Source organism: Streptomyces sp. NPDC005492, assembly GCF_040605995.1.
Classification (GTDB): Bacteria; Actinomycetota; Actinomycetes; order Streptomycetales; family Streptomycetaceae; genus Streptomyces.
The window spans coordinates 144,865-202,376 of sequence record NZ_JBEXDX010000011.1 but is presented as its reverse complement, the minus strand read 5'-3'; the positions used below and the strand labels follow the sequence as shown (position 1 = coordinate 202,376).

General features: G+C 70.5%; 50 protein-coding genes and 1 pseudogene (2 of these 51 only partly in view). 35 read left to right on the top strand and 16 right to left on the bottom strand.

Annotated features, from left to right (window positions below):
• Positions 1-689: the 3' portion of a pectinesterase family protein gene (locus tag ABZT04_RS18085; protein WP_356057576.1), read on the top strand. The gene continues 382 nt to the left of window position 1, outside the view; the window shows 689 of its 1,071 coding nt (coding positions 383-1,071); its start codon lies off the left edge, out of view; the stop codon is at positions 687-689.
• A 6-nt stretch (positions 690-695) separates the two neighbouring features.
• On the opposite strand, the gene ABZT04_RS18080 is transcribed toward ABZT04_RS18085, so the two are convergent.
• The gene (locus tag ABZT04_RS18080; protein WP_356057575.1) at positions 696-2,108 is read right to left on the bottom strand and encodes an RICIN domain-containing protein; all 1,413 of its coding nucleotides are present in this window, start codon (positions 2,106-2,108) and stop codon (positions 696-698) included.
• Positions 2,109-2,309: 201 nt separating this feature from the next.
• On the opposite strand from ABZT04_RS18080, the gene ABZT04_RS18075 reads away from it, so the two are divergent.
• Both ABZT04_RS18075 and mmuM read left to right on the top strand, forming a co-directional pair.
• Positions 2,310-4,415 (top strand): autotransporter, encoded by a 2,106-nt coding sequence (locus ABZT04_RS18075; RefSeq protein ID WP_356057574.1) that lies wholly within the window; start codon positions 2,310-2,312, stop codon positions 4,413-4,415.
• Between the two features lie 91 nt (positions 4,416-4,506).
• On the top strand, positions 4,507-5,439 hold the full coding sequence (gene mmuM, locus ABZT04_RS18070; RefSeq protein ID WP_356057573.1) for a homocysteine S-methyltransferase: 933 nt from the start codon (positions 4,507-4,509) through the stop codon (positions 5,437-5,439).
• A gap of 1 nt (position 5,440) precedes the next feature.
• On the opposite strand, the gene ABZT04_RS18065 is transcribed toward mmuM, so the two are convergent.
• Both ABZT04_RS18065 and ABZT04_RS18060 read right to left on the bottom strand, forming a co-directional pair.
• Positions 5,441-6,496 (bottom strand): LacI family DNA-binding transcriptional regulator, encoded by a 1,056-nt coding sequence (locus ABZT04_RS18065; protein WP_356057572.1) that lies wholly within the window; start codon positions 6,494-6,496, stop codon positions 5,441-5,443.
• Positions 6,497-6,672: 176 nt separating this feature from the next.
• The gene (locus ABZT04_RS18060) at positions 6,673-8,250 is read right to left on the bottom strand and encodes a carboxylesterase family protein (RefSeq protein WP_356057616.1); all 1,578 of its coding nucleotides are present in this window, start codon (positions 8,248-8,250) and stop codon (positions 6,673-6,675) included.
• A 284-nt stretch (positions 8,251-8,534) separates the two neighbouring features.
• On the opposite strand from ABZT04_RS18060, the gene ABZT04_RS18055 reads away from it, so the two are divergent.
• The 8 genes from ABZT04_RS18055 to ABZT04_RS18020 all read left to right on the top strand — a co-directional run bounded on the left by ABZT04_RS18055 (position 8,535) and on the right by ABZT04_RS18020 (position 17,378).
• Positions 8,535-9,548 carry a hydroxyacid dehydrogenase gene (locus ABZT04_RS18055; protein ID WP_356057571.1) on the top strand — a complete coding sequence of 338 codons (1,014 nt, stop codon included), beginning with the start codon at positions 8,535-8,537 and terminating at the stop codon, positions 9,546-9,548.
• A gap of 119 nt (positions 9,549-9,667) precedes the next feature.
• Positions 9,668-10,759, top strand: coding sequence for a LacI family DNA-binding transcriptional regulator (locus ABZT04_RS18050; RefSeq protein ID WP_356057569.1), 1,092 nt, complete (start codon positions 9,668-9,670; stop codon positions 10,757-10,759).
• Between the two features lie 177 nt (positions 10,760-10,936).
• Positions 10,937-12,274, top strand: coding sequence for an extracellular solute-binding protein (locus ABZT04_RS18045; protein WP_356057567.1), 1,338 nt, complete (start codon positions 10,937-10,939; stop codon positions 12,272-12,274).
• 10 nt (positions 12,275-12,284) lie between these two features.
• On the top strand, positions 12,285-13,169 hold the full coding sequence (locus tag ABZT04_RS18040) for a sugar ABC transporter permease (RefSeq protein ID WP_356057565.1): 885 nt from the start codon (positions 12,285-12,287) through the stop codon (positions 13,167-13,169).
• Positions 13,169-14,074, top strand: a complete 906-nt coding sequence (locus ABZT04_RS18035) for a carbohydrate ABC transporter permease (protein WP_356057563.1) — start codon at positions 13,169-13,171, stop codon at positions 14,072-14,074. Before ABZT04_RS18040 ends, ABZT04_RS18035 begins: the two co-directional genes overlap by 1 nt.
• Positions 14,071-15,666, top strand: a complete 1,596-nt coding sequence (locus ABZT04_RS18030; protein WP_356057561.1) for a family 43 glycosylhydrolase — start codon at positions 14,071-14,073, stop codon at positions 15,664-15,666. The genes ABZT04_RS18035 and ABZT04_RS18030 overlap by 4 nt, the downstream gene beginning before the upstream one ends.
• A 179-nt stretch (positions 15,667-15,845) precedes the next feature.
• Positions 15,846-16,904, top strand: coding sequence for a substrate-binding domain-containing protein (locus ABZT04_RS18025; RefSeq protein ID WP_356057559.1), 1,059 nt, complete (start codon positions 15,846-15,848; stop codon positions 16,902-16,904).
• A gap of 9 nt (positions 16,905-16,913) precedes the next feature.
• Positions 16,914-17,378 carry a hypothetical protein gene (locus ABZT04_RS18020; RefSeq protein ID WP_356057557.1) on the top strand — a complete coding sequence of 155 codons (465 nt, stop codon included), beginning with the start codon at positions 16,914-16,916 and terminating at the stop codon, positions 17,376-17,378.
• On the opposite strand, the gene ABZT04_RS18015 is transcribed toward ABZT04_RS18020, so the two are convergent.
• Positions 17,353-18,009, bottom strand: a complete 657-nt coding sequence (locus ABZT04_RS18015; protein ID WP_356057555.1) for a ThuA domain-containing protein — start codon at positions 18,007-18,009, stop codon at positions 17,353-17,355. The genes ABZT04_RS18020 and ABZT04_RS18015 overlap by 26 nt on opposite strands.
• A 122-nt stretch (positions 18,010-18,131) precedes the next feature.
• On the opposite strand from ABZT04_RS18015, the gene ABZT04_RS18010 reads away from it, so the two are divergent.
• A complete protein-coding gene (locus ABZT04_RS18010) occupies positions 18,132-18,539 on the top strand; it encodes a VOC family protein (RefSeq protein WP_356057554.1) in 408 nt (135 codons plus the stop codon).
• On the opposite strand, the gene ABZT04_RS18005 is transcribed toward ABZT04_RS18010, so the two are convergent.
• The 3 genes and pseudogenes from ABZT04_RS18005 to ABZT04_RS17995 form a co-directional block, all read right to left on the bottom strand.
• Positions 18,519-19,205, bottom strand: a complete 687-nt coding sequence (locus ABZT04_RS18005) for a helix-turn-helix domain-containing protein (RefSeq protein WP_356057551.1) — start codon at positions 19,203-19,205, stop codon at positions 18,519-18,521. The two genes, ABZT04_RS18010 and ABZT04_RS18005, sit on opposite strands and share 21 nt — an antisense overlap.
• A gap of 10 nt (positions 19,206-19,215) precedes the next feature.
• Positions 19,216-19,610, bottom strand: a pseudogene (locus tag ABZT04_RS18000) (AraC family transcriptional regulator); the annotation flags it as partial.
• A 67-nt stretch (positions 19,611-19,677) separates the two neighbouring features.
• Positions 19,678-20,838, bottom strand: coding sequence for a YihY/virulence factor BrkB family protein (locus ABZT04_RS17995; RefSeq protein ID WP_356057549.1), 1,161 nt, complete (start codon positions 20,836-20,838; stop codon positions 19,678-19,680).
• Positions 20,839-21,330: 492 nt separating this feature from the next.
• On the opposite strand from ABZT04_RS17995, the gene ABZT04_RS17990 reads away from it, so the two are divergent.
• The 21 genes from ABZT04_RS17990 (at position 21,331) to ABZT04_RS17890 (ending at position 46,500) form a co-directional block, all read left to right on the top strand.
• A complete protein-coding gene (locus tag ABZT04_RS17990; RefSeq protein ID WP_356057547.1) occupies positions 21,331-23,781 on the top strand; it encodes a Pls/PosA family non-ribosomal peptide synthetase in 2,451 nt (816 codons plus the stop codon).
• A 52-nt stretch (positions 23,782-23,833) separates the two neighbouring features.
• Positions 23,834-25,918, top strand: a complete 2,085-nt coding sequence (locus ABZT04_RS17985) for a non-ribosomal peptide synthetase (RefSeq protein WP_356057545.1) — start codon at positions 23,834-23,836, stop codon at positions 25,916-25,918.
• Positions 25,919-25,974: 56 nt separating this feature from the next.
• On the top strand, positions 25,975-26,979 hold the full coding sequence (locus ABZT04_RS17980; RefSeq protein WP_356057543.1) for a TauD/TfdA family dioxygenase: 1,005 nt from the start codon (positions 25,975-25,977) through the stop codon (positions 26,977-26,979).
• Positions 26,976-28,004, top strand: coding sequence for a 2,3-diaminopropionate biosynthesis protein SbnB (sbnB, locus tag ABZT04_RS17975; RefSeq protein WP_356057541.1), 1,029 nt, complete (start codon positions 26,976-26,978; stop codon positions 28,002-28,004). The genes ABZT04_RS17980 and sbnB overlap by 4 nt, the downstream gene beginning before the upstream one ends.
• Before the next feature lie 33 nt (positions 28,005-28,037).
• Entirely contained in the window at positions 28,038-29,012 is a 975-nt protein-coding gene (gene sbnA / locus ABZT04_RS17970) for a 2,3-diaminopropionate biosynthesis protein SbnA (RefSeq protein ID WP_356057539.1), read from the top strand.
• Positions 29,013-29,081: 69 nt separating this feature from the next.
• Positions 29,082-30,716 carry an acyl-CoA dehydrogenase family protein gene (locus ABZT04_RS17965; protein ID WP_356057537.1) on the top strand — a complete coding sequence of 545 codons (1,635 nt, stop codon included), beginning with the start codon at positions 29,082-29,084 and terminating at the stop codon, positions 30,714-30,716.
• Between the two features lie 203 nt (positions 30,717-30,919).
• Positions 30,920-32,206, top strand: coding sequence for a GAF domain-containing protein (locus tag ABZT04_RS17960; RefSeq protein WP_356057535.1), 1,287 nt, complete (start codon positions 30,920-30,922; stop codon positions 32,204-32,206).
• Positions 32,207-32,374: 168 nt separating this feature from the next.
• On the top strand, positions 32,375-33,634 hold the full coding sequence (locus ABZT04_RS17955) for a hypothetical protein (protein ID WP_356057533.1): 1,260 nt from the start codon (positions 32,375-32,377) through the stop codon (positions 33,632-33,634).
• A 37-nt stretch (positions 33,635-33,671) separates the two neighbouring features.
• Positions 33,672-34,244, top strand: coding sequence for a GNAT family N-acetyltransferase (locus ABZT04_RS17950; protein WP_356057531.1), 573 nt, complete (start codon positions 33,672-33,674; stop codon positions 34,242-34,244).
• Positions 34,245-34,371: 127 nt separating this feature from the next.
• Positions 34,372-34,455 (top strand): putative leader peptide, encoded by an 84-nt coding sequence (locus ABZT04_RS17945; protein WP_309500612.1) that lies wholly within the window; start codon positions 34,372-34,374, stop codon positions 34,453-34,455.
• A gap of 131 nt (positions 34,456-34,586) precedes the next feature.
• The gene (locus tag ABZT04_RS17940; protein ID WP_356057528.1) at positions 34,587-36,284 is read left to right on the top strand and encodes a nitrite/sulfite reductase; all 1,698 of its coding nucleotides are present in this window, start codon (positions 34,587-34,589) and stop codon (positions 36,282-36,284) included.
• Positions 36,281-36,460, top strand: a complete 180-nt coding sequence (locus tag ABZT04_RS17935) for a hypothetical protein (protein ID WP_355924997.1) — start codon at positions 36,281-36,283, stop codon at positions 36,458-36,460. The genes ABZT04_RS17940 and ABZT04_RS17935 overlap by 4 nt, the downstream gene beginning before the upstream one ends.
• Positions 36,457-37,167 (top strand): phosphoadenylyl-sulfate reductase, encoded by a 711-nt coding sequence (locus tag ABZT04_RS17930; protein ID WP_356057526.1) that lies wholly within the window; start codon positions 36,457-36,459, stop codon positions 37,165-37,167. Before ABZT04_RS17935 ends, ABZT04_RS17930 begins: the two co-directional genes overlap by 4 nt.
• Positions 37,168-37,190: 23 nt before the next feature.
• Positions 37,191-37,727 (top strand): adenylyl-sulfate kinase, encoded by a 537-nt coding sequence (gene cysC / locus ABZT04_RS17925; RefSeq protein WP_356057614.1) that lies wholly within the window; start codon positions 37,191-37,193, stop codon positions 37,725-37,727.
• Positions 37,724-38,662: a sulfate adenylyltransferase subunit CysD gene (cysD, locus tag ABZT04_RS17920; protein WP_356057524.1), complete on the top strand. Its 939-nt coding sequence runs from the start codon at positions 37,724-37,726 to the stop codon at positions 38,660-38,662. The genes cysC and cysD overlap by 4 nt, the downstream gene beginning before the upstream one ends.
• Before the next feature lie 2 nt (positions 38,663-38,664).
• Positions 38,665-39,999 carry a GTP-binding protein gene (locus tag ABZT04_RS17915; RefSeq protein WP_356057522.1) on the top strand — a complete coding sequence of 445 codons (1,335 nt, stop codon included), beginning with the start codon at positions 38,665-38,667 and terminating at the stop codon, positions 39,997-39,999.
• 236 nt (positions 40,000-40,235) lie between these two features.
• The gene (locus tag ABZT04_RS17910) at positions 40,236-41,348 is read left to right on the top strand and encodes an aliphatic sulfonate ABC transporter substrate-binding protein (protein ID WP_356057520.1); all 1,113 of its coding nucleotides are present in this window, start codon (positions 40,236-40,238) and stop codon (positions 41,346-41,348) included.
• Positions 41,349-41,358: 10 nt separating this feature from the next.
• The gene (locus ABZT04_RS17905; RefSeq protein WP_356057518.1) at positions 41,359-42,162 is read left to right on the top strand and encodes an ABC transporter ATP-binding protein; all 804 of its coding nucleotides are present in this window, start codon (positions 41,359-41,361) and stop codon (positions 42,160-42,162) included.
• A complete protein-coding gene (locus ABZT04_RS17900; protein ID WP_356057517.1) occupies positions 42,149-43,027 on the top strand; it encodes an ABC transporter permease in 879 nt (292 codons plus the stop codon). Before ABZT04_RS17905 ends, ABZT04_RS17900 begins: the two co-directional genes overlap by 14 nt.
• A gap of 5 nt (positions 43,028-43,032) precedes the next feature.
• Positions 43,033-43,770, top strand: coding sequence for a sirohydrochlorin chelatase (locus tag ABZT04_RS17895; protein ID WP_356057515.1), 738 nt, complete (start codon positions 43,033-43,035; stop codon positions 43,768-43,770).
• 279 nt (positions 43,771-44,049) lie between these two features.
• Positions 44,050-46,500, top strand: coding sequence for a GTPase-associated protein 1-related protein (locus ABZT04_RS17890; RefSeq protein ID WP_356057513.1), 2,451 nt, complete (start codon positions 44,050-44,052; stop codon positions 46,498-46,500).
• Positions 46,501-46,707: 207 nt separating this feature from the next.
• Here ABZT04_RS17890 and ABZT04_RS17885 read toward each other — a convergent pair whose 3' ends face one another.
• From ABZT04_RS17885 to ABZT04_RS17870, 4 genes are read right to left on the bottom strand one after another with little or no spacing between them, the layout of a single operon-like run.
• A complete protein-coding gene (locus ABZT04_RS17885) occupies positions 46,708-47,337 on the bottom strand; it encodes a DsbA family protein (protein ID WP_356057511.1) in 630 nt (209 codons plus the stop codon).
• 55 nt (positions 47,338-47,392) lie between these two features.
• Positions 47,393-47,995, bottom strand: coding sequence for a TIGR03086 family metal-binding protein (locus ABZT04_RS17880; RefSeq protein WP_356057509.1), 603 nt, complete (start codon positions 47,993-47,995; stop codon positions 47,393-47,395).
• Between the two features lie 25 nt (positions 47,996-48,020).
• Positions 48,021-49,043, bottom strand: a complete 1,023-nt coding sequence (locus ABZT04_RS17875) for a 2-dehydropantoate 2-reductase N-terminal domain-containing protein (RefSeq protein ID WP_356057507.1) — start codon at positions 49,041-49,043, stop codon at positions 48,021-48,023.
• A gap of 23 nt (positions 49,044-49,066) precedes the next feature.
• Positions 49,067-49,612, bottom strand: a complete 546-nt coding sequence (locus ABZT04_RS17870; protein ID WP_356057505.1) for a DUF1697 domain-containing protein — start codon at positions 49,610-49,612, stop codon at positions 49,067-49,069.
• Positions 49,613-49,882: 270 nt separating this feature from the next.
• Between ABZT04_RS17870 and ABZT04_RS17865 the strand changes: the two genes are divergently transcribed.
• Complete coding sequence (locus tag ABZT04_RS17865; RefSeq protein ID WP_356057503.1) at positions 49,883-52,129, top strand: MMPL family transporter; 2,247 nt, start codon at positions 49,883-49,885, stop codon at positions 52,127-52,129.
• A 75-nt stretch (positions 52,130-52,204) separates the two neighbouring features.
• Here ABZT04_RS17865 and erm read toward each other — a convergent pair whose 3' ends face one another.
• From erm to ABZT04_RS17845, 4 genes are all read right to left on the bottom strand, one after another.
• The gene (gene erm / locus ABZT04_RS17860; protein WP_356057501.1) at positions 52,205-52,984 is read right to left on the bottom strand and encodes an ErmE/ErmH/ErmO/ErmR family 23S rRNA (adenine(2058)-N(6))-methyltransferase; all 780 of its coding nucleotides are present in this window, start codon (positions 52,982-52,984) and stop codon (positions 52,205-52,207) included.
• A 266-nt stretch (positions 52,985-53,250) separates the two neighbouring features.
• Positions 53,251-54,534 (bottom strand): sugar ABC transporter substrate-binding protein, encoded by a 1,284-nt coding sequence (locus ABZT04_RS17855; RefSeq protein WP_356057499.1) that lies wholly within the window; start codon positions 54,532-54,534, stop codon positions 53,251-53,253.
• Positions 54,534-55,367, bottom strand: a complete 834-nt coding sequence (locus tag ABZT04_RS17850; protein ID WP_356057497.1) for a carbohydrate ABC transporter permease — start codon at positions 55,365-55,367, stop codon at positions 54,534-54,536. Before ABZT04_RS17850 ends, ABZT04_RS17855 begins: the two co-directional genes overlap by 1 nt.
• Positions 55,364-56,299, bottom strand: a complete 936-nt coding sequence (locus ABZT04_RS17845; protein ID WP_356057495.1) for a sugar ABC transporter permease — start codon at positions 56,297-56,299, stop codon at positions 55,364-55,366. The genes ABZT04_RS17850 and ABZT04_RS17845 overlap by 4 nt, the downstream gene beginning before the upstream one ends.
• A 174-nt stretch (positions 56,300-56,473) precedes the next feature.
• On the opposite strand from ABZT04_RS17845, the gene ABZT04_RS17840 reads away from it, so the two are divergent.
• A complete protein-coding gene (locus ABZT04_RS17840; RefSeq protein WP_356057493.1) occupies positions 56,474-57,337 on the top strand; it encodes an aminoglycoside phosphotransferase family protein in 864 nt (287 codons plus the stop codon).
• A 28-nt stretch (positions 57,338-57,365) separates the two neighbouring features.
• On the opposite strand, the gene ABZT04_RS17835 is transcribed toward ABZT04_RS17840, so the two are convergent.
• Positions 57,366-57,512, bottom strand: partial view of a 3'-5' exonuclease gene (locus ABZT04_RS17835; protein WP_356057491.1) — the 3' portion only. The gene runs 576 nt beyond the window's last position; 147 of the gene's 723 nt are visible here — the last part of the coding sequence; its start codon lies beyond the right edge, outside the window; it ends in the stop codon at positions 57,366-57,368.

Below are 57,512 nucleotides of genomic sequence, written 5' to 3'. Positions count from 1 at the left end.
CCTTCTCGGCGAGCGGTCTCACCGTCACCGGGATCACCGTCCAGAACACCTTCGACAAGTCGGCCCACCCCGACATCACCGACACCCAGGCCGTCGCGATCACCGCGCAGGGCGACCGGCAGACGTTCACCAACGACCGGTTCATCAGCCGTCAGGACACCGTCCTCAACTGGTCGCCGTCGTCGACCGGTCAGTACCGGCAGTACTTCTACTCGTCCTTCATCTCCGGCGACGTGGACTTCATCTTCGGCAACGCCACCGCCGTCTACGACCGGGTCAACATCCAACTGCGCAACTCGGGCGCCGCGTCGGGCGGCCTCAACGGCTTCCTGTCGGCGCCCAACACCAGTTCCGCCAAGACCTACGGCATCCTGATCACCGGCAGCTCGGTGACCAGCTCGGCTGCGGCCAACACGTACTACCTGGGCCGCCCTTGGCACCCCTCGGCGGACGCGGTCGGCCAACTGGTCGTCCGTCAGACCTCGTTGCCCGCCGCCGTGAAAATCGCCGGGCCCTGGACGGACATGAGCGGCTACTCCTGGAAGAGCGCCCGCTTCTCCGAGTACAAGAACACCGGCGCCGGCGCGACGGTGAACTCCAACCGCCCGCAGCTCACCGACTCCCAGGCCGCGAACTACACGGCCCAGAAGTACCTGGCGGGCACGGACGGCTGGAACCCGGTCAAGTAGCCGGGATCAACTACCGCGCGTCCACTGCTGGTTGGTCGCTCCGCTGCACGTGTAGGTGATGATCGCGGCGGAGTTGGCGGTGGACGCGCCGGACACGTCCAGGCACTCACCGCTCGTCCTGGCCTTGACGAGGACGTAGCTGCCGGACGTGGTCAGGCTCCACTGCTGGGCGGTGGCGCCGGTGCAATTCTCCTGGGTGACGTTCGTCGCGTTCTCCTGGAGGCACAACGAGCTGCCCCGGCCCATGAGTTCGTAGTAGCCGGTGCCGAGGTCCTTGAACCACCACTTCTGGTTGGTGCCGCTGTTGCAGGTGTACTGGCTGATGGCGACGGACTGCCACAGCGACTGGTTGGCCACGTCCGCGCACTTGCCGCTGTTCCTGGCGATCAGCGTGTTGTACGTCGCGCTCGTCCCGGTGACCGTGCCGGCGGCCGTGTCGATCGACACCTCCGGGTACCAGGACGCCATGGACATCGAGGTCGTGGTCGGGAAGGTCAACGGCAGCCACACATAACGGGAGTCGTCGACCGTGCCGCCGAAGGAGTTGCCCCAGCGGTCGCCCATGTAGAGGTAGGCGGTGCCCGAAGTCCCCGTGACCGGAAGGACGTAGGCGGTCTGCGAGTTGTACGCGGTCGAGTCGCCGACGTTGGTGAAGGCCGTCCAGGGGCCGGTGATGCTGGTGGCGGTGGCGTACTGCTGCTGGTTGGCGCTCCAGCCGGTGGCGCCCGAAGTCAGCATGAAGTAGACGCCGTTGCGCTTGAACAGGGCGGGCGCCTCGCGGTGTCCGCCGACCCAGGGGTTGGCGACCAGGCTGTCGATGCCGGTGTAGTCGGCGGTCAGCCTGTAGATGTGCAGGTCGTAGTTCTCGTTGGCGGCGGAGACCATGTAGGCGGTGCCGTCGGTGTCGACGAAGGTCGTGATGTCCCGGGACATGTTGTCGCCGAGCGGCTGGAAGCTGCCCTGGTAGGTGTAACTGCCGTCCACGGTCGAGGAGACGGCGACGGCGGCCTTGGCCTCGCTGTAGTCGACGCCGTTCTCCTTGTGCATCCACATCACGAACTTGCCGGTGGACGCGTTGTAGATGACCTTCGGCCGCTCGATGTAGGCGGTGCCCAGTTCGGAGGCGCTGGACTGGGTCAGGACGTGGCTCCGGAACTCCCAGTTCTTCAGGTCGGTGGAGCGGTAGGCGTCCACGTACTTGAAGGTGTTGTCGGCGTTGCGGTCCTCGCCGAACCAGTAGTAGTAGCTGCCGACCTTGATCACCCCGCCGCCGTGCGCGTGCAGAGCGTTGCCCGAAGTGTCGGTGAACTGCGTGCCGTTGGTGATGGTCTGGGCCGCCGCCTGGGCCGGTCCGGCGGTCACCAGTGCCGCGGCGAGCACACAGCACAGAGCGACAAGGATTGCGTACACACGTCTCATCTGACGCCTCTCGGAGGGGGGTTCGAGATTTCGTACGGCATCTGTCATGACGAACGCCGAAAAGGTAAGGGTGTGTTACAGGGAGGTCAACGGGTCGCGCGTGACAAAGACGGCCACGAGATTTCTGTCGCCGACTTTCTGTCGCGGGTTTTCTGTTGCGGATTTCTGTTATCGCGGGCCGCCGCGCACGTCTCCCATGACGTGCGCAGCCATACCTCCCACAAGACAGCAGCCGCAGTAGGCGCCCTCGCGACCGTAGCCTTCCTGGTGACGGCTCCACCCGCCTCGGCCGCCGGTTCCCGTGACGCCACGGCCGACGTCCTCGCGGACCGGGACGTGACGCTCACCGGCGACACGGTGGTCACCGTGCCGTCCGGGACGACGACGTACGACGGTGTGTTCCGCGGCCAGGGCACGCTGACCGTGCGCGGCGGGGGCACGCTGGTCCTCACCAAGGACAGCGACTTCACGCTCCCGGCGGCCCGGCAGCGGCAGAAGGTGGCCACCCTGGGCGGCAACCACCCGTACACCACGGTCAGCAACCCGGACCCGCCCGCGATCACGGTCGAGAAGGGGACGACCCTCCAGTACGGCACCGGCGGCGGCACCGGCCTGATCGGCCACTTCCCGTACAGCACACCGGGCTACCAGTTGAACCAGCTCAACGTCCGGGTCGACGGCACCCTCCGTCTCTCCCTGACCCGCACCTTCAACATCGGCACCATCAGCGGCTCGGGCCTGGTCACCCAGCCGCGCAACATGTGGGGCACGCTCGATCTCGCCGGAACCCACCCTTTCTCAGGTGTGATCGACAACGGCACCGGCATGGCGGTCGGCCGCCCCGAGTACCCGGTGGCACTGCCGAACGCCCGCGCGATCCTCAACCAGGGCTCCTGGATCATCGACACCCCGCTGTACCAGACGATCACCCTGCGCCAGAACTTCTACCAGCGCGCGTACGGCAGCGACGTCAACGTGCACTCCCGGCCGGGCAGCAAGGTCGTCCTCACCGGCCAGTACAGCTACAGCGACCAGGGCGGTGACACGAACCCGTCGCTCAGTGACTCGAACCTCAACTGGCGGGCAATCGCACACCAGTTGAACAAGCGCGGCACCAACATCGAGGGGGCGAACGTCCAGTGGGGTGACGGCACCACCCATCGCATCTTCATGCCGGGCACCAAGGACACCGTCTACATCAACCTCCACGAGGCGAGCGGAGTTCGGTCCAGGCTGACCTTCGACTACGACGGTCCGGTGACCCTCGGTGCCCCGATCGGCGGCGGCAAGTACCACGACACCCTGGCCGCGCCCGGCGCCGGGGACATCGTCGTCGCGGGAACGCGAGGGAACGACGTGACCTTCGCGGCGCCGCAGTACTACGACGGGTCGACGACCGTGGAGAAGGGGGCCGTGCTGCGGCTGGGGTCCGGGAAGCAGGGCGGCGACGGCAGGCTGCTGACCGGCACCGAGAGGCGGCGGATCGCCGACGACGGAACCCTGGTCGTGGCGAACGTCTCCCTCCCCGTGAGTCTGTCGCACATCCGCGGCACGGGCTCCCTCGTCCAGTCGGGCACCGCGACGACGACATTGACGGGCACGGCGGTCGCGTACACGGGGACGACGACGGTCTCGAAGGGCACGCTGGCGCTCCGGTCGGGGGCAACTCTCGCCCACAGTAAGGCGATCCGGCTCACCTCGGCGAAGGCGCGGCTGGACGTCGGGACGTCGGGGCTGCGGGTGGCGACCTCGCTCACCGGTTCGGGCACGGTGAAGGGTTCGGTGACGAACGACGGTGTGCTCGCGGGCGGTGTCACCGTGACCGGCGCCTACACACAGAGCGCGAAGGGCGAACTGGTGCTGGGCGCCAAGCCGTTGAAGGTGGCGGGCAAGGTCGCTCTGTCCGGCGACCTGGACCTGTCGGCCGCCGGGACGCACCCCGCGCGGACCGTCACGATCATCGACCACGCAGGGAGCGGCTCAACGACGGGCACGTTCAAGGGACTTCGCGAAGGCGCCCGGCTGAAGCTGGCCGACACGACCTACCGCATCACCTACCGGGGCGGCGACGGCAACGACGTCGTCCTGACCGCCGTCACCGCGAGCAGCTCCTCCCCCAGCGCCCGCCCTTCGTCATCATCGGGCACGACGATCACCGAGGCCCGCACGGCGAACACCGCCCGCGGCGATGGCTTCGGCTGGTGGCCCTACGCCCTCGGCCTCGGCCTGCTCGGCGGCCTGCTGGTCCCGGCGACCAAGCGGACGCGGGGCGGGGGCAGGCGCGGGGGCGGGAGGCACGCCGCGTAGAGAGCACCGCCGGACATTCCACATTCCGGGCATTCCGTTCGTCAGATGGACAGGGATCCGCCTCCATGGCCGTATCGACTAGCGTCGTGACATGACCAGCGACACCGCTCCCCTCCTCGCCGACGCCCTGGCCGCCGGAACGCTCGTCCTCGACGGCGGCCTGTCCAACCAGCTCGGGGCCGCCGGGCACGATCTGAGCGACGAGCTGTGGTCGGCGCGGCTGCTCGCGGACCGGCCCGAGGCGATCACCGAGGCGCACTTGGCGTACTTCGAGGCGGGCGCCGACGTGGCGATCACCTCCAGCTACCAGGCCACCTTCGAGGGCTTCGCGAAGCGCGGGATCAAGCACGAACGGGCGGCCGAACTCATCGCCCTGAGCGTGGAGTTGGCCATCGACGCGGCGGTGGACGCGGGACGGCGGGGCATCGGACGGCCCCTCTACGTGGCGGCTTCGGTCGGGCCCTACGGCGCGATGCTCGCGGACGGATCCGAGTACCGGGGCCGGTACGGGCTGAGCGTGGCCGAACTGGAGGCCTTCCACCGGCCCCGGCTTGAGGTGCTGGACGTCGTGGGGCCGGACGTGCTGGCTCTGGAGACGATCCCGGACACCGTCGAGGCCGAGGCGTTGCTGCGGGCGCTGCGCGGGCTGCGGGTGCCCGCCTGGCTGTCGTACTCGATCGCCGGGGACCGCACTCGCGCCGGTCAGCCCTTGGAGGAGGCGTTCGCCCTGGCCGCCGAAGCGGACGAGATCATCGCGGTCGGCGTCAACTGCTGCGCGCCCGAGGACGTCGACGCCGCGGTCGAGACCGCGGCCCGGGTCACCGGGAAGCCCGTCGTCGTCTACCCCAACAGCGGCGAGACCTGGGACGCCGGGGCCCGCGCCTGGACGGGGAGTTCCACGTTCGCCGCCGGGCAGGTCGAGGGCTGGCGGGCGGCCGGCGCGCGGCTGATCGGCGGCTGCTGCCGGGTGGGCCCGGAGGCGATCACGTCGATCGCCCGGACGCTGCGCCCCAAGACCCCCTGACTCAGGAAGCGGCCGCCGCGATCGAGTTCCGCACCACCACGTGTGTGCCGAGCAGCAGATGCTCGTCCGGGGACTCCGGGCCGCGGCCCAGCGCGGTGCGTACGGCGAGGCGGCCCAGCTCCTCGTAGGGGACGTGGACCGTGGTCAGCGCGGGGTGCAGGTCGCGGGCGAACGGAATGTCGTCGTAACCGGCCAGCGAAACATCGCCGGGGACGTCCAGACCCACCTCGTGCAGCGCGGTGAGCGCGCCCGCCGCGACCATGTCGGTGGCGGCGACCACGGCCGTGAACTCCAGTTTCCGGCTCAGGGCCAGGCGCATCAGGCGGTGGCCCGAGTCGCGGGTGAAGTCGCCGTGGAGCAGGAGTTCCGGGTCGGGTTCGAGGCCGCGCGCGCGGTGTGCGGCGAGGTAACCGCGTTCGCGGCCCTGCGCGGTCGCGTGGTCCGGCCTGCCGCCGAGGAACAGGACGCGCTGGTGGCCCTGGGCCAGGACGTGCGCGACAAGGGCGTAGGCGCCGCCCTCGTTGTCGTACTCGATGACCGTGACCGGTGCGCCGGGACCGAGCGGCGGGCGCCCGCAGAGCACGAGCCGCGAGCCGGCCGCCGCCAGCGAGTCGGCGATCCGGCGGGTGCGCTCGCGGTACTCGGGGGTGTCGGCGGTGCCGCCGACCAGGATCACGGCGGCGGTGCGCTGGGCGCGCATGGTCTCGATGAAGTCCAGTTCGCGCTGGACGTCGCCCTCCGTGCTGCACACCAGGCACAGATGGCCGAGCCGGGTCGCCTCACGCTCCACGCCGTGCGCCATCAGCGCGAACGACGGTCCCGTGATGTCCTCCAGGACGAACGCCAGCGTCGGCGTCCCGACCCCCGCCACGGCCTTCGCACGCGCGTCGGCCACATAGTCCAGTTCGCGCACGGCCCGCAGCACACGCGCGCGGGTGGCCGTGCTCACCGGGTAGTCCCCGCCCAGCACCCGCGACACCGTGGACGCGGACACCCCGGCACGGGCGGCCACGTCCCGGATGGTGCTCCCGTTCGCGTCCTGGCTCTTCCTGGTCATATAACGCCCCACCCCTCCCCGGCCTGTGGCAACACTTCCCGCAACCGGTTTCCTGCGCGGAGAGTAGCAGCGGGTGACGCCGGGGAGGAGAGGCGTGACTCGGCCAATTCGGCTACGTCAGCGGGACGGTGGGCCAGGACAGGCGTATCGGAACCGGTTTCTGCGCTCCCTCACCGTCACGACGACCGCCGCACATCTCCCGTCCGCCGCAGCCGTCGTACGACCGACCGCAGTTCGGTGGCGCTCCGCGCGGGCGTTCCCTCGACGGGGACCGCCGTCTCCTTGGCCACGGCGTCGGCCGCCCACAGGGCGAACTCGGCGTCTCGCGGGCCGGCGGCGACATAGGGGGCGCCCTCGCCGAAGACCCGTACGGGATGCGTGTCGTCCCAGGACGGCCAGCCCGGGTCGCCGTCCACGGCGAAGCTCACCCAGGCACCGTGCATGGCGTCGGCGAGATCCTGGGGCGCGCCCTCGCCCGCGAGCTTGGCGGATTCCGGGATGTCGCCCGTGTCGAAGACGAAGCCGAGCTCCAGGGCGTGGCAGGAGCCGAGGGCGGGGCGGTTGGAGGGCCAGGCGAACTCGTACAGATAGGAGTTTCCGGGGCGGGCCTCGGCGATGCGGTGCAGCGGGTAGCGGAGGAGGTGGTCGGTGACGAGCTGGCCGACGGTCTCGGCGGTGCCGGCTGCGGGGTGGAGGGCGCGGTAGCCGCGCGGGACCTCGACACCGCAGTGGCAGCGGGCCATCGCGCCGACCAGGGCGACCGCGCCGAGCCGGTCGACGCGCTCGTGGAGGCCGCCGGGGACGAGCCACAACCGGTACTCGTCGCGGGTCCAGCCCATCATCAGGTCGACGCCCCGGGCAGCCTCGCCCGCGATGAGCGCCTCCAGCGGATCGCGGGGCACCAGGTCGCCGTCGATGACGATCCCGAACGTGGGCCCGCCGAGGACCGGGCTGCCGAGCCGGCCCACCTCGGCCTGGGTGCGCAGCAGTTGCCCGCGGTCGACGGCGGCGAAGGCCTCGGCGGTGGCGGGGATCTTCAGGCGGGTCGCCATCCGGCGCACCATCCGCCGTACCTTGTCGCGGTCGAAGGCCTCGGGCGGCCCGCTCTGCAGGACGGCCCGCCGTACGAGCCCCTGGGCCTGCGGGGCGGCGAGCAGGGCGCCGGCGCTGATCGCGCCGGCGGACTGGCCGAAGAGGGTGATCCGGTCGGGGTCGCCGCCGAACGCCGTGATCGACTCGTGCACCCAGCGCAGCGCGGCGAGCTGGTCGCGCAGGCCGGGGTTGGCGGGTGCGTCCGGGAAGAGGCCGTAACCCTCCACGCCCAGGCGGTAGTTGACCGAGACGAAGACGACTCCGTCGCGGGCGAAGGCGTGGCCGTCGTAGACGGGGACGGCCGAGGAGCCCCGGGTGAGAGCACCGCCGTGCAGCCAGACCATGACCGGCAGCCGGGCGCCCGGTCCGGGGTCCGGGGTCCACACGTTGAGGTTGAGGCAGTCGTCGCCGGGCACGACCGGGTCGGAGAGCAGGTCGGCGAAGACGTCGGAGTACGGCGGTTTCGGCGCGGTCGGGCCGAAGGCGAGCGCGTCGCGCACTCCGGTCCAGGGCTCGGGCGGGACGGGCGGGCGGAAGCGACGGGCGCCGAAGGGGGGTGCCGCGTAGGGGATGCCCCGGAAAACCGCGATCCCGTGCTCGTACCGGCCGCGTACCGCCCCGTACGGGGTGCCGACCACGGGGTTCGTCTGCTCTGCCGCCATCGCCGTCATCTGCCCACCAGCTCCTTGTCGCGCTCGTGAACCATGCTCATCAGAGCATCACATCGCGTCCCGCTATTCCGGCGGTCGAACACGGCTGGACGGGTCATGCCGGCGCGGATCGCGTCCGCCCGCTTCCGACAACTGATCGAAATGTTTCCGGTCCAGGGGCTCTCGCGCGCCGATTGACCCCCACTCCACGGCGGATCTACGGTAGAAGACGCTTTCTGAAAACGTTACCGACCGTGTTTCTCCTGCCCGCGTTCACACCGCACTACTGGAGGGTCATGCCCAGCGCTCAGCCGCCGAGGGCCGTGTTCGCCATGGATCCGGTGCACCTGCCCCTGCTCTTCCCTCCGCCCCTGATGGCTCGGCTGCGGCAGTCGGCCGAGATCGACCCGGGGCTCGTCGTGCGGGACTTCGCCGACCCCGGGGCCGCGGGGGCCCTGGCCGGGGCCGAGGTCCTGATCACCGGCTGGGGCTGCCCGCACCTCGACGCCGACGTCCTGGCGGCGGCACCCCGGCTGCGCGCCGTGCTGCACGCGGCGGGCTCGGTCCGTTCGCTGGTCGGCGAGGCCCTGTGGGAACGCGGGGTGACCGTTTCCAGCGCGGTCACCGGCAACGCGCTGCCGGTCGCCGAGTACACCCTCGCGATGATCCTGCTCGCCGGGAAGGACACCTTCACCCAGCGGGAACGCTTCCGGCACGCTCACGCGTACCCGACGCCCGCCGAGACCGCGCCGATCGGCAACCTGGGCCGCCGGATCGGCGTCATCGGCGCCTCCCGGGTGGGCCGCAGGCTGCTGGAACTGCTGCGCCCCCACGACTTCGAGGTGCTGCTCCACGACCCCTACGTCAGCGTCACCGACGCCACCCTGCTGGGTGCCGAACTCCTGCCGCTGGACGACCTGTTGAGCGCCAGCGACATCGTGAGCCTGCACGCTCCGGACATCCCCGAGACACAGCGCATGCTGGACCGGGGGCGGCTCGCCCTCATCCGCGACGGCGGGGTGCTGATCAACACCTCGCGCGGCGCCCTCGTCGACCACGAGGCCCTCACCGACGAGCTGCTCTCCGGCCGGCTGACCGCGATCCTGGACGTCACCGAACCCGAGCCGCTGCCCTCCGCGTCCCCCCTCTACCACCTGCCGAACGTCTTCCTCACCCCGCACATCGCGGGCTCGCTCGGCAATGAGCTGGCGCGCCTCGGCGGCATCGTCGTGGACGAGCTGGAGCGCCTGGCCGCGGGGCTGCCGCCGGCCCACGAGGTGCGGCACGCGGACCTCGCCCGTGTCGCCTGATCCACGTTGTCCACAGGCCGTCCGGCCTGGAACAAGCATGGGATACGGTTTCCGGACCGGCGCGGGGGCAGGGCCTCGCGCGCCGGTCGGCACGTCGTCAGGGTGAAGGAGTCGCTACGGTGAGTCAGCGCAGGACGTCGGGCGACACCGGCCGGGCGACGATCCGGGACGTGGCGGAGCGCGCCGGGGTCTCCGTCGCGAGCGTCTCGCGGGTGCTGTCCGGCAACTACCCGGTGTCGGAGGAGCTGCGCCGCCGGGTGATGAAGGTGGTCGGCGACCTGGACTACGTCACCAACGCGCACGCCCGTTCGCTCGCCGGCGGGGGCACGCCCACGGTGGCGATCCTCATCAACAACATCACCGGAGCGGCCTTCGCCCACGTGGCCAAAGGGGTCGAGGGCGCGGCCACGCTGCGCGGCTGGCTCTCCCTGGTCGGCACGACCGGCGACGACCCGGAGCGCGAGCTGGCGTTGGTCAACCTCATGCGCCAACAGGGCGTCGCCGCGGTGGTGTTGCTGGGCGGGGCGTACGACGTCGACGAGTACCAACTGCGCATGGCCCGCTTCGCCCGCTCCCTCGACGCGGCCGGCTCGCATCTCGTGCTGGTGGGCCGCCCGCCGTTGGAGGGCGACGTCCCGGCGACGACGGTCGACTACGACAACGAGGGCGGCGCCTACGCCATGGCCAGCCACCTCCTCTCGGCCGGCCACCGCCATGTGCTGGTACTGCCGGGGCACGCCGGACTCACCACGGCCCAGGGCCGGTTGACGGGCGCGCGGCGGGCGTTCGAGGCGTACGGCGTGCCGTTGTCCCAGGGGCTGGTGCTGCACGGGCCGTACGACTACGAGCACGGGTACGAGGCGGTCGAGGACACCCTGAGGAAGGGGCTGGACTTCACCGCCGTACTGGCGGGGACCGACGTGGTCGCCGCGGGCGCCATGCAGGCGTTGCGGGCGGCGGGCCTCCGGGTGCCCGAGGACGTGTCGATCGTCGGTTACGACGACATTCCGCTGGCCTCTCAGCTCACCCCCCAGCTCACCACTGTGCATGTGCCGTACGAGGAGATGGGCCGGGTCGCGCTGCGCGCGGTGGCGGACCGGCGCGAGGGCGGCGGCACGGGCCGGCGCAGGGGAAGCGACGGCGACCATCTGGTCCTGGGCACGCATGTCGTCGTACGGAACTCGGTACGACCGCCCGCTCGCCGCGGCTGAGGTTCATCGCGAACTCGCCGTTACGTAACCGGTTTCTCTTTAAACCCCCAGGCCAGACGGGGTCTGTTCAGCGCTATCGAAACAAGTCGCTGCACGCCTCTTGCTCCCGGCAGGACCCGTTGCCTACCTTCGCAGCAACCGGTTTCTACCTCTTCTCTTCCGAAGGAACACGGCCTGATGAACTTCACCAGCTCCCGGAGAAGCTTCGCTCGTGCAGCCGTCGCGGGTCTCGCGCTGACCGGTCTGCTCTCCGCCTGCGGCGGATCCGGTTCAGGGGATTCCGACTCCAAGTCCTCGGGCCCGGTCACGCTCCCCTTCTGGGGCTGGGCCAACGGGCAGGACCTGGTCGTGAAGGCGTTCAACGCCTCCCACAAGGACATCAAGCTCAAGTACACCAAGGTCACCGACCAGTTGACGATGCAGAAGCAGCTCACCAACGCGGTCAAGGCCGGCAACGCGCCCTGCCTGGTGCAGAACACGGCGGAGTACGTGACCACCTGGGTCTCGCAGGGCGCGCTCGCCGACATCTCGCAGTACGTCTCGGCCGACAAGGGCAAGTTCAACGCCGGCTCGTGGGCCAGTGCGCAGGTGCAGGGCAAGTCATATGGTGTGCCGACCAGTTCGGCCCCCGCGTTCACGATCTACCGCACGGACATCTTCCAGAAGTACGGCCTGAAGGCGCCGACGACCTGGGACGAGTTCATCGCCGCGGGCAAGGTGCTGAAGAAGCACGGCATCAAGATCACCAACTTCGCCGGTGAGGACCCCAGCACCCTGGAGACCCTCGCCATGCAGGCCGGGGCCCACTGGTACGCCATCGACGGCAACTCCTGGAAGGTGGACTTCCAGGACGCGGGCAGCCTGAAAGCGGCCGGGCTGATCCAGGACATCATCGACAACGACCTCAACTCCAAGCTGTCGTTCGCGGACTACGCGGCCGTGCAGCGCAACTACGACAACGGCGGCACCGCGACCCGGCAGATCTCCACCTGGCAGATGGCGGGCATGGTGCAGAACTTCACCAAGTCCGACGGCAAGTGGGCGCTGGCGCTCTGGCCGACGTTCGCGGGCGAGGCCGCCAAGACGCCCGCCGGGACCAACCAGAGCGGTGGCGTCACCCTGGTGACCAAGCAGTGCACGCACCAACAGCAGGCCGCCGAGGCCGCGTTGTGGATGTCGACCGACACCGGTGCGGTGAAGACGATGGCGAGCCCGACCACCGGCAACGGTGTGATGCCGGCCCTGGCCGACAGCGGCGCGTACGTCGACGAGGCGATCTCCGACAAGCTGCTCGGCACCAACTACGAACCCGCGAAGAAGATCGTCACCGACAGCCTCAACACCGTGACCTCGGACTGGGTGTTCGGCCCGGACTGGACCGCGATGTTCACCGAGATGCAGACCGGCTGGGCGAAGGTGATGAGCAAGCAGGAGAAGGTCACCGACCTGTTGGCGCACATGCAGGAGTGGACGGTCAAGGACCTGAAGTCCCGCGGTATCAGCGTCAAGGGCTGAGGCAGCGCCGATGATTCGCTCCCAGCGCTGGAAGGGTGCCGCGTTCACGGTGCCCTTCCAGCTCGGTTTCGTGTTCCTGTACCTGATACCGATCGGGTACGCCGTCTACGAGTCGCTGTTCGTGGAGCACCAGTCCGGGCTCGGTCTCGGCGGCTCCACCCAGAAGTTCTCCGGCCTCGACAACTACCGACAGGGACTGACCGACTCGGCGTTCATGAACTCGGTCCTGCGCGTGGTGCTGTTCGCCTGCGTGCAGATCCCGGTGATGCTGCTCGTCAGCCTGCTGCTCGCGCTGTTCCTGGACGCGCTGTCCTCGAAGGTCGCGGGCCGGTTCCGGATCCTGCTTCTTGTGCCGTACATGATCCCCGGGGTGGTCGCGGCGATCGTGTGGATCAACCTGTACAGCCCGGACGTCGGTCCGCTGACCCCGCTGGGCAAGGTGTTCGGGCTGTCCTGGAACTTCTTCGCGCCCTCGATGGTGTGGCCGTCCATCGGCAACCTGCTGACCTGGCACGGCATCGGCTACAACATGGTCATCATCTACTCGGCGCTCCAGGGCGTGCCCCGCGACCTCTTCGAGGCGGCCCGCCTCGACGGCGCCTCCGAGTTCCGGGTCGCGCTCAGCATCAAGATCCCTTACGTACGAGGGGCGTTGGTGCTGACCGGGATGCTCTCGATCATCCAGATGCTGCAGATCTTCAACGAGCCCGCGCTGTTCCGCAACGTCACCCCGCAGACGGTGGACGACAGCTTCACCCCGATCATGATCATCTACAACCAGGCGTTCAACGCGGGCAACTACCACTACGCCGCCGCCCTTTCGGTCCTGCTCGCCCTCATCCTCGGCCTCGCCTCCTTCCTCTTCTACCGGCTCACCGCGAAGGAGGCCGACTGATGACCGTCGTCGAAGAACGCCGGAACACATCCCAGGTCCGCCGCCTCAACAAGCCCGATCCCACAGCCCGTTCACGCGGCGGCCAGCGTTTCCTGCTCGTCGGCCTGGTCCTGGCCAGCGCCTACAGTCTGTTCCCGGTGTGGTGGCTGATCGTCGCCGCCACCAAGAACCGCACGGGGCTGTACCAGAGCAACGGCCTGTGGTTCTCCGGCATGCACCTGTGGGAGAACGTGCGGCAGGTCTTCACCTACGAGCACGGCATCTTCCTGCGCTGGACCGCCAACTCGTTCCTCTACGCCGGCGTCGGCTCGCTCGGCGGCACACTCATCGCGCTCGCCACGGGCTACGGCCTCGCCCGCTTCGAATTCCCGGGCCGCAGTGCGGTGTTCGCGTGCGTGGTGGGCTCGTTCCTGATCCCGATCGCGCTGCTCACGCTCCCGCTGTACCTGATGTTCTCGAAGATCGGCCTGGTCGACACCCCCTGGGCGATGCTGATCCCCTGCCTGATCAACCCGTTCAGCGTCTACCTCGCCAAGGTCTACACCGAGGCCACGATCCCCTTCGAGCTCCTGGAGGCGGCCCGCCTCGACGGCGCGGGCGAGCTGCGGATCTTCTTCAGCATCGTGCTGCGGATGATGGTCACCGGCGGCGCGACCGTGTTCCTGCTCGCGTTCGTGAACACCTGGAACGCCTTCTTCCTGCCGCTCACGGTCCTGCGCGGCGAGGACAACTGGACCCTCAACATCGGCCTCTACAACTGGTCCGGCAAACGCCTGGAGTCGGGCGTCGACCTCACCAGCCTGGTCCTGACCGGGGCGCTGCTGTCGATCGTGCCGATGGCCGTGATGATGGTGGCGATGCGGCGGTACTGGCGTACGGGAGTCACGCTGGGAGCCCTCAAGTGACCTTGCTGCACAACCCCGTTGTCCGCGGTTTCGCCCCGGACCCCTCGATGGTCCGGGCCGGTGACTGGTACTACGTGGCGACCAGTTCCTTCGAGTGGTTCCCCACGATCCCGATCCACCGCTCGCGGGATCTCGCGCACTGGGAGTACGCGGGCCATGTCCGGGGCGCGGTCCCCGGCGACTCCCTCGCCGGGGTCCCCGACTCGGGCGGCGTCTGGGCTCCCTCGCTGAGCTGGGACGGCGAGCGGTTCTGGATGACGTACTCGATCGTCCGCTCGGTCGGCACACCGTACTTCGACCTGGACACCTATGTGACGACGGCGACGGACGCGGCCGGGAAGTGGACGGCCCCGCGACGGGTGACGAGCCACGGTTTCGACCCGGCGCTGTTTCACGACGAGGGCCGGCTGTGGCTGCTCAACCTCCAGAGCGACCATCGCCCCGGCGGCCGACGCTTCGCGGGGATCGTCGCGACCGAACTGAACCGCGACACACTCGCCCCCGTCGGCGGGACCCATCTGCTCCTCCAGCACGAACGGCTCGTCGAGGGACCGAAGTTGGTGCGGCGGAACGGCTGGTACTACCTGCTGCTCGCGGAGGGCGGCACGGGGTTCGAGCACGGGGTGCTGATGGCGCGCAGCCGTACGGTCACCGGTCCCTACGAACTCGACGACCGCCCCCTGCTGACCTCCCGGGACGATCCGTCGCTGCCGTTGCAGAAGGCGGGCCACGGCGAGCTGGTCGAACTGCCGGACGACACCTGGGTGTTGAGCCATCTGGCGGCACGCCCCGTCCCTGCTCCCGACGGACCGCGCTGCACCCTGGGCCGGGAGACGGCGATCCAGGCCGTGACCTGGGACACGGACGGCTGGCCGAGGCTGCGGGACGGGGGTTGGCACCCGGAGGTGGAGGTCACCGTACCGGCACTCCCAGCGGCTCCACCGAACCAAGTCACGTACGACGAAGGGCTGTTGGGGTGGCCGTGGAGCAGTCCGCGGGCTTACCCGGACCCGTCCTGGGCCGACGCGACCACACGCCCCGGCTGGATCCGGCTGCGCGGGCGGCACGGGCCCGAGTCGCGGTGGGCGCACAGTCTGCTCGCGCGGCGGATCACGGAGCATCGCGCGGAGGCCGAAGTCACGGTCGACGCACGGCCGTTGACGTTCACCCAGGCGGCCGGGCTGGTGCTCTGGTACGGCGCCGAGGCGTATCTGAGCCTGCACCTGACGTGGGCGGAGCCCGAAGGCGAGGAGCAGTGCGGGCAGCAGTGGCGGGGTGGTGGCCGTACGGTGCTGAGTCTGGTGGAGCGGGACGAGGACAGTACTCGTCAAGTGGCCGTCGTCGAGGTCGATGCGGGTGTTCCGGTGACCTTGGGTGTGACGGTCGACGGGGCGGACGCACGGTTCTGGTGTCTGCGGGAGGATGTGCGGACTCCGGTCGGGCCGGTGCTGGACTTCAGCCGGCTCTCCGACGACCACGGGTCGCGGCTGCGGTTCACCGGTGCGATGGCGGGCATCCATGCCTGGGATCTCGTCGATGCCGGGTTCACCGCCGATTTCACCCGCTTCCGCCTCGACTGCCCACCCGGCTGACCTGTTCGGGGTTTCGAAAGATCGGGTCGGCACCATCACGTGAATTCCCTGGTCTTCCCGCCGTGTTGACGCGCACCTATCGTAGGAAGCGCTTTCTGACCGATTGCTGGTCGAGCCGTGGAAGCAGCGCTGGTCGAAACTTTCGATGGCCCTCGGGCGGGCTGGAGAGGTGGTACCCGATGGTCCGTACGGGGAGCGCGAGTGTGACGGCGGGGCCGACCCTTGCGGTCGTGGCCCGCGAGGCGGGGGTGTCCGTGCCGACGGCGTCCAAGGTGGTCAACGGGCGGGAGGACGTGGCGCCGGAGACGCGGCGGCGGGTGACGGAGGCGCTGGAGCGGCTCGGGTATGTGCGCAGACCCCGGTTCGACGCGAGCAAGGCGCCGGGGCTGGTCGACCTGGTCGTGCACTCGCTGGAGAGTTCCTGGTCGGGGGCGGTGCTGCACGGGGTGGAGGAGGCGGCGTACGAGGCCGGTCTTGAGGTGGTGGTCTCGGCCGGGCTGACCCGGACGCGGGCCGACCGGCCGGAGCGGGGGTGGCTGGACAAGTTGGTCGCGCGGGGTTCGTCCGGAGTCCTGTTCAATCTGGCGGAGTTGACGCCGTCGCAGTACGCCTGGCTGGAGCAGCACCGCATCCCGTTCGTGATGATCGACCCGGTGCACGAGCCGCCGCCGGGCGTCGTGTCGGTCGGCGCGGCCAACTGGCAGGGCGGGGTGACGGCGACCGAGCATCTGCTGGCGCTGGGCCACAAGCGCATCGCTGTGATCGCCGGCCACCGGCACAAGATGTGCAGCAGCGCGCGCGTCTCCGGCTACCGTTCCGCGCTCTCGGCCGCCGGGGTGCGCGCGCGCCCCGAGTACATCCGGCACGGCGGCTTCGACCGGACCATGGCCCGCACCCGGATGCGCGAACTCCTCGACCTGTCCGAACCGCCCACGGCGGTCTTCGTCTGCTCCGACCAGATGGCGCTCGGTGTCTACGAGGCCCTGGCGGAACGGCGGTTGAGCGTCCCGGACGACATCAGCGTGGTCGGCTTCGACGACCTGCCCGAGGCCCGCTGGGTGACCCCGGCCCTGACCACGGTCCGCCAGCCCCTGTCGGAGATGGCCGCCACCGCCCTGCGCCTGCTGCTGCGCCTGATGGACGGCGACCGGCCCGAGGGCACCCGGACGGAGTTGTCGACGCGGTTGGTGGAGCGGGCCAGTACGGGGGCGCCGCCGGGTGGGGCCGCCGGCCGGTAGCCTGCCGACGTGGCCAGGGTATGGAGTGTGGAGCAGTTGATCGCGGACGGCTTCGAGCCCACGTACGTGGACTTGGAGTGGCACGACGGACCGCGCAAGGGGCTCGCTCTCGTCGAGGGTGTCCCGCACTACTACGAGGGCCGTGAGTACGACCCCAGGGACGAGGCCGACGAGTACCTCGTGTGGCCCGCGAGCGAGACCGCGGTGGCGATGGAGCGCGAGCAGTGGGCGATCTACGTCAGGTACGAGGTCTCCGATGCCGGAAGGGAGGAGCATCCGGCGAACGGCGGGGTCGACGCCCGCTTCGACGAACTGCGTTCGCTCCTCGCGCCGCACCGCCAGGCGCCGGACGGTGCTCGACGGCTCGTGGGTGAGGTGCGCTTCGACGACGGGGACGACCGCTACCGGCCCGACGGGGTCGACCACTGGTTCCGGTGGCGACCGGCCTCTAGTCCCGCCCCGCCGCCCAGTTGATCCCGCCCAGCAGATGCGCCCGGAAGGCCGGGTCCTCGTAGGCCTCCGAGGCGTGGCCGAGGGCCGTGTAGAAGACGCGGCCCGAGCCCTTCTCGTGGCACCACGCCAGGGGGTGGTCGGCGCCCATTCGGCCGCCCTCGTAGGAGGATTCGTCGGCCGAGACGAGGACCCGTACCGAACTCCTCGGGTTGGTGCGGAAGTCGTACCACTCGTCCGTGAACCGCCATACGGCGGGCAGGTGTCGGGTGGCCGGGTGGGTGCGGTCCTCGACCAGCGCGTTGCCGGGCTGGTGGGCGGGGTGCTGGGCGAAGCGGGCGCCCAGGAGGTCGCCGTAGTACGGCCAGTCGTACTCCGTGCAGGCCGCCGCGTGGACGCCGACGAAGCCGCCGCCCGACTCGACGTAGGAGGTGAGGTGTTCGCGGCCCGCCGGGGTGAGTACCTCGCCGCTGGCGGAGAGGAAGACGACGGCCGCGTAGCCGTCCAGGGGGTGCTCGAAGGCTGCCGGGTCCTCGGTGGCGGTCACCTCGTAGGGGCCGAGGGTGTGCAGCGCGGTCACCGCGGCCGGGATGGAGTCGTGGCGGTAACCGGTTGTGCGGGTGTACGCGAGGAGACGGGGTGCGGCAGCGGACATACGGGGAAGCCTAGTTCACAGGTCAACGGGTTCTGCATCGCCCCGGGCCCGCGGTGTCTGCGGTGTCTGCGGTGTCCGATTCGTTCAAGACCGGCCGCCCGGTCCCTGCCTACGGTGGCCCCATGACTCCACGATTCGACGCGATCGGCCTGGTCGTCTCCGACATGGCCGCCTCTGTCGCCTTCTACCGTCGGCTCGGGTTCGGTTTCCCCGAGGCTGCCGAGGACCAGCCGCACAGCGAGGCCCAACTGCCGGGCGGCCTACGGCTGTTGCTGGACACTGAGGACACCGTGCGCTCGTTCCATGCCGGTTGGCGGCCGGCCACCGGTGGCAGCGGCCGAGCCGGCATCGCCCTGCTCTGCGACGACCCCGCCGAAGTCGACCGGGTCTACGACGAGTTGACCGGCGCCGGGCACCACGGCGAACTCAAGCCCTGGGACGCCTTCTGGGGCCAGCGGTACGCCGTCGTGCACGATCCCGACGGCAACGGCGTGGACCTCTTCGCCCCGCTAGCCGGACCGGCCGAGTAGTTCCCCCAGCGGTATCCCGGCCAACTCCTTGACGTCCCGGGCGAGATGGGCCTGGTCCGCGTAACCGGACCGGGCCGCCGTCTCCGCGAACGGCACTCCGGCGCGGGCCAGGGCGAGGGCGCGCTGCAGGCGCAGCACCCGGGCCAGTGTCTTGGGGCCGTAGCCGAAGGCGGTCAGTGAGCGGCGGTGCAACTGGCGGGCGCCGAGGCCGAGTTCGTCGGCGGTGGCGGCTACGGGGCGGCCGCTGTCCAGGGCGGCGACGAGGTGTCGTAGCAGCGGATCGGGTGCGGCTGTGCGCGCCGCGCGGTCCAGGGCCAGTTCCTCCAGCGCCCTCGCCGGGTCGGGGGAGCTGTCGACGCGGTCCCGCAGCTCGCGTACGAGCGCGGCGGGCCAGAGGTCGGCCAGGTCCACGCGGCGGTCCCGGAGTTCATGGGCGGGTACGCCCAGGAACGTGGGCGCCGTGCCGGGGAAGAAGCGGATGCCGGCCCAGCGTACGGGTGCGCCTCCGGCGACGTACGCGCGCGTGTCGGGGCCGGCGACCAGCAGGCGGCCCTCGTTCCACAGCAGGTCCATGCAGCCGTCGGGCAGGACGGTGGCGGTGCGAGCCCCGACCGTCCGGCTCCACACCACCGCTCCCGGCAGCCGCGATGCCCTCTCCGCGTACACACTCACCAGGCTACGGCGACCGGTGCTCCCGCGGGCTCACGCCGTAGACCCGCTTGAAGGCGGTGGACAGGGCGAACGGGCTGCCGTGGCCGACGCCTCTCGCGATCGCGGCGATGGTGTCCGGGGTGCCGCGGCGGCGGTCGGTGAAGCGGCGGGCCAGGGCCGCGCGGGAGACGCCCGCCTTGGCGGCGAGGGAGGCGACCGTCCCAGGGGTGGGCCGGGTCGTCCTGGAGGAGGCGGAGCACCCTGCCGACGACCCGGGTCGGCCTGCGCGCGGTAGCAGGTCGGGGCCCCCGTCTCCGGGCGGGAGAACCAGGCCCTGGGCGCGGCGAGGACCAGCAGGTCCAGGAGGCGGTCGAGGACGACCTCCTGGGCGGGTTCGTCGCGGACGATCTCCTCCGGGAGCCGCGCCACTTCAGGGAGGTCGCGCGGGAGGTCGCGGCGGCCGGCGTCCGGAAGGTGTAGCGGAGCGTTACTTCTCCGGTGGCGGGGTGTGCCCCGCGGGCTTGTGGGTGCTCTTCGCGTGGGTGCGGAGGCGGGAGGTGACGTCCTCCGGGGGCAGGAAGCGGGACCAGCGCTCCGGGAACTCGGAGGGCATGTCGGGGTCGTCGGGGTCCTCGTCGTCGTCCTCGTGGGAGCGGGCGGCGGCCATCCTGGCGACGTACTCGGCGGCCTGCTCCTCCTGCCGGCGTTCGTTGGCGGCGCGGGCGGCGGCGGTCGCGGCGGCCGGCCAGACCCGGTCGATGGCCGCGTTGACGGCGGCCCCGACGAGCACGGCGAACGCGGAGACGCCGATCCACAGCAGGACGGCGACGGGCGCGGCGAGGGAGCCGTAGATGGTGGGGCCCTCGACGGTGCCGGTGAGGTAGATGCGCAGCAGGTAGCTGCCGAGGACCCACATGGCGAGGGCGACGAGGGCGCCGGGAACGTCCTCGATCCACGGGGAGCGGACGGGGACGGAGACGTGGTACAGCGTCGTCAGGAAGACGACGGACAGCACGATGACGACCGGCCAGTACAGGACCTGTACGAGCGTCTCCGACCACGGCACCACGTTCACCACGGCGTCGGGCCCGGCCACCATCAGGGGCAGCGCGATCGAGCCGATCAGCAGGCCCGCGATGAACAGGGCGAAGGACACGATCCGGGTCTTGACGATGCCGCGGACGCCGTCGAGGCCGTACATGACGGTGATCGTGTCGATGAAGACGTTCACCGCGCGGGAGCCCGACCACAGGGCGAACAGGAAGCCGATGGAGATGACGTCGGGCCGGCCGCCCTTCATCACGTCGTGCAGGATCGGCTGGGCGATCTCGTGCACGCCCTTGTCGGACAGGACGGTGCGGGACGCCTCCAGGATGTTGTTCTCCAGGCCGGCGATGCTGTCGGCGCCGGTCCAGCTGTCGACGTAGCCGAGCAGGCCGATCATGCTCAGCAGGAGCGGCGGCACGGACAGCAGCGTGAAGAACGCGGCCTCGGCCGCGAGGCCCAGGATGCGGTACTCCATGCAGGAGTTGACGGTGTCCTTGACCAGCAGCCAGGCGGTCCTGCGCTTGGAGACGTTCCGATAGAGGGCGCGTGCCCGGTGGAACCGGCTGGAGGGCCGCTCGGGGGGTTCACTTGCTGACTGCACGCCCTAAAGGTATCCGCCGCGCAGGGATGCACTCATCCCGCGGGGTCGCCGGCGGGACAGGGCGCTTCCGGGACAGTCATGTCATGCTCGCGCTGGCCGAAACTGTTCGCCCCGAAATTCGAATTGGCATTCGAGATTTTAATGGCCGCTTCGGAGAGTGCGCCGGTGAGGACTTCGCCCGTCAATCCTGATTGACCAACCCCTCACATGACGAAGACGAAAAAGCGCCATTGACCAAAACGACCTTGACCCGTTCCAGAATGTCCAGAAATAATCCGGACTGCATTCGTTGCGCGCGTTGGGACGACGTCAGCGCACACGACTCGGGGGAATCGAAATGGGCCCGGGACCGGGGCCCCGTCCATATGGCAACTTCTGTACACAATGCAGAACTCCACTCTCAGGTATTCCCATTTACCCCACCCGTTTCGCGTGCCGCCTTATTCGTCTTTGGCAATTCAAGGACAGCGATCAGCACCAAGGAGCCACGTGGTGGGAAAACCCGGCACCGTCACCGAGACCGTCCTCGCAGAGGTCCTGGCCGGTGTCGTACGCAAGGAAGACGTACCTCTCGACAGTCACTTCTTCGACGACCTGGGCGCCAACTCACTGGTGATGGCGCACTTCTGCGCCCGGGTCAGGAAACGCGACGATCTGCCGTCGGTGTCGATGCGGGACGTCTACGGCTATCCGACGATCCGCAGTCTGGCGGCGGCGATCGCCGAAACGCCCGAGCCGTCCGCGCCGGTCGAGACTCAGGCGCCGCCGGCCGGCAGTACGGCCCGCTATCTGCTGTGCGGGACACTCCAGTTCCTCGTTTTCGCGCTGTACTGCGTGCTCGCCGGACTGGTCACCGGACGCGGCTACGAATGGATTTCCGACGGTTCGGGAGTGGCTCAGGTATATCTGCGTTCCGCGATATTCGGCGGCGCGGTGTTCATCGGTGTGTGCACGGTGCCCGTGGTGGCCAAGTGGGTACTCGTCGGCCGTTGGAAGGAGACCGAGTTCCCGGTCTGGGGTCTGGCCTATGTCCGGTTCTGGACGGTCAAGGCGCTGCTGCACGCCAACCCGATGATCCTGTTCGTCGGCAACCCGCTGTACGTCCTCTACCTGCGCGCCCTCGGTGCCAGGATCGGCAAGGGCGTCACGATCCTCTCCCACTCCGTGCCGGTCTGCACCGACCTGCTGACCATCGGTGCCGGAACGGTCATTCGCAAGGACTCCTACTTCCTCTGCTACCAGGCACACGCCGGCCGCATCCGCACCGGCCGCGTCACGCTCGGCAGCGAGGTGTACGTAGGCGAGAAGACCGTCCTCGACATCGGAACGGTCATGGGCGACGGGGCCCAACTCGGCCACTCCAGCGCGCTGTACGACGGCGCGCAGGTCCCGGCCGGCGGGCGCGCGCACGGCTCCCCGGCCCAGCCCACGGACGTCGACTACGTCCGCGTCCCGGCGGCGGACTGCTCGGCGCCGCGCCGCTTCGGCTACGGCCTGGCCGCCGCCGTGCAGATGCTGCTGGTCTACGTCCCGCTCGCGGTCGGCGGCACCTACATGCTGCTGACCGTGGCACCGGCCCTGGACGATCTGCTCGACCCGGACAGGAAGGACCTCGACTCGGCCCGGTTCTACGGCGAGGCGCTGGGTCTGTCGCTCGCGGCGTTCGTGGGGTTCGTCGTCCTCGGCTTCGCCGCCGTGTCGCTGCTGCCGAGGCTGCTCCGTCCGCTGCTCCGCCCCGACCGGGTGTATCCGCTGTACGGCTTCCACTACTCGGTGCAGCGCGCGGTCGCGCGGACGACCAACCTCAAGTTCTTCAAGTGGCTGTGCGGCGACAGCTCGTACATCACCGGCTATCTGCGGGCCATCGGCTACGACCTCGGCGCGGTGGAGCAGACCGGCTCCAACTTCGGTACGGAGGTGCAGCACGAGACGCCGTATCTGGCCACCGTGGGCGCGGGCACGATGGTCGCGGACGGGCTGTCGATCGTCAACGCGGACTTCTCCAGTACGTCGTTCCGCCTGTCGCGTGCCTCGATCGGGCCGCGCAACTTCCTCGGCAACAACATCGCCTACCCCGCGGGCGGCCGCACCGGCGACAACTGCCTGCTCGCCACGAAGGTGATGGTGCCGATCGACGGCGAGGTCCGCGAGGGCGTCGGCCTGCTCGGCTCACCGTGCTTCGAGATCCCGCGCTCAGTGGAACGCGACAGCCGCTTCGACCACCTGCGCGAGGGCGAGGAGCTGAAGCGCCGGCTGGCCGCGAAGAACCGCGCCAACCTGCGCTCGATGGGCCTGTACCTGTTCGTGCGCTGGCTGCACTGGTTCGTGCTCACCGTGCTCGGCTTCGCCGCCGTCGACCTGTACGGGGGCGAGGGCATCGGCGGCGGGCTGCTGATCGGCGCGTCCCTGATGCTCGGGCTCGCCTTCACCGCCGGGTACTACGTGCTGGTGGAGCGCCTGGTCGGCGGATTCCGGCCGCTGGAGCCGAAGTTGTGCTCGATCTACGACCCGTACTTCTGGTGGCACGAGCGGCTGTGGAAGGTGCCGGACACCTATCTGGAGGTGTTCAACGGGACGCCGTTCAAGAACGTCATCTGGCGGCTGCTGGGCGTGCGGATCGGCCGCCGGGTCTTCGACGACGGCGCCTACATCACCGAGCGCACCCTCACCTCGATCGGCGACGACTGCACGCTGGCGGCGCACACCAAGGTGCAGTCCCACTCGCAGGAGGACGGCACCTTCAAGTCCGAACACATCACCATCGGTGCCGGCTGCACCCTCGGGGTGGGGGCGCTCGTCCACTACGGCGTGTCGATGGGCGACGGGGCCGTACTCGCCGCCGACTCCTTCCTGATGAAGGGCGAGGAGATGCCGGCGCTGTCGCGGTGGGGCGGGAATCCGGCGGTGGCGCCACGGCGCGCCGGACGGCGCATCACTCCCTGACGGCTCGGGCCACAGGGGGCAAGGAAACAGGGGAAACAGGGGGAAGAGAACGATGGAGATCATTCCGCGGTGGACGCTCGCTCCGGTGCCCGGTTGGGCGGAGCACGAAGTGTCCCTGCCCGACGGGCTGTTGACCGGGCCCGCCGAACTGAAGACCGCCCACGCGAAGGTGCTGGGCGCGCTCTCCGGCGAAGTCGCCGAGGAGGACCCGGCGTTGCTGGTGAGCGTCACGGGCAACGCCCTGCGGCTGAGGTACCGCACCGACGTCCTGGACGCCGAGGCCGCCGCCCGCATCGCCGGCTACCACATCACCGCGCTCACCGGGCCGGAGCGGACGAGCCTGCTGTCCGAGGCCGAACTCCGCTTCCAACTGGAGGAGTTGGCGGGCCCGCACCGCGAGCTGCCCGACCGGCGGGTGCACGAGCTGTTCGAGGAGCGGGTGTCGGCGCACCCGGACGCCGTCGCCGCCGTGCAGGGCGACCGGCAGTGGACGTACCGGGAACTCAACTCCCGCGCGAACCAGCTCGGTCGGGCCCTGCTCTCGCGCGGCCTGACCCGCGAGGGTGTGGTCGCGGTGGTGCTGGAGCGGAACCTGGACTGGATGGCCGCCGTGCTCGCCGTGTTCAAGGCGGGCGGGGTGTATCTGCCCGTCGAGCCGCACTTCCCGGCCGACCGGGTGGCGAGGGTGCTCGACCGTGCCGGGTGCGAGGTGGTCCTGACCGAGCGCGGCAGCGACGGCGCGCTGGAGGTGTCCGACCGCACGCTCTACGTCGACGAGGCCTACGCCGAGGGCCACTCGGACGGCGACCTCGGGATCGAGGTCCAGCCCGGTCAACTCGCCTACATCTACTTCACCTCCGGCTCCACGGGCGAGCCCAAGGGCGCGATGTGCGAGCACGCCGGGTTCCTCAACCACGTGTACGCCAAGCTCGACGACCTGGGGATCGGGGCCGGGCAGGTGGTCGCGCAGACCGCGCCGCAGTGCTTCGACATCTCCCTGTGGCAGTTGGTCTGCGCGCCACTGGTGGGCGGGCGGACGCTGCTCGTGGAACAGGACGCGATCCTGGACGTGCCGCGGTTCGTCGACACGATCGAGGCCGGGGGCGTCAATGTGCTCCAGGTCGTGCCGTCGTATCTGGAGGCCGTGCTCGCCGAGTTGGACCGGCGACCGCGTGAACTCCCCGGTCTGCGCTGTGTGTCGGTCACCGGGGAGGCCGTGAAGAAGGAACTCGTGGAGCGCTGGTTCGCGGCGCGGCCCGGGGTGCGACTCGTCAACGCCTATGGCCTGACGGAGACTTCGGACGACACCAACCACGAGGTCATGGACCGGGCACCGGACGGGCCCCGCGTCCCGCTCGGGCGGCCGGTCGGCAATGTGCGGGTGTACGTCGTCGACGAGGACCTGGTGCCGGTGCCGCTGGGGGCGCCCGGTGAGATCGTGTTCTCCGGTGTGTGCGTGGGCCGGGGGTACGTCAACGACCCCGAGCGCACGCGGGCGGCGTTCACCGAGGACCCGTACCGGCCCGGTGAGCGGCTGTACCGCAGCGGCGACCACGGGCGCTGGCGGCCGGACGGCAAGCTGGAGTTCCTGGGGCGCCGGGACAGCCAGGTGAAGATCCGCGGCTTCCGTATCGAGATCGGCGAGATCGAGAACGCGCTGCTGCGGGTGGACGGGGTCAGGGACGGGGCGGTGGTCGTCGTCCGCGGGACGCAGTTGGTGGCGTTCTGCACCGGACCGCGCCCCGTCGAGGCACGCGCCGTGCGGGCCCGGCTCGCCGAGTCGCTGCCCGCGTACATGGTGCCGTCGGTCGTGCACTGGCGGGCGTCACTGCCGCTGACGGCCAACGGCAAGACCGACCGCAGAACGCTCACCGCGCTCGCCGGTGACCTGGACGCGGTCGGCGACGGGCCCGACACGCCGGCCGAGCGCCGGCTGGCGGCGGCCTGGGCGGTGGTGCTGGGCATCCCGGCCGACCGGATCGGCCGCCAGGACCACTTCTTCGACCGCGGCGGCACCTCGCTGGCCGCCGTGAAGCTGGCGGTCGCCCTCGACCGGGCGATCAGCCTCAAGGACGTCACCCGTCATCCGGTCCTCGCGGACCTGGCCGGACTGCTGGACCCGCCGGTCTCCTCCTGAGGCCAGGCCGCACCCCCGGTCGAACGCTCGACAGCACCACCGAAAGGAACACCGAGATGTCGCTCTCATCCGCGACCCTTCTCCACGCCATCACCCTGAGCCCGGACGGTCCGCCGCTGCTGCACGCCGAGGCCGGCGCGGATCCGGTCGGCTGGGCCGCCCGGCACCGCGACGCGCTGCGGGCCGTCGTCGCCGAGCACGGCTGCGTCCTGGTCCGCGGTCTCGGCCTCGCCGACCCGGCCAACACCGAGACCGTCTTCCGGCGGCTCACCGACTCCCTGATGGCCGACCGCGAGCCCTTCGCGCCACGCCGTACATACGCGGAGGGCGTGTACTCCGCCACCAAGTGGCCGACCGACCAACCGATGTGCCAGCACCACGAGTTGAGCTACGCCCTGGAGTTCCCCGGGCTGCTGCTCTTCGCCTGCCTCGACGCGCCGACGGAGGGCGGGGCGACCCCGGTCGCCGACGCCGAGGCGGTGCTCATGGCCCTGCCCGCGCCGCTGGTGGAGCGGTTCGAGCGGGAGGGCTGGCTGCTGACACGGACCTACCACGAGGAGATCGGGGCCTCCGTCGCCGAGGCCTTCGGCACCGACGACCGCGGCGCTGTGGAGCGCTACTGCCGGGCCCAGGGCATCAAGTTCGCCTGGCAGCAGGACGGTTCGCTGCGCACCCGGCAGCACCGCCCCGCCGTGCTCCGGCACCCGGTCACCGGCCGGCGCTGCTGGTTCAACCAGATCGCCTTCCTGAACGAGTGGACGATGGAGCCCGAAGTGCGCGAGTACCTGATCGACGTCTACGGTGCCGACGCGCTGCCCTTCAACACCCGCTTCGGCAACGGCGATCCGGTCGGCGCCGATGTCGTGGCGGCGATCAACGAGGCGTACGACGCGCAGGTGAGGCGCGAGCCGTGGCGCTCGGGGGATCTGCTGCTGGTGGACAACATCCGTACCGCGCACGGCCGTGAGCCCTTCGACGGACCGCGCGAGGTGCTCGCGGGGCTCGGCGATCCCGTACGGCTGACCGACTGCGCCCCGACCACCGAGGGGAAGGTCGCATGAGCGTCGACGCGCCCTCGTTCTCCGTCATCAGCGGCGAACAGGTCCAACAGGCCCTGGCCGGGCGGGAGTCGGAGATCGGCGCCCTCGTGGAAGCCGTGTACCGGCTGCACGGTGCGGGCGAGTCGGTGAACCCGCCGTCGTACTTCCTGCGCTTCCCGGACCGCCCCTCGTCCCGGATCATCGCGCTGCCCGCGTCGCTGGGCGGCCCGCTGCGGGTTGACGGCCTGAAGTGGATCTCCAGTTTCCCGGGGAACACCGGGTCGGGGCTGCCCAGGGCCTCGGCTGTACTGATCCTCAACGACCCCGACACCGGCTATCCGTACGCCTGCCTGGAGAGTTCGGTGATCAGCGCGACCCGTACGGCGAGTTCGGCGGCCCTCGCGGCCGAGAAGCTCAGCGAGGGCCGGACGCGTCCCCTGCGGGTCGGGTTCGTGGGGACGGGGCTGATCGCCCGCTACATCCACACCCATCTCCGGGCCACCGGCTGGGAGTTCGAGGAGACGGGCGTGTACGACCTGTCCGCGGACAGCGCGGAGGGGTTCCGGGGTTATCTGGAGCGGTCGGGGGCGCCGGGCCGGGTCACCGTGTACGACAAGGCCGAAGGCCTGGTCCGCTCCAGCGACTTGATCGTCTTCGCGACTGTCGCCGGGACGCCCCATGTGCACGATCCGGCCTGGTTCGACCACCATCCGCTGGTCCTTCATGTGTCGTTGCGGGATCTCGACCCGGCGATCCTGCTCGCGTCCGCCAACTTCGTGGACGACGTCGAGCACTGCCTGAAGGCCGACACCTCGCCGCATCTGGCCGAACAGGCCACCGGCGGGCGGGAGTTCATCGACGGCACGCTGGACGACGTACTGACCGGGCGGGTGAGTGTCCCGGCCGACCGGACGGTGGTGTTCTCGCCCTTCGGTCTCGGGGTGCTCGACCTCGCGGTCGGCAGGTTCGTCCATGACGAAGTGGTTCGACGGGGCGAACTCCGCGTCGTCGACGGGTTCTTCCACGAGCTGCGCCGGTACGGCTGACGGCGATCGTGGCGCACCATGAGGGGGGAAAGCATGTCTGTCATTTCTGATCCGGCGGAGTTCAACGAGGACGACCTCTACGTCGACCTGCGGGCCGCGCTGGAACTGCCGCTCTATCTGAAGTGCGAGGGCTTCAACTTCGCCGGCTCGATCAAGCTGAAGGCCGCCGCCGAGATGGTGAACGCGGCCGAGCGGGCCGGCATCCTGCGGCCCGGCTCGGTGCTGGTCGAGTCGTCGTCCGGCAACCTGGGGGTGGCGCTGAGCGTGATCGCGGCGAGCCGCGGCTACGGGTTCCTCTGCATCACCGACAGACGCTGCAACGTGCCGACCGTGCAGCTGATGGAGTCGCTCGGCACCCGGGTCCACGTCATCGACCAGCCGGACGTGCACGGCGGGTTCCTGGGCGCGAGGATCGCGTACGTGCGGGCGCTGTGCGCCTCCGACGAGCGGTATGTGTGGCTCAACCAGTACACCAACCAGGGGAATTGGCGGGCGCACTACCGCACCACGGCACCCGCCATCGCCCGCCGGTTCCCGCAGCTCGACGTGCTGTTCGTGGGGGCGGGCACCACGGGGACGCTGATGGGCTGCGCGCGCTGGTTCTGGCAGTGGCGGCGCCGGGTGCGGATCGTGGCCGTGGACGCCGCCGGTTCGGTGACCTTCGGCGGGGAGGCGCGGCCCCGGCTGATCCCGGGGCTCGGCACCAGCGTGCCGCCGACCTTCCTCGACACCTCGTACATCGACGACGTGGTCCATGTCGAGGAGCCGGACACCGTGCAGACCTGCCGTCGGATGGCCGCCCGGGGCTTCCTGTTCGGCGGGTCCACCGGCACGGTCGTCAACGGGGCCGGGCAGTGGCTTGCCCGCAACGGCCGGCACGGCACGACCGCGGTGGCGATCGCCCCCGACCTGGGCGAGCGCTATCTGGACACCGTCTACCGCACCGGCTGGCTGGAGGAGGAGGCGCCCGAGACCGAGATGCTGGCGGCGATGTCCCGCTCGGCCTGAGACCCGCGGCGGCGGCTGTGTCAGGGTGGAGATCCAGACCACCGCCGTCCCCACGGGTAGGTTCCAGCCATGGCACGTACCACCCACACCGTGACGAACCAGACTCCCCCACTGGTCGGATACGACGTCTTCGCCGCCGACCGCGTCCTGACCGCCGCGGTCGAGCGGCACACCGCCCCCGAGCTGCTGGACGAGGTCCGGGGTGAACTCTCCGTCCTGGGTCAGGCCGCCGGCTCGGCCCAGGTGCAGGAGTGGGGTGCGCAGGCCAACGACCACCCCCCGGGCCTGCGCACCCACGACCGCTACGGCCGGCGGATCGACGAGGTCGAGTTCCATCCGGCCTGGCACCGGCTGCTCGGCAAGGGTGTGGGCGCGGGCCTGACCTCGGCCTGGAACCGCCCGGCCGGGCATGTGCGCCGGGCCGCCGGGTTCCTGGTCTGGACCCAGGTCGAGGCGGGCAACTGCTGCCCCCTTTCGATGACTCACGCGGCGGTGCCCGCCCTGCGCGCCGACCCCGCGCTCGCCGCCGAGTGGGAGCCCCGGCTGGCCTCCACCGTCTACGACCGTGAGCTGCGGCCCGCCCACCTCAAGGCCGGCGCGGTCTTCGGGATGGGCATGACGGAGAAGCAGGGCGGCAGCGACGTCCGCGCGAACACGACGGCCGCGCACCCGCTCGCCGAGGACGGGACGTACGCGCTGACCGGCCACAAGTGGTTCTGCTCGGCGCCCATGTCAGACGGCTTCCTGGTGCTGGCGCAGGCGCCCGGCGGGCTCACCTGCTTCCTGGTGCCCCGCGTGCTGGCGGACGGCACCCGCAATGTGTTCCTCCTCCAGCGGCTCAAGGACAAGCTGGGCAACCGGTCGAACGCCTCCGCCGAGGTCGAGTTCGACGGGACCTGGGCGCGCCGGGTCGGGGACGAGGGGGACGGGGTGCGCACCATCATCGGGATGGTCGCGGCGACCCGGCTCGACTGTGTGCTCGGCTCGGCCGGTCTGATGCGGCAGGCCGTCGCGCAGGCCGTCCATCACGCCGCCCACCGCGAGGCGTTCGGCGGAAAGCTCTTCGACCAGCCGCTGATGCGCAATGTGCTGGCCGATCTCGCCCTGGAGTCGGAAGCGGCCACCACGCTGGCGCTGCGGCTCGCGGCGGCCTACGACGACGGCGGGGAACAGGAGTTGGCGTTCCTGCGGTTGGCGGTGCCGGCCGCGAAGTACTGGGTGACCAAGCGCTGTACGCCGGTCACGGTCGAGGCGGCGGAGTGCCTGGGCGGCAACGGATACGTGGAGGAGTCCGGACTGCCGCGCCTGGTGCGGGAGTCGCCGCTCAACTCGGTCTGGGAGGGCGCCGGGAACATCCAGGCCCTGGACGCACTACGGGCGTTGCGGCGCGAACCGGCGGCGCTCAACGCCTTCCTGGTCGAGGTCGGCCGGGTGCGCGGCGCCGATCACCGGCTGGACGGGGCCATGAAGAACCTGCTCACCGAATTCGCCGACCTGGAGGGCATCGAGGGCCGCGCCCGGCGCCTGGTCGAGCGGATGGCGCTGGTGCTCCAGGGCGCGCTGCTCGTCCAGCACGCGCCCCCGGCGGTCGCCGACGCGTTCTGCGCCTCCCGGCTGGGCGGTGACTGGGGAGCCGCCTTCGGCACCCTGCCGCCGAGCCTGGACCTGACGTCGATCGCGGAGCGGGCCCGCCCGGCGCTCTGAACACCGGCGCAACGCGAGGGTGGTGCTGCGCCGACACGGCACCACCCTCGCAGCGTGGGACAAGTTTCAGACACCGTAAGGCTGTTCACCAGGGTTGCAGGGGGTTGCAACTTGGCGGCTTCTGTGTCCGGACTGTCTCCCTCCGTCACCGGGGAGCGGCACTATGAGACCAACAGTCGATACGGGACCGGAGAGAAGGACCCATGGCGAACCCGCCGGCCGGCCCGGCGCAGCGCACCACCGTCGACGCGGCGCGGACGGCACGGATGCTCAGCGACGCCCGGCACGCCACGCATTCCGGACAGCGCGCCCGCACCGCGCCGCGCCCGGTGATCGAGGAGTCCTGGGAACGCGCGTTACGCGGCGGAACGCACCCGGACCACGATCTGCGGGCCGGGGTCCTCTCCCGCGAGGAGGTCGAACGACGGCGCGGCACAAGCCCGTTGCGGCACGTTCTGCCGGTGCTGCGGGAGGGGCTGGTGTCGGTCGCGGACGCCGCCCACCACATCGTGCTGGTCGCCGACGACGAGGGCCGGGCGCTGTGGCGCGAGGGCAGCGCCGCGGTGCTGCGCAAGGCGGACGAGGTCGGCATCGAGGTCGGCACGGACTGGCGCGAGGACGTCGTCGGCACCAATGGCCTGGGCACCCCGGCGGTCCTGCGGCGGCCCGTGCAGGTCTTCGCCGCCGAGCATCTCTCGCGCGCGCTGACCGGGTTCACCTGTGCGGGCGCCCCGATCACCGACCCCAGGGACGGCCGGCTGATCGGGGTCGTCGATGTCAGTGGTCCGCTGGAGACCATGCATCCGGCCACCCTCGCCTGGGTCGACTCGGTGGCGAAACTCGCCGAGGCCCGGCTGCGCGAGCTGCATCTGACGTCGATCGAGCGGCTGCGCGCGGTGGCGGCGCCGATCCTGCCCCGGCTCGGCGGCCGGGCCCTGGTGGTGGACCGGGACGGCTGGACCGCCGCGGTGACCGGGATGCCGTACGCGAAGCGGATCGCGCTGCCCAAGTCGACCTCGGGGGGCCGCCGTTGGATGCCCTCGCTCGGACTGTGCCTGCTGGAGCCGCTGGCCGGCGGCTGGTTGATCCGGGTCGTCGACGAGCCGCCGCCCGCCGCCACCCGGATCGTCCTCGACCTGGCCCTGCCGCGCCGGCCCTCGGTGACGGTGTCCGGCGGGACAGGCTCCTGGACCCATGAACTGAGCCCCCGGCACGCCGAGTTGCTCTATCTCCTGGCCCTGCACCGCACCGGGCGCAGCGCGGCGGCCCTGGCCGAGGACATGTTCGGCGACCCGGGCCGCACGGTGACGGTGCGCGCCGAGATGTCACGGGTACGGCGCTATCTCGGGGCGTTCCTGGAGCACCGGCCGTACCGCTTCAGCGAGGACGCGGAGGTCGAGGTGCTGCTCCCGGACGACCCGCGCGAGCTGCTGCCGCACTCGACGGCGCCGGGGGTGGCGAGGGCGCGGGGTTCGGTCCGGACGCCGTAGCGGACAGGTGGCGCAAAACAGACGTCGAGCGGCATCTTCCGCATAATTGCAGGGTCTTGCCCCTGGGGCGGCCTCGACTGCCGTAGCATCCCCCTACGGGCCACCCCACCTGCTCCCTGGTCAACGCACGGATCACCAGGCGCAGTTGGCTCGCCTCGGGAGGACACTATGAGTGCACGTGGACGACATCGTCGACGCAAGCGGGGCAGGGCGCTGCGCGCCGTGCTGGCCGGGGCCGCACTCGGTCTCACCGCCGCCGCGACGCTGATCAGCGCCTCACAGGCGACGGTCGCTTCCGACCCCGGGGCGCTGAAGCCGATCACCTCGGCCGCCGACCTGGGCGAGTTGCGGCTGCGGGAGAGCCTGGAGCCGCAGCAGTCGCTGGACCGGCTGGCCTCCGCGATGGGACGTCCGGTGGGCGTCGACACCGTGCTGAAGAGCGCCGACCACACCATGCGCGACTCCGCCGACTGCACGACCGACGAGAAGGCGGCGCTGCCCGTCGAACCGGCGGCCACCCGCGCCTACTGCTGGGACAGCGGCGACGCGGCCGACCCCTCGTGGACGCCCCGCTCGGTGACCACCTCGGGCGACGCCGACGAGGACGGCTGGTGGGGTGCGAACCGGGTGATCCTCTCCGGCTGGAGCGCGAACACCCGCGGCCTGGCCCGGGTCGCCTTCGTGAACGCCGCCGACTCCGCCCGCCTCACCTACACCTGGGCCCTCCTCGCGGTGCCGACCGACGGCGGACGCGACTACCGCGGGCTCGCCTCCAGGATCTCGGGCATGGTCTGGTACCAGGACAAACTCCTGGTCACCACCACGAGCGGGTCCCGAGACGCCCTCTATGTGTACGACATGAACCGTATCCAGCGCGCCACTGTGACGGCCTCCGCGGTCGGCCGGGTGCGCGAGGGCTGGTCGGCGGCCGGGTACCGGTATGTGCTGCCCGCGATCGGGTCGTACCGGCTGAGCGGCGGCACATCGGCGGTCCGGCCCGTGGCACTCTCCCTGGACCGCGGCACGGTCCCGGACAGTCTGGTCGCGAGCGGGGCGAAGCGGCTGTGGCGCTACCCGTTCAGCGGGGACCCCGCGCGTGCGGGGCTGCTCGCCACCGACGCGGCCGGGCGCGCCTCGGCCGAGGAGGCGTACGACACGAAGGTCACCGGCGCCGGGGGCGTGCTCTCGTACGGGTCCGCCTGGTACGTCGGCGGCTCGGCCGGGACGGACGCCGGCCGGGGCACGATGTGGCGCCAGGACACCGGCGGCGCGAAGGCCACCGAGTGCGGGGCCGACGGCACGCACCGGTGCTGGAGCCCGCGCACGGACTCCCTCTCGTACTGGCAGGAGACGGGCGAGGTCTGGTCGGTGTCCGGCCGGATGCTGTTCGCGCTCCCGCTGACCTCGATCGACCGGTCCCTGGGCTGATCGACAGATCGCGGGGCCGGATGATTCCCTGACGGGCATGACGAACATCCCCGTGACCACCTGGTCCCTGGAGCAGACCGACCCGAGCGACCTCCTCCCGGCCATCGCGCCGGACGGAGACGTGCGGATCGTCCGCTCCGAAGTCCCCTCCCCCGAGTTCAGCCGCTACCTGTACGCGTCCGTGGGCGGGGACATCCTGTGGATCGACCGGCTCGGCTGGACGTTCGCACAGTGGCGGCAACACCTGGAGCGGCCGGGTGTGGAGACCTGGGTCGTGTACGACCGTGGCACGCCCGGCGGGTACGTGGAGCTGGAGCCGCAGGGCGACGGGGTGGTCGAGATCGTCTACTTCGGCCTGGTTCCCGCCTTCCGCGGCCGCCGCCTCGGCGGCCATCTCCTCTCCTACGGCGCCGCCCGCGCCTGGGACCTCGCGGACCGCTGGCCCGAGCTGGGGGCCACCAAGCGGGTCTGGCTGCATACCTGCAGCCTGGACGGGGTGCACGCGATGGACAACTACCAGCGCCGGGGCTTCAAGCTCTTCGACACGCAGGTCGAGGAGATGCGGCAGGCGGCCACTCCGGGCCCCTGGCCGGGGGCCTACCCTGTCTGACCTGGGCCGACAAGACGGCGTACGCTCCTTGTGACCGACAACACCCTCGTCTCACACTTCGAGACAAGGGTGTCCGCATGACGGACGAAGCTGGACTCTGTCCAGATCGCCGTGACACGCTTCCGTCATGTCTGGAACTGGAATTGCCTTGGTGAGTCGGCGGCACGTCGACCTCGGCCGCATGTCCAGCGCCATCTGTCCGGCGGGCTAGCCCGAGCCGCAGCACCCCCGGAATCCCCGTATCTGCCCCACCCCGCGCAAAGACGCGCACGTATGCCCGCATGCGCCCGTACGCGCAGGTCAGAGCCGATCACCCCGCCTGTCCCCGGAGGACGTAGAACCATGGCCGCCACCCCGCAGAACCCTGCAGCCGCAGCGCCCCGCCGCAAGGTGAGCCGTCACCGCGGTGAGGGTCAGTGGGCCGCGGGGCACCACACCCCGCTGAACGGCAACGAGCAGTTCAAGAAGGACGACGACGGTCTCAATGTGCGGACACGCATTGAGACGATCTACTCCAAGCGCGGATTCGACTCGATCGACCCCAACGACCTGCGCGGCCGGATGCGCTGGTGGGGGCTGTACACCCAGCGCAAGCCGGGGATCGACGGCGGCAAGACCGCGATCCTGGAGCCGGAGGAGCTGGACGACAAGTACTTCATGCTGCGCGTCCGCATCGACGGCGGCCGACTGACCACCGACCAGCTCCGGGTGATCGGCGAGATCTCGCAGGAGTTCGCGCGCGGCACGGCCGACCTCACCGACCGGCAGAACGTGCAGTACCACTGGATCCGCATCGAGGACGTCCCGGAGATCTGGAACCGGCTGGAGGCCGTCGGCCTGTCCACGACCGAGGCCTGCGGTGACACGCCCCGCACCATCCTCGGCTCGCCGGTCGCCGGTATCGCCGAGGACGAGATCATCGACGGCAGCTCCGCGATCGACGAGATCCACCGCCTCTACATCGGCAGCAAGGAGTTCTCCAACCTGCCGCGCAAGTTCAAGACGGCGATCTCCGGCTCCCCGCTCCTCGACGTCGCGCACGAGATCAACGACATCGCGTTCGTCGGCGTCAACCACCCCGAGCACGGCCCCGGCTTCGACCTGTGGGTCGGCGGCGGCCTCTCCACCAACCCGAAGATCGGCGTCCGGCTCGGCGCCTGGGTCCCGCTGGACGAGGTCCCGGAGGTCTGGGCCGGTGTGATCGGGATCTTCCGCGACTACGGCTACCGGCGGCTGCGCACCCGCGCCCGGCTGAAGTTCCTGGTCGCCGACTGGGGCCAGGAGAAGTTCCGCCAGGTCCTGGAGGACGAGTACCTCAAGCGCAAGCTCGTCGACGGCCCCGCCCCCGCGCAGCCCGTACAGCGCTGGCGCGACCACGTCGGCGTCCACCGCCAGCAGGACGGCCGTTTCTACGTCGGTTTCGCCCCGCGCGTCGGCCGCGTCGACGGCACCACGCTCACCAAGATCGCCGAACTGGCCCAGGCGCACGGCTCGGGCCGGCTGCGCACGACGGTCGAGCAGAAGATGATCGTGCTCGATGTCGAGGAGAGCCGGATCGACTCGCTGGTGGAGGGCCTGGAGGCGCTGGGCCTCACCACGAAGCCCTCGCCCTTCCGGCGCGGCACCATGGCCTGCACCGGTATCGAGTACTGCAAGCTCGCGATCGTCGAGACCAAGCAGCGCGGTATCCAGCTCATCGACGAACTGGAGCGCCGCATCCCGGAGTTCGACGAACCGATCACCATCAACATCAACGGCTGCCCGAACGCGTGCGCCCGTATCCAGGTCGCGGACATCGGTCTCAAGGGCCAGTTGGTCCTCAACGACCAGGGCGAGCAGGTCGAGGGCTTCCAGGTGCACCTCGGCGGCGCCCTCGGCCTGGAGGCCGGCTTCGGCCGCAAGGTCCGTGGCCTGAAGGTCACTTCGGAGGAACTGCCCGACTACGTCGAGCGGGTCCTCACCCGGTTCCAGCAGGAGCGCGAGGACGGCGAGCGCTTCGCCGCGTGGGCGACGCGCGCCAGCGAGGAGGCACTGTCGTGAGTGAGCGTGCCGCCCCGTTCTACTGCCCCTACTGCGGTGACGAGGACCTGCGTCCCAACGAGCAGGGCCATGGCGCATGGGAATGCGCGGCATGCAACCGGGCCTTTCAGTTGAAGTTCCTCGGGCTGCTCGCCCGCGGAGCTCAGCGGAACGAAGCCGGAGGGGACCAGATATGACGACCATTCAGAAAGAGCGCACGGGCGAGGACTTGAAACGCCTCGCCGAACAGGCGGGCCGCGACCTGGAGGACGCCTCCGCGCTGGAGATCCTCCAGTGGGCGGTCAAGACCTTCGGCAAGCAGTTCTGCGTGACCTCCTCGATGGAGGACGCGGTGGTCGCCCACCTCGCCTCCCGCGCGATGCCCGGCGTCGACGTGGTGTTCCTCGACACCGGCTACCACTTCCCGGAGACCATCGGCACCCGCGACGCGGTCGAGGCCGTGATGGACGTCAACGTCATCACGCTCACCCCGCGCCAGAGCGTCGCCGAGCAGGACGCCGAGTACGGCCCCAAGCTGCACGACCGCGACCCCGACCTGTGCTGCAAGCTCCGCAAGGTGCAGCCGCTGGAACAGGGCCTCACCAAGTACGCGGCCTGGGCGACCGGGCTGCGCCGCGACGAGTCCCCGACCCGGGCGAACACCCCGGTCGTCGGCTGGGACGAGAAGCGCCAGAAGGTGAAGATCTCGCCCATCGCCCGCTGGACCCAGGACGACGTGGACGCGTATGTCGCCGAACACGGCGTCCTCACCAACCCGTTGCTGATGGACGGCTACCCGTCCGTCGGCTGCGCGCCCTGCACCCGCCGGGTGCTGGAGGGCGAGGACGCGCGCGCCGGTCGCTGGGCGGGCCGCGGCAAGACCGAGTGCGGACTGCACGAATGACGACCACCACCGAGGAGTTGCACGTGACGACCGGAGCCACCGTCTGGCTCACGGGTCTGCCGAGTGCCGGCAAGACCACCATCGCGTTCGAGCTGGCCGGCCGGCTGCGCGAGGAGGGCCACCTCGTCGAGGTGCTCGACGGCGACGAGATCCGCGAGTTCATCTCGGCGGGCCTCGGCTTCAGCCGCGAGGACCGGCACACCAACGTGCAGCGCATCGGCTTCCTCGCCGAACTGCTGGCCCGCAACGGCGTCAAGGCGCTGGTCCCGGTCATCGCGCCGTACGCCGACAGCCGCGAGGCCGTCCGCAAGCGGCACCAGGAGAGCGGCACCGGCTACATCGAGGTGCATGTGGCGACCCCGGTCGACGTGTGCTCCGTACGCGATGTGAAGGGTCTCTACGCCAAGCAGGCCGCCGGTGAACTGACCGGGCTCACCGGGGTCGACGACCCGTACGAGGAGCCCGAGTCGCCGGACCTGCGGATCGAGTCGCAGCACCAGACCGTGCAGGAGTCGGCGGCGGCACTCCACGCGCTGCTCACCGAGAGGGGACTGGCATGACGACGACCGTTGCCAAGGCCGACGAGGGTACGGACACGCCGTACGCCCTCTCGCATCTGGACGCTCTCGAGTCCGAGGCGGTGCACATCTTCCGTGAGGTGGCGGGTGAGTTCGAGCGGCCGGTGATTCTCTTCTCCGGCGGCAAGGACTCGATCGTCATGCTGCACCTGGCGCTGAAGGCGTTCGCGCCGGCAGCGGTGCCGTTCTCGCTGCTGCATGTGGACACCGGACACAACTTCCCCGAGGTCCTCGAATACCGCGACCGCACGGTCGAAAAGCACGGCCTGCGCCTCCATGTGGCCTCCGTACAGGACTACATCGACCGCGGTGTGCTGCGCGAACGTCCCGACGGCACCCGCAACCCCCTCCAGACCCTGCCGCTCACGGAGAAGATCCAGGCCGAGCGCTTCGACGCCGTCTTCGGCGGCGGCCGCAGGGACGAGGAGAAGGCCCGCGCCAAGGAACGCGTCTTCAGCCTCCGGGACGAGTTCTCGCAGTGGGATCCCCGTCGGCAGCGGCCCGAGCTGTGGAACCTCTACAACGGGCGGCACGCGGCCGGCGAGCACGTCCGCGTGTTCCCGCTGTCCAACTGGACCGAGCTGGACGTCTGGCAGTACATCGCCCGCGAGGGCATCGACCTCCCGCAGATCTACTTCGCGCACGAGCGTGAGGTGTTCAGCCGTGCCGGTATGTGGCTGACCGCCGGTGAGTGGGGCGGCCCCAAGGACGGCGAGACCGTCGAGAAGCGTCTCGTCCGCTACCGGACCGTCGGTGACATGTCCTGCACGGGCGCCGTCGACTCCGACGCGGTGACGCTGGAGCAGGTCATCACGGAGATCGCCGCGTCCCGGCTGACCGAGCGGGGCGCCACGCGGGCCGACGACAAGATGTCCGAGGCCGCGATGGAAGACCGCAAGCGCGAGGGGTACTTCTAGACATGAGCACCATCACGACCGAGGAGCTCTCGGCCACCACGCTGCTGCGGTTCGCCACGGCGGGCTCCGTCGACGACGGCAAGTCCACGCTCGTGGGACGGCTGTTGCACGACTCCAAGTCGGTCCTGACCGACCAACTCGAAGCCGTGCAGCGGGTGTCGGCCGACCGCGGCCAGGACGCCCCCGACCTCGCCCTCCTCACCGACGGCCTGCGCGCCGAACGCGAGCAGGGCATCACCATCGACGTGGCCTACCGCTACTTCGCCACCGCCAAGCGCCGGTTCATCCTCGCCGACACGCCCGGTCATGTGCAGTACACCCGCAACATGGTGACGGGTGCCTCCACGGCCGAGCTGACGGTGATCCTCGTGGACGCGCGCAACGGTGTCGTCGAGCAGACCCGGCGGCACGCGGCGATCGCCGCGCTGCTGCGCGTCCCGCACGTGGTGCTCGCGGTCAACAAGATGGACCTCGTCGAGTACAAGGAGACCGTGTTCGCCGCGATCGCCGAGGAGTTCACGGCGTACGCGAGCGAGCTGGGCGTCCCGGAGATCACCGCGATCCCGATCTCGGCGCTGGCCGGGGACAACGTGGTGGAGCCGTCCGCGAACATGGACTGGTACGGCGGGCCGACCTTCCTGGAGCACCTGGAGTCGGTGCCGGTCACCCACGACCTGGCGCACTGCCACGCGCGGCTGCCCGTGCAGTACGTGATCCGGCCGCAGAGCGCCGAGCTCCCGGACTACCGGGGGTACGCGGGCCAGATCGCGGCGGGCACGTTCCGCGTCGGCGAGTCCGTGACGGTCCTGCCGTCCGGGCGGGCCACGAAGATCTCCGGCATCGACCTGCTCGGCAAGCCGGTCAGGACCGCCTGGACCACACAGTCGGTGACCCTCCTCCTGGAGGACGACATCGACATCTCCCGCGGCGACCTCATCGTGCCCAGCAAGGACGCGCCCGCGACCACGCAGGACATCGAGGCGACGGTCTGCCATGTCGCCGACCAGCCGCTGACCGTGGGCCACCGCGTGCTCCTCAAGCACGGCACCCGCACGGTCAAGGCGATCGTCAAGGACATCCCCTCCCGCCTCACGCTCGACGACCTGTCCCTGCACCCGCACCCGGGACAGCTCGTCGCCAACGACATCGGCCGGGTGAAGATCCGCACCGCGGAGCCGCTGCCGGTCGACTCGTACGCGGACTCGCGCCGTACGGGTTCGTTCATCCTGATCGACCCGGCGGACGGCACCACGCTGACCGCCGGCATGGTCGGCGAGTCGTTCGCGGCGCCGGAGCCGGTCAAGGACGGTTCCGACGACGACGGTTGGGACTTCTGACGATGAACTCCACGGACTTCTACTCCACGTTCGCGAAAGAGGGCGGCCGCGTCGGCAGCGGCGCCCTCGGCAGCGGGCAGGGCGGAGTGGCGCGATGTGCGCGATGACGTACGCGCACTGCCTGCGCGCCCAGTCCCCCCACCCGCCGTCCCGGACGCGACGAAAACGTAGACCTGCCGACCTCCCGGCCACGACCTGAGTACGTGACCGCCGGGCCAACGAGAGGAACACCTCCCGTGCCTGCCAACCGCTCCACATACCTGCGTCGCGGCATAGCCGTGATCGCCGCGCTCCCCCTGCTCACCCTCGCCGCCTGCGGTTACGGGTCGGACTCCACCAAGAACAACGCCAAGGAGAAGGTCGCCGCGGGATCCTCGAAGATCGAGGGTCTCGACTCCGTGAAGATCGGCTACTTCGGCAACCTGACCCACGGGACCGCGCTGGTCGGCCGTGAGCAGGGCCTGTTCCAGAAGGAACTGGGCGCCACCAAGGCCGCGTACCAGATCTTCAACGCCGGCCCCTCGGAGATCGAGGCCCTCAACTCCGGCTCCATCGACATCGGTTGGATCGGCCCGTCCCCGTCGATCAACGGTTACGTCAAGTCCGCAGGCAAGGGCCTGAAGATCATCAGCGGTTCGGCGTCGGGCGGGGTGAAGCTGGTCGTCAACCCGAAGACGATCAAGTCCCTGAAGGACGTCAAGGGCAAGAAGATCGCGACTCCTCAGCTCGGCAACACGCAGGACGTGGCGTTCCTCAACTGGATCGCGGACCAGGGCTGGAAGGTGGACGCGACCACCGGCAAGGGCGATGTGTCGGTGATCCGCACGGACAACAAGATCACCCCGGACGCCTACAAGTCCGGTGCCATCGACGGTGCCTGGGTGCCGGAGCCGACCGCGTCCAAGCTGGTCGCCGAGGGCGGCAAGGTGCTGCTGGACGAGTCGACGCTGTGGCCGGACAAGAAGTTCGTGATCACCAACATCATCGTGCGGCAGGCGTTCTTGAAGGAGCACCCGAAGGCCGTCGAGGCCGTGCTGAAGGCCTCCGTCGAGGCCAACAAGTGGATCAACGCCAACCCCGACAAGGCGAAGGCCGCGGCGAACAAGCAGTTGGAGGCGGACTCCGGCAAGGCGCTCAAGGCGAACGTCCTCGACCCGGCCTGGTCGTCGATCCAGTTCACCGACGACCCGCTGGCCGCCACCCTCAACACCGAGGCGGCACACGCGGTCAAGGCCGGTCTGCTGGAGAAGCCCGACCTCAAGGGCATCTACGACCTCACCATCCTCAACAAGATCCTCAAGGCCGAGGGCGCGACCACCGTCGACGCCGCCGGTCTCGGGACCAGCTGATTCCCGCCCGATGAGTTCCCAGGAGGTGACGACCATGGCAACGACCCTCGCCAAGGCCGAGGAGTCGGTGGAGTACGCCGCTCGCCTTGAGCATGTCTCGAAGTCCTTCGCGACGCCGGGCGGACAGCAGCTCGTCCTGGACGACATCAGCATCGATGTCGCGCCTGGCGAGTTCGTCACCCTCCTGGGGGCCTCGGGCTGCGGGAAGTCCACACTGCTGAACCTGGTGGCGGGACTGGACCGGCCGACCGTCGGCTCGATCGCGACGGACGGCCGCCCGGCCCTGATGTTCCAGGAGCACGCCCTCTTCCCGTGGCTGACCGCGGGCAAGAACATCGAACTCGCCCTGAAACTCAGGGGAGTTCCGAAGAACGAGCGGCGCGAGAAGACCGAGAAGCTGCTCGAACTGGTCCGGCTGAAGGGCGCGTACGGCAAGCGCGTCCACGAACTGTCGGGCGGTATGCGCCAGCGGGTGGCACTGGCCCGGGCGCTCGCCCAGGAGAGCAACCTGCTGCTGATGGACGAGCCGTTCGCGGCCCTCGACGCCATCACCCGGGACGTACTGCACGACGAACTCACCCGGATCTGGGCCGAGACCGGTGTGTCCGTCCTCTTCGTCACGCACAACGTGCGCGAGGCGGTCCGGCTCGCGCAGCGCGTGATCCTGCTGTCCTCGCGCCCCGGCCGGATCGCGCGCGAGTGGCAGGTGGGCATCCCGCAACCGCGCCGCATCGAGGACGCGCCCGTGGCCGAACTGTCCCTTGAGATCACCGATGTACTGCGTGGGGAGATCCGCCGCCATGGCCAGCACTGACACGACACCGGTCCAGAACGCCGGCAGCGTCGAGGCGGGCCTGGACGCGCTGGACACCTCGGTCAAGGTCCGTACGCCGTTCAGCCAGACCTTCAAGAACAAGATCCTGCCGCCGATCATCGCGCTCGCCGTGGTCCTCGTGGCCTGGTTCGTCCTCACCCCGGTCGTCGACGACCCGAGCAAGCTGCCCTCCCCCGGCGATGTGTGGGGCGAGGTCGAGGACCAGTGGCTCAAGGGCACCCTGCTCGACTACATCTGGGGCAGTGTCTCCCGCGGTCTGCTCGGCTTCCTGCTCGCGCTGGTCATCGGGACGCCGCTGGGCCTGGTGGTGGCGCGGGTGAAGTTCGTGCGCGCCGCCTTCGGCCCGATCCTCTCCGGTCTCCAGTCGCTGCCCTCGGTCGCCTGGGTCGCGCCCGCGGTGATCTGGCTGGGGCTGGACAACTCCGTGATGTACACGGTCATCCTGCTCGGTGCCGTGCCCTCGATCGCCAACGGCCTGGTGTCCGGCGTCGACCAGGTGCCTCCGCTGTTCCTGCGTGCGGGCCGCACCCTGGGGGCGACGGGCCTACGCGGCACCTGGCACATCGTGATGCCGGCCGCGCTGCCCGGCTATGTCGCCGGTCTCAAGCAGGGCTGGGCGTTCTCCTGGCGTTCCCTGATGGCCGCCGAGATCATCGCCCAGTCACCGGACATGGGCATGGGCCTCGGCCAACTGCTGGAGGTGGGCCGCACCAACAGCAGCATGGCGACGGTCTTCCTCGCGATCCTCCTCATCCTGTTCGTCGGCATCGCGATCGACCTGCTGATCTTCAGCCCGCTGGAGCGGTGGGTGCTGCGCAGCCGCGGTCTGCTGGTGAAGAGCTGATTCCAGTGCGCACTCCGGTCCTCCTCGTCATCGCCCACGGCAGCCGCGACCCGCGGCACGCCGCGACCGTCCACGCCCTGGTGCGGCGGATACGGTCGCGGCGGCCCGGGCTGCGTGTGGAGACCGGCTTCCTGGACTTCAACATCCCTTCCGTGCAGGGGGTGTTGGAGTCCCTGGCGGCGGAGGGCGTCCGTGACGTCGTAGCCCTCCCCCTCCTCCTGACCCGCGCCTTCCACGCGAAGGCGGACATCCCGGCGGTCCTGCGGGACGCGCCGCCACGCCTGCGGATCCGGCAGGCGGAAGTACTGGGTCCGTCGCCGCTGCTGCTGCGGACGCTCGAACGCCGTTTGTACGAGGCCGGGTTGACGCCCGCCGACAAGTCCTCGACCGGGGTCGTGCTGGCCTCGGCGGGCTCCACCGACCCGGAGGCGATCGCGGTGATCGCCGGCCTCGCGCGGGAGTGGCGGCACACGGGTTGGCGTGCGGTACGCCCCGCGTTCGCCTCGGCGGCACTGCCCCGCACGGAGGACGCGGTCCGTGAACTGCGGGCCCTGGGCTGCGAACGCGTCGCGGTCGCGCCGTACGTCCTCGCACCCGGCTTCCTGCCCGACCGCATCGCGCGGGGTGCTGCGGAGGCGGATGTGCTCGCCGAAGTGCTGGGCCCGGCGCCCGAGGTGGCGCGGGTGCTGCTGGAGCGCTACGACGCGGCCCTGGCACCGGCGCTCGCGGTCGTCGGCGCGTAGTACCTTCACTGTTCCCACCTGCCCGGATTCCCGGAAAGGGGCCTCCCGGGGGTCCCGGATCTGCTGGGATGGTTCCTCTGAGGGCTAGGTCCTGTCGTCACATTCCCGTCGTCGCCCGGAGGGCGGCCCGGCGGCGTCAGGTGCGTGCTCTCGGCGTGCCGGGCCCAGAGCCTCGTACTGGACGTACTTGGGTCTGGGCCCGGTGCGGCGAGAGTGCGTGCATGGCGTCGCCGGGCAGACGGGAATGTGACGACAGGGCCTAGTGGGGAGCAAGTAGACGTGGCGGGTCGGGAGTTCGGGCATCGTGAAGGGCCTGCACCGGCCCAACTGCACTACACCTGGACGCCGTCCGGCTCCGGGGATTCCGGCGCCCGGTTCACGGCGGTCGGCGCGGATGTGCCACCGGGGGTGCTGCGGGAGGCCGAGCGGCTCATCGGGTACGAGCGGCCGGAGCGGACCGTCGCCGAGCACCTCAACGGCTTCCCGACCGTCTTCAGCTTCAGTGAACTCGCCGACGGCGGACGGCTGTTGAGCCGTTCCGTGTGCACCGGCGCCGACGCGGGCTTCCATGCCCACGCCTTCCTGCTGCCGTCCGGCACCCGGTTGCCGGACGGTGTGCTGCCCATCTCCACGTGGGAGTCGCCGCGTTGGGCCCAGGCGGCTCCCCCGGACGGCAGGCCCGAGCCCGTCGACCGTGTCGAACCCTCCGGGCTGCTGCGCAAGGAGGCGCTGGTCGCCTTCGCGGTGTCCCGGGCAGGATGGCTCGCCCCGTTCTTCGCCGATCTGCGGGCGGTGGCCGCGGACCCGGGTGCCGGGCAGCTCGTGGTGGTGGAGCACGACAGCGCCGACGTGGCCCGGTGGATCGCGCTCGCCTGCACGGTCCTGCCCCGCGAACAGGCGCACCGGCTCACCTTCACGACGTACACCCGCGACCCCCGGCAGGCCCGTCAGCAGCTCGTCGGCGCCCTGCCGTCCTCCGAGTCCGTGGCCGACGACCGGCGCTACCGCGTGCACGACCGCACAAGTGACCAGCCGTCCGGGCCGGTGAGCGACACCTGGGCCGAGGTGTGCGCCCGGATCTGGTGTGCGGGCCGCCCCGACCTGTTCCGCGACGATCCCGAGGACCTGGGCCCGTTGGCGGTGAGCGCGCTCGTCGCGGGCATCGACCTGCGTACGGACGCCCGTGCGGCGGCGGCGAGTTGGGCGGCGGAGCAGGCGGGTGTGCTGCCGGACGACACGCTGACGGCGTTGGTCGCCGGGTTGTGCGGCGGCCCGGTGCCGCACCTGGGCTCGCGCTCGGCGTCCCTGCCCGGCGAGGCCGAACAGGCGGCCCTGGCCGCACTGTTGGCCCGGTTGGACGGACGCGTGACGGCCGCGGTGTCGGCGCCGCTCGCCGCGCGGGTGCTGGCGTCGGCGGTCCTCGCCCATGGGCCGGTGCCCGCGCTGCGCGCCGGGTCCCTCACCACGCGGGCCCATGACGACCTGGCCCGCGATCTCGCGCCCTCCCTCCGGGCCGGCATCGCGGACACGAATGAACCGGCCGCCGGACGGCCCCTCGCACTGCTCCGGGCCGCCGATCTGCTCGACGTCGACTGCCAGGACCAACTGCCGGAGCTGGCCGAGCGGTTGGCGCGGGAGCTGGTGGATGCGTCGGCATCGGACGGCGCGTCCCCTGCCGTGGGCCGTCCGCCCGCCCTCCTCGACGCGGTGCACACCCACCCCGAGCTGCGGGTCGCGCTGTTCGGCTCGCTCGACACCCTCGCCGCCGCCGAACCGGCCCCGGTCGCACGGGCGTTGAAGGACTCGGAGCTGCCGCTCGGGCTCCAGCAGTCCGGTCTCCCGCATCTGCGGATGTGTGTCGCACCCGCCGGGCCGGACGACCGGCTCGACCGGCTCCACGGTCTACTCCGCACGGCCGGGGTCTCCCCGCACGCCGATCCCACCGTGCTGCGTACGGCCCTCCGCCTCACCTGGCCCGGCGGCGAGCTGCCGACCGGGCAGGAGGCGAGCCTGCTGCTGAAGGAGCTGGGCTCCGACACCCACCGCGCGGCCGGTACCCGGGAGTTGCTGATCGAGGCGGCACTCGCCGCGCCGCCGGACGACCCCGGCATACCGGCGCTCGCCACCGATCTGCTCCGCTGCTTCACCACGGAACTGGGGCCAGGTCGGCGTACCGCTCTGCTCCTTCTGGAGTTCACCGGGCTGCTGGGCACCGGGAGCGAGGGCGAGGAGTGGGTCGGCCGGGTGCTGGAGCTGACGTCCGCCACCGCCGCCGACCCGGTGCCGGACACCGTCGCCGAGCGCGCCTTCCAGGCCCTCGCGTGGCGGCTTCTGGAGGGGGCGGCACCGGAGAACGAGCTGTACGCGCTCGCCCGTTCGGCCGAGCCGCGCCTGCTCGCCGCGTACGAACGGGCGGGCCGCTCGGAGCGGGTGGCCGACCGGTTGCGGACCGGTCCTGCGTATGTCGCCGACCGGTTCTGCGACTGGAGCGCGTTCCCGGGGACGTACCCCGCCTGGGACGAGACCCGCACCACCCTGCTGACCAAGGTGCTCCGGCCGGCCGTGCGGGCCCTGTCGGTCGAGGACCAGGGCGCGGTCGAGGCGGCACTCGACCACGCGGGCCGCGGCAAACTCGACGCGTTCCGCGCCTGGAACCGCCCCGGCGCGCTCGGGCGGCTCGCGGGACGGCTGTCGGGGCGGGGGCGACGCGTCGAACAGCCCGGCGGGTGACCGGACTTGGGAGGTGACGGACCCGGCGGGCGGCAAAGAAGCGCCGCCCGAAGTCCGGCACTCCCCTGCGATGTCGGACCCCGGACGGCCCGTCCGCAGCGCGGCCCCCGCCGGCCTGAGCCTGGTCTCGGGGGTCGCTTTCTCTACTGCGTTCACCGCCGCGTTTTTGTCACTGCACGACGACAACTCCCCCTGGCTTTGCCCCGTTCAGTCGAAGGACAGGCCCCCGGTACGCGTCCGCTTCAGCTCGAAGAAGTCGGGATGCGTGGCCAACACCCGGAAGATGTCGAAGAGTTCGGCCGCCTTCGCGCCGCGCGGAATGGCCCGCAGGACCGGGCCGAACCACACCGTTCCGTCGACGTGCAGGGTCGGCGTGCCCACATATCCGCCCGACTCCTCCTCGACGCCCGCCTCATGACTGCGGCGCACGGCGTCGTCGTACGACGGGTCGTGGGCGGCGTCGGCGAGTTCGGCGGGGAGGCCGAGTTCGGCGAGGGACTCGGTGATCACCTTGTCGAAGTCGTCGTGGCGCCGCTCGTGGATGCGGGTGCCGAAGGCCGTGTAGAGGTCCCGCAGGACCTTGTCGCCCCGCTGTGCGGCGGCGGCCACGGCGACGCGGACGGGGCCGATCGACCTGTCGACCAACTCCCGGTACCAGTCGGGGAGTTCGTTGCCGATGTTGTGGAGATAGAGGCTCATCGCGTGAAACCGGAGGTCGAGCGGGCGCTCGCGCTCGACCTCCAGCAGCCAACGCGAGGTGATCCACGCGAAGGGGCAGGCGGGGTCGAAGTAGAAGTCGACGCGGACCGGGTCGCCGGCACGGGTGTCTGGGCTCATACCGGACACGCTAGCCCCGCAATGGGCCGATGGCTCGACCCAATCGGCCAATCTCTCAGTGGTCCACTTTGGCCATGGCCGTCTGCCGGGGGTCCCGGCCGCTGGCCGCGAGGGCGCGGTCGAACACGGGGGCGTCGTCCGGCACCGGCACCGGGTCGGCAAAGCCGTCGTACTGGCGGTACAGCTCGGCGTGCTTCTCGACCACGTCGAGGACGAGGCGGGCGGCGCCGTCCGAGACCCGGTACTCCTGGCCGGTGGCCGTGGCGACGTCCCAGCCGTGCACCGCCAGCTCCTTGATGATCATCGAGGCGATCTCGTCGGCCGGCATCTTCGCCATGCCGAGATCGATCTCGCCCTCCCAGACCGCCGGGTCGGCCCAGGCGGCGACGGCCCGGTCCAATTGGGCGGCGTACGCCTGTGCCCAGTCCGGGTCCGCGGTGAAGTCGCGGGCGGTCAGCTCCTCGGGGAGCTGCTTGCGCAGGGCGCGGTGTTCGAGGCCGTGCGAGGTGTAGAGGACCCAGTGGTTGACCATGGCGCGTACGTCCCAGTCGGGGCAGTGCGTCGGGTCGTCGAGCTGTGCCGCGGTGACACCGCGCGCGACACGCGCCGCCTCGGCGGCGCATTCGATCATGTATGGGTGCAGGTCGTGGTTGCTCATGGGTCCCACGCTAGGGACGGCGCCGTCAGGACTCTTGAACAAACGCGACAGCCTCGTCGGCGAGGCGGAGCAGCTCGTCGAACGGCATCGAGCCGGGCGCCCTGCGCTCGCGCGCGAAGTCGTTCGCGAGCCGTTGCAGCAGGTCGTTGAGGGGGGTCGGGACGCCGTGCAACCGTCCCAGCAGGGCGATCTCGCCGTTGAGATAGTCGGCCTCGATGGTGCCGGTCCCCCGGCTCAAGGACTGCCAGGAGGAGCCGCCGCCGCGCGGGGCACCGTCGATCTCCACGAGCTGGATCTTGTCGCCGCGTGCCTCCCGCTCCTCCTCGGCGCTCGCGTACGCGATACCGGCCGCGTCGAGCACGGCCGTGCCCTCGGCCCGAATCCGCCGGTAGAGGGCCAGGCTCTCGTCGCTGGTACGGCTCCCGGCGACCGCCTCGATCGCGTTGACGAGGTTGCCGAGCAGCTTGGCGTACTGCCAGCGCGTCACATCGGGTACGACCGGCGCCTCGAACCTCGACTTCTCGAGGTCGGCGGCGATCAGCCGGGCGGTCTCGTCCGTGCCGTGCGGCCAGCGGCCGAGGTGCAGGATGCCGGTGAGCGGGGCACCCTCGGCGGCGACCACACCCGGCTCCACGAAGGTCGCCGGCAGCCAGACGCAGACGCCGTAGACCCGCCGGAACCTGCGCAGTGCCAGGCGCTGGCTCTCCACCCCGTTCTGCGCGCAGACGACCGGCAGCCGCTCGGCGGCCGTACCGCCACCGGATACCGGCGCCGGCCCCCAGAGCGCCAGCGCGGCCTCGCAGTCCTGGGTCTTGGCGGCGAGCACGAGGACGTCGTCGGGCCTCAACTCCCCCAGTTCGTCCGGCCCTTCGACCACCGGCGGCCGGTACGTCGACTCGCCCTCCGGCACCTTGAACCGCAGCCCTCGCTCGGCCAGCGCCGCCCGGTGCGCGCCCCGCGCCACCAGGACGACCTCGTGCCCCGACCCGGCCAGCCGGCCACCGATGGCCCCGCCGACGGCCCCTGCTCCGATGATGATGTAGCGCATGGGGCCGAGCCTCGCACAGTCGGTCAACTACCGGTCATCTCCACCAGTTTGAGCACGGTGTTCCAGTTGCGGGTGGTCGCGATCAGCCCCTTGTTGAAGCGGGACCGGGAGAGTTCCACGGCGAGCTTGGAGCGGCCGAGGCCGTCGGGGGCGTAGAGATACAGGGCGCGGTCGCCGAGGCGGAACTCCTCGGGGAGGAACGCGGCCGGGTCCAGTCCCGCGAAGCGGTCCTCGCCTGGCGGTGCCGAGTAGTAGGTGACATGGAGCTGTTTGGCCTCCAACTCTGCTGCTGGGAAAGGGCAGTTGTCGGCGATCGCGGCCAGGTAGGCGTGGTCGCGGACGACGATGTCGACCGTGAAACCGAACCGCTCCTCGACCGCCCGCGCGAGCTGGGCCGCGAGGAACTCCTCGTCGCCGTCGTCGCTCGCGAACACTGCCTGGCCGCTCTGGAGATAGGTGCGGACGTCGCCGTGTCCGAGGCCTTCCATCAGCGTGCGCAGGTCGGCCATCGGGAGCTTTCTGCTGCCGCCCACGTTGATTCCGCGCAGGAGCGCCGCATACGTCGTCATCCGGACACCATAAGGCGGTCTTCCCGCCCCGTGGGGGTGGGCACGACGGCTCGCAGGTCTCGCGCACCCTGATCATCTCCCCCTAGCCGCCCGGATAGATGTAAGGGGCCGGAGTCCTCCCCAGTGCGGAGGGTTCGCGGTCCGTACGGAGGAGCCGTGCCCTCGGCACTTCACCGGAAAGCACGAGGAGACGTTCTTATCCCGCGCATACCTTCGAACCATGAGGTGGCGGCAGGGGGCTGTCACCGTGCACAAGGGGGCAAGCCCGTCATGGGGAACGCAGATTCGCGGGTACGGGGCCTCGCCGCCCGGGCCGGCGGCTGGAGCGCCCGGCACCGGTGGGCCGCGGTCGGCATCTGGGTGCTGTTCGTGGTTCTGGCGATGGGGATCGGTTCGGCGGCGGGCCGTGTCGATGTCGACGAGAGCGACCAGCTCAAGGGGGAGACGCACACCGCCGCCACGATCATCGACGACGCCGGAATCAAGGAACCGTCCAGCGAGACCATCCTGATCCAGTCCAGGAACGGGTCGCTCATCTCCACGGACAGCGAGTTCCGCACCGCGGTCACCGCCGTCGTCAAGGCCGTCGAGCAGACCGGCAAGGTCACCGACGTCACCTCGCCGTACGACACGAAGACGATCTCGAAGGACGGGCGGAGCGCGCTCGTCCAGTTCGACATGCGGGGCGACGCGGACACCGCCGGTGACCGGGTGGAGCCGGTGCTGAACGCCGTCGCCGGGGTGCAGAAGGACCATGCGTCATCGCTGCGGATCGAGGAGATCGGCGGCGCCAGCATGGCGAAGCAGTACAAGGACGCGTTCGGCGACGACTTCAAGAAGGCCGAGTACTCCGCCGTTCCCGTGGCCCTCGGCATCCTGCTGATCGCCTTCGACGCGCTGGTCGCGGCGCTGCTGCCGGTGGCTCTGGCCATGACCGCGATCATCGCGACGATGGGCCTGATGGGCATCGTCAGCCATGTCCAGCCGATGAGCGACACCGCCAACTCCGTGATGCTGCTGGTCGGTCTGGCCGTCGGCGTCGACTACTGCCTGTTCTATCTGCGTCGCGAACGCGAGGAGCGCGAGGCCGGCCGGGACGCCGGGGCCGCGCTGCGGATCGCCGCCGCGACCAGTGGCCGCGCCATCATCGTCTCCGGTGTCACGGTGTGCGTGGCGATGGCGGGCATGCTGTTCACCGGGCTCGCCGAGTTCGAGGCGATGGGTCTGGCCTCGCTGATGGTCGTCGCGGTCGCCATGGTCGGCTCGGTGACCGTACTGCCCGCGCTGCTCTCGCTGTTGGGCGAGCGGGTCGAGAAGGGCCGTATCCCGTTCCTGCGTCGGCGTAGCCGCCGGGGCAACGGGGAGAGCCGGTTCTGGACCGCCGTACTGAAGGGCGTGCTCGCCAGGCCGCTCGTCTCCGTGCTCGTCGCCGCCGGCGCGCTGCTCGCCATCGCGGCTCCCGCCGTCGGCATGAAGACCGAAAACCTCACCCTGGACCAGGAGTTCGGCAACTCCCTGCCCATAGTGGGGACTTACAACCGCGTCAACGACGCCTTCCCGGGCGGCACCGAGCCGGCCGAGGTGATCGTCAGGGCGAAGGACATCAACGCGGCCGACGTCAAGCAGGCGCTCGCCGACTTCAAGGCCCAGGCGGTCAGTTCGGGTGCCTCGCGCGGCCCGGTCGACATCAAGCTGCACGACGCGCAGAACGTCGCCTTCGTCTACGTCCCGCTCGTCGGCGGCTCCGACCAGGACAAGGCCGCCAAGAGCCTGGAGAAACTGCGCGACGAGGTACGGCCCGCCACCCTCGGCAAGGTCGACGGCGTGCAGGCACCGATCACCGGGAACGTCGCCGGATCGCACGACTTCAACGACCAGCTCCTCGGGTCGGTCGTACCGGTCTTCGCGTTCGTCGTGGCCTTCGCCTTCCTGCTGATGCTCCTGTCGTTCCGCTCACTGACGGTCGCGATCACCTCGATCGCCCTCAACCTGCTTTCGGTGGGCGCCGCCTACGGCATCCTCGTCGCGGTGTTCCAACACGGCTGGGGTGCCTCGCTGGTGGGCGCGGAGGGCGTCGGCGCCATCGTCACCTGGCTGCCGCTGTTCCTCTTCGTCATCCTGTTCGGCCTGTCGATGGACTACCACGTGTTCGTCGTCTCCCGCATCCGCGAGGCACGGCTGCGCGGCCGTACGACACAGGAGGCGATCCAGCACGGCGTGGTCACCACGGCCGGCGTCGTCACCAGTGCCGCGATCATCATGGTCGCCGTCTTCGCGATCTTCGGCACGCTGTCCATGCAGTCCATGAAGCAGATGGGCGTCGGCCTCGCGGCGGCGGTCCTCATCGACGCCACGGTCATCCGGGGCGTCCTGCTCCCCGCGGTGATGGCGCTGCTCGGCGAGCGCAACTGGTACTTCCCGAAGTGGCTCCACCGCCTCCCGGACCTCACCCACGACGAGTCCGCCGAGGAGATCACCTCCACGGTGGCGGGCGAGGGTGAGCCCATCCGGGTGTAACTCCTCCTGACTGAGGGCCTGTTGGTATCCCCGGGGGAACCAACAGGCCCTCATTGCCGTCCTGTCGCACCTTCGCTACGACGTCAACTCCTCGTACAGCCTCAACCAGTACTCCGGGCACACCGCACCGACCAGGACGTGCGGATCGAGGCGCGCCGCACGGAACGCGGCGTCCACGCGGCGCCTCGGGTGGGCCCGGCGCAGGGAGGCGTGCAGCGAGCCGCCCACCCCCGAGAAGCCCAGCTCGACCAGGTGCCGCCAGCCGGGCAGCGCGGCGGGTTCGAGCAGCGGGATCCCGCGCCGCTCGATCCGGACGATCCCGGCGTCGACGCGCGGCACGGGACTGAACCGCCGCCGGTCGACCCGTCCGACCAGCCGCCACTCGTAACGGGGCCAGCTCCGCACCGTCAGCAACGTCCAACTCCCGTAGTCCCCGGTGCGTTTGCGGGCGTACTCCAGTTGGGTGAGGAGGGTGGCGTCGGTGAGGGCAGGGGCGCGCAGGCACCAGTCGACGATGTCGGCGGTACGGGAGAAGGGCACGTTCCCGGCGACGGAGAACGGCGTGCGTGGGGGCCGGGTGTCCATGAAGTCCCCGGCGACGACGTGCACTTGGGATGTGGTGGAGAAGCGGGCGTGGAGTTTCGGGACGAGCCGGGGGTCGATCTCGTGGGCGCGCAGTTCGCGGCAGCGGGGTGCGAGCACCGCGGTCAACGCGCCTTTTCCGGCGCCCACTTCGAGGAGGAGGGGGATCCGCCGTCCGTGCGGGACGGCGAGGCGGGCGACGTATTCGGCGGTGGCGCGGTCGGCGAGGAAGTTCTGCGAGAGCGCGCGGGAAACGCGGGTGGGGCGGGCCATGGCCTGCGGTCCTTGTCTTCCGTGAAGGGCATACGGGCAGACGAAGGCCCCGACCGGAAGAAAGGAGGATGCGCGGAGCGAGAGAAGGGCTCCGCGGGGACGTCAGCGGGTTTCGACGCCCGGGCCGGTCAGGGCACCGGGGCCGCGCCGCATGCGGATCGCATACGTGCAGCTCCGGCCGAGACCGGAGAAAGTGATCGAGTTGCAGGCCGACATGAAGGGCACGCTAGGCGGTCCGTGCGGCCCGGGGCAACGGAATATCCGCGTCAGCGCTGGTAGCGGGCCAGCACCAGATTTCCGTCCTTCTCCAGCCGTTCACGCAGCTCGGCGAGGGTGATCGCGCCGCTGTAGTACTCCTGGAAGGCAGGGGTGGCCACCTTGTCCTTCCACTCCGGGTAACCCCGTACGGACTGGGCGGGCGCCGGGACGAGGTCGGCGGCGAGTGCGGTGCCGGTGGCCCAGTCGTCCTTGGTGGTGTGCAGGGCGGGGTCCTTGAGGGCCTGGGTGCCGGTGGGCAGCATCCAGTCGCCGAGGGCCAGCCGGACCATGTTCTTCGGCTGGAGCAGGAAGTCGATGAACTCCGCCGCTTCCTTTTTGTGCGGGCTGTCCTCGGCGATCGAGAGAGTCTGCGGGCTGACGCCCTGGGTGAGCCCGTCGGCGCCGGCCGGGGCGGGCAGCACCTGCCAGTCGAAGCCCTTCGGCGCCTGCTGAGCGATCTGCTGGCGATAGGAGAAGCCGAGCGGGACCATCGCGTACTTGCCGCCGAAGAACCCGGGCAGCGTGTCCGAACCGCCGCTGCCGAGCGTCGTGGGCGAGGCGCTGTGGTCCACGTCCGCCTGGTCGTGGATCGTGCGCGGCACGACCTGGTCGGCCGCCTCGAAACGGACGGTCACCCTGCCGTCCGCGCCCCGGTGGAAGAGTGCGCCGCCCGCCGACAGCGACAGATTCAGGGTGGCGGACACGGGTTCCTTGAGCGGCCAGGCGACGCCGTACTTCCCGTCGCCGCTGAGCCGCCGGGTGATGTCCCTGAACTCCGGCCAGCTCCAAGGGCGTTCGGGGGTCGGGATGCGTACGCCGGCCTTCTTCAGCCAGGTGGCGTTGGCGACGACGACCCGCGGCTCCTGGAGGAACGGCACGCCGTAGATCCCCTCCCCGAAGGTAGCCGTGTCCCAACTGCGTTGCGGGATCTCCGACTTGAGCCGTGCGGGCAGCAGGTCGCGGAGGTCGGCGAGATAACCGCCGTAGGCGAAGTCCGCGAGGTCGTCGGAGGCGTCGTGGATGACGTCGGGTGCCTCACCGCCCTCGAAGGAGGTGAGGAGCTGGTCGTGGACGCTGTCCCAACTGCCCTGTACGTACTCGATCTTGATGTCCGGGTGGGTGGCGTTCCACTCCTTCACCAGCTCCTTGTTGGCGGTGACGGACTCCTCCTGCCAGGCCAGGGACTGGAAGCGGAGGGTGATCCGGCCGTCCGCCGAGCCGTCTGTGCCGCCGCCCGTGCAGCCGGCGAGGAGCAGGGTCAGGGCGAGCGCGAGGATCCAGCGGGGGCGCATCAGCTCTTCACCGCCCCGGTGAGCATGCCGCCCGTGATCCGGCGCTGGATCAGCGCGAAGACGACCAGGGAGGGCAGGGTCGCGAGGAACGCGGCGGCGGCCAGCGGGCCGAGGTCGGCGACGCCCTCCGCGCCGATGAAGTGGGTGAGGACGACCGGGAGGGTCTGTTTCTCCGGGGTCTTGAGCAGGACCAGCGCGAAGAAGAACTCGTTCCACGCGGTGACGAACGCGAACAGTGCCGTGGCCACGATGCCGGGGGCGAGCAGCGGTGCCGTCACCGACACGAGTGTCCGGAGCTTCCCGGCACCGTCCACGGCGGCGGCCTCCTCCAACTCGGCCGGCACCGCCCGGACATAGCCGACCAGCATCCACAGCGCGAACGGCAGCGACCACACCACGTACACCAGCACCAGCCCGGCCAGGGAGTCGATCAGCCGCAGGTTCTTCAGCACCAGGAACAGCGGGATGATCACCAGCACGAACGGGAACGCCTGGCTGACCACCACCCACCCGGTCGCGGCCCGCGCGAGCGGTGTCCGGCGCCGGGCCATGACCCAGGCCATCGGGGTCGCGATCAGCACGGCGATCAGCGCCGCCCCGACTGCGGCGAGCAGGGAGTTCAACGCGGCGTGCAGCAGCGGCTGTTCGTCGAAGGCCTGGCGGAAGTTGGCGAGGGTGGGGTGCCGGGGGATCCAGGTGGGGTGCAGACTGCCCAGCTCGCGCGGTGGTTTGAAGGCGGTGGAGAGCAGCCAGAGGAGGGGGAAGGCGAGGAAGACGAGATACGCGAGCAGGGCGAGGTACTGTCCGGCGCGGGCTCCGGTGCTGGTCCTCATGACGCGTCTCCTCCCCTGATGCGGCCCACGAGGAAGACGGCGAGGAGCACCGAGATCACCGCGACCATCACGCATCCCATCGCCGCCGCGTAGCCGAACTGCCCGTAGCGGAAGGCCTCTTCGTAGGCGAAGAGCATGGGCAGCCGGGTGCGTCCGCCGGGCCCGCCGTTGGTCAGGACGTAGACCAGGGCGAACGAGTTGAAGTTCCAGATCAGGTTGAGCGCGGTGATCGCCAGTGCCACCGGCCTCAGGGCGGGCCAGGTGACCGTGCGGAAGCGGCGCCAGGCACCGGCACCGTCGACCGCCGCCGCCTCGTGCAGTTCGCGCGGGGTGTTCTGCAGCCCGGCGAGCAGGGCGACCGTCGTCTGGGGCATGCCCGCCCAGACGCCGACGACGATCACGGCGGGCAGCGCGGTCCCCAGGCCGCTCAGCCAGTCCCGGCCGTCGCCGAGGCCGAGGTCGTGGAGGGTCTCGTTGAGGATGCCCGCGTCCGGGTTGTAGACGATCCGCCACATGATGCCGACGACGACCTCGGGCATCGCCCAGGGGACGATCGCGAGCGCCCGGGCGAGCCAGCGCAGCCGCAGGTCCTGGTTCAGCAGCAGGGCGAGCCCGAGGGCGAGCAGGAACTGCGGCACGGTCACCCCGACCGCCCACACCAGCCCGATCCGGAACGACTCCCAGAACAGCGTGTCGTGCAGCAGATCCCGGAAGTTGAGGCCGCCGATCCACTGGGTGGAGGCGGTCCGACCGGACTGGGAGTCGGTGAAGGCCAGCAGCACTCCGTAGAGGAGGGGGCCGACGCTGAGCACCAGGATCGGGATCAGCGCGGGCAGCACCAGGAACCAGGCCGCGTGGTCGGGAGCGCGCCGCGGCCGGCCCCGGCCCGGCGCGCGGGTTGGCGGCCGCCTCACCTCCGTTACCGATGTCATGGAATCAGCCCCTTTGCGCCGCCAGGTCGGGCCTGGTCATGGTCGTGAACGCCTGATGTCCCGTCAAGGCACCTCGCATGCCGTCCCACCTGTGCGAATGCGACACTGGCCGTCGGATGGCGGGAACCCGACGCCGTACGCACACGCACAGGGACCCCACACGGAGGCGGACACATGGACGAGGCACGGGCGCGGGACGTACTGGACGCGGCGGACGTGCTGCCCGGCCCGGCCCGGGACGCGCGGCTCCTCGCCCTCGGCGAGAACGCGGTGTTCGCCGCCGGTGACCTGGTCGTCAAGGTGGGCCGCGACGCCGAACTCCTCGACCGCGCCCGGCGCGAGCTGGACGTGGCGGTGTGGCTCGCGGAGGCGGGTGTGCCGGCGGTGCGGGCCGCCGACCCGAAGGCGCGACTGGTCGAGGGACATCCGGTGACCGTGTGGCACCGGCTGGCCGATTCCGTACGCCCCGCCGAATCCCGGGATTTGGCCGAACTGCTACGCCTCGTCCACGCCCTCCCCTCCCCCGCCTTCGATCTGCCGCCCCGCGAGCTGCTGGGCGGTGTGGAACGCTGGCTGCGACTGGCCGGTGACGCGATCGACCCGGCGGACGCGGCCTTTCTGCGGGAGCGGCGCGACGGCTTCGCGGCTGCTGCCGCCGCGCTCACGCCCCAGCTGCCGCCGGGCCCGATCCACGGCGACGCGCTGCCCCGCAATGTGCATGTCGGCCCGGACGGCCCGGTCCTGGTCGACCTGGAGACCTTCTCCGCCGATCTGCGCGAGCACGACCTGGTGGTGATGGCCCTGTCCCGCGACCGCTATGGCTTCCCGGCCACGGCGTACGACTCCTTCACCGAGGCCTACGGCTGGGACGTACGCGAGTGGGCGGGCTGCTCGGTGCTGCGCGGGGCCCGGGAGACGGCCAGTTGTGCCTGGGTCGCGCAGCACGCGCCGAGCAATCCCGAGGCGCTGGCCGAGTTCGAGCGGAGGGTGGCGTCCTTGCGGGACGGGGACGAGACCGTGCGCTGGTATCCGTTCTGAACGCGCGGCCTCGCTGAGGCCGGACCGCTCAGACCGTCTCGTCCTCCAGTTCGCGCAGCGGCCAGGTGCCGTCGACCACCGCGTCCTGGTCGCCCTTGCGGCGCAGGAAGCTCTGGAAATCGGCGGCCCATTCCGCATACCACTGGATCTGGCTGCGGTGCAGCTCGGCCGGGCC

Bases quoted from the DNA above. Each gene is read 5' to 3' on its own strand.
- cysD (WP_356057524.1), top strand. From the start codon at position 37,724: ATGACGACGACCGTTGCCAAGGCCGACGAGGGTACGGACACGCCGTAC.
- ABZT04_RS18010 (WP_356057554.1), top strand. From the start codon at position 18,132: ATGACTCCACGATTCGACGCGATCGGCCTGGTCGTCTCCGACATGGCC.
- ABZT04_RS17915 (WP_356057522.1), top strand. From the start codon at position 38,665: ATGAGCACCATCACGACCGAGGAGCTCTCGGCCACCACGCTGCTGCGG.
- ABZT04_RS18055 (WP_356057571.1), top strand. From the start codon at position 8,535: ATGCCCAGCGCTCAGCCGCCGAGGGCCGTGTTCGCCATGGATCCGGTG.
- ABZT04_RS17870 (WP_356057505.1), bottom strand. From the start codon at position 49,612: ATGACGACGTATGCGGCGCTCCTGCGCGGAATCAACGTGGGCGGCAGC.
- ABZT04_RS17900 (WP_356057517.1), top strand. From the start codon at position 42,149: ATGGCCAGCACTGACACGACACCGGTCCAGAACGCCGGCAGCGTCGAG.
- ABZT04_RS17930 (WP_356057526.1), top strand. From the start codon at position 36,457: ATGACGACCATTCAGAAAGAGCGCACGGGCGAGGACTTGAAACGCCTC.
- ABZT04_RS18065 (WP_356057572.1), bottom strand. From the start codon at position 6,496: ATGACCAGGAAGAGCCAGGACGCGAACGGGAGCACCATCCGGGACGTG.
- ABZT04_RS17880 (WP_356057509.1), bottom strand. From the start codon at position 47,995: ATGAGCAACCACGACCTGCACCCATACATGATCGAATGCGCCGCCGAG.
- ABZT04_RS17855 (WP_356057499.1), bottom strand. From the start codon at position 54,534: ATGCGCCCCCGCTGGATCCTCGCGCTCGCCCTGACCCTGCTCCTCGCC.
- ABZT04_RS17905 (WP_356057518.1), top strand. From the start codon at position 41,359: ATGAGTTCCCAGGAGGTGACGACCATGGCAACGACCCTCGCCAAGGCC.
- ABZT04_RS17875 (WP_356057507.1), bottom strand. From the start codon at position 49,043: ATGCGCTACATCATCATCGGAGCAGGGGCCGTCGGCGGGGCCATCGGT.
- ABZT04_RS17845 (WP_356057495.1), bottom strand. From the start codon at position 56,299: ATGACATCGGTAACGGAGGTGAGGCGGCCGCCAACCCGCGCGCCGGGC.
- ABZT04_RS18040 (WP_356057565.1), top strand. From the start codon at position 12,285: ATGATTCGCTCCCAGCGCTGGAAGGGTGCCGCGTTCACGGTGCCCTTC.
- ABZT04_RS17940 (WP_356057528.1), top strand. From the start codon at position 34,587: ATGGCCGCCACCCCGCAGAACCCTGCAGCCGCAGCGCCCCGCCGCAAG.
- ABZT04_RS17965 (WP_356057537.1), top strand. From the start codon at position 29,082: ATGGCACGTACCACCCACACCGTGACGAACCAGACTCCCCCACTGGTC.
- ABZT04_RS17950 (WP_356057531.1), top strand. From the start codon at position 33,672: ATGACGAACATCCCCGTGACCACCTGGTCCCTGGAGCAGACCGACCCG.
- ABZT04_RS18060 (WP_356057616.1), bottom strand. From the start codon at position 8,250: ATGGCGGCAGAGCAGACGAACCCCGTGGTCGGCACCCCGTACGGGGCG.
- ABZT04_RS17850 (WP_356057497.1), bottom strand. From the start codon at position 55,367: ATGAGGACCAGCACCGGAGCCCGCGCCGGACAGTACCTCGCCCTGCTC.
- erm (WP_356057501.1), bottom strand. From the start codon at position 52,984: ATGGCCCGCCCCACCCGCGTTTCCCGCGCGCTCTCGCAGAACTTCCTC.
- ABZT04_RS18045 (WP_356057567.1), top strand. From the start codon at position 10,937: ATGAACTTCACCAGCTCCCGGAGAAGCTTCGCTCGTGCAGCCGTCGCG.
- ABZT04_RS17945 (WP_309500612.1), top strand. From the start codon at position 34,372: ATGTCTGGAACTGGAATTGCCTTGGTGAGTCGGCGGCACGTCGACCTC.
- ABZT04_RS17985 (WP_356057545.1), top strand. From the start codon at position 23,834: ATGGAGATCATTCCGCGGTGGACGCTCGCTCCGGTGCCCGGTTGGGCG.
- ABZT04_RS18025 (WP_356057559.1), top strand. From the start codon at position 15,846: ATGGTCCGTACGGGGAGCGCGAGTGTGACGGCGGGGCCGACCCTTGCG.
- ABZT04_RS17840 (WP_356057493.1), top strand. From the start codon at position 56,474: ATGGACGAGGCACGGGCGCGGGACGTACTGGACGCGGCGGACGTGCTG.
- sbnB (WP_356057541.1), top strand. From the start codon at position 26,976: ATGAGCGTCGACGCGCCCTCGTTCTCCGTCATCAGCGGCGAACAGGTC.
- ABZT04_RS17980 (WP_356057543.1), top strand. From the start codon at position 25,975: ATGTCGCTCTCATCCGCGACCCTTCTCCACGCCATCACCCTGAGCCCG.
- ABZT04_RS17955 (WP_356057533.1), top strand. From the start codon at position 32,375: ATGAGTGCACGTGGACGACATCGTCGACGCAAGCGGGGCAGGGCGCTG.
- sbnA (WP_356057539.1), top strand. From the start codon at position 28,038: ATGTCTGTCATTTCTGATCCGGCGGAGTTCAACGAGGACGACCTCTAC.
- mmuM (WP_356057573.1), top strand. From the start codon at position 4,507: ATGACCAGCGACACCGCTCCCCTCCTCGCCGACGCCCTGGCCGCCGGA.
- ABZT04_RS17865 (WP_356057503.1), top strand. From the start codon at position 49,883: ATGGGGAACGCAGATTCGCGGGTACGGGGCCTCGCCGCCCGGGCCGGC.
- ABZT04_RS17960 (WP_356057535.1), top strand. From the start codon at position 30,920: ATGGCGAACCCGCCGGCCGGCCCGGCGCAGCGCACCACCGTCGACGCG.
- ABZT04_RS18080 (WP_356057575.1), bottom strand. From the start codon at position 2,108: ATGAGACGTGTGTACGCAATCCTTGTCGCTCTGTGCTGTGTGCTCGCC.
- ABZT04_RS17885 (WP_356057511.1), bottom strand. From the start codon at position 47,337: ATGAGCCCAGACACCCGTGCCGGCGACCCGGTCCGCGTCGACTTCTAC.
- ABZT04_RS18015 (WP_356057555.1), bottom strand. From the start codon at position 18,009: ATGTCCGCTGCCGCACCCCGTCTCCTCGCGTACACCCGCACAACCGGT.
- ABZT04_RS18035 (WP_356057563.1), top strand. From the start codon at position 13,169: ATGACCGTCGTCGAAGAACGCCGGAACACATCCCAGGTCCGCCGCCTC.